45 protein-coding genes are annotated in these 57,574 nt (G+C 34.7%); 19 read left to right on the forward strand and 26 right to left on the reverse strand.

What is annotated here, in order from left to right:
• Window positions 1-89: 89 nt before the first annotated feature.
• Both DB895_RS12755 and xerA read right to left on the reverse strand, forming a co-directional pair.
• Window positions 90-617 (reverse strand): hypothetical protein, encoded by a 528-nt coding sequence (locus tag DB895_RS12755; protein WP_116725755.1) that lies wholly within the window; start codon window positions 615-617, stop codon window positions 90-92.
• Window positions 618-763: 146 nt separating this feature from the next.
• Window positions 764-1,807: a site-specific tyrosine recombinase/integron integrase gene (gene xerA, locus DB895_RS12760; RefSeq protein ID WP_116725756.1), complete on the reverse strand. Its 1,044-nt coding sequence runs from the start codon at window positions 1,805-1,807 to the stop codon at window positions 764-766.
• A gap of 913 nt (window positions 1,808-2,720) precedes the next feature.
• Between xerA and DB895_RS12765 the strand changes: the two genes are divergently transcribed.
• A complete protein-coding gene (locus DB895_RS12765; RefSeq protein WP_116725757.1) occupies window positions 2,721-3,200 on the forward strand; it encodes a hypothetical protein in 480 nt (159 codons plus the stop codon).
• A gap of 447 nt (window positions 3,201-3,647) precedes the next feature.
• Window positions 3,648-4,013, forward strand: coding sequence for a hypothetical protein (locus DB895_RS12770; protein ID WP_116725758.1), 366 nt, complete (start codon window positions 3,648-3,650; stop codon window positions 4,011-4,013).
• Between the two features lie 48 nt (window positions 4,014-4,061).
• Here DB895_RS12770 and DB895_RS14315 read toward each other — a convergent pair whose 3' ends face one another.
• A complete protein-coding gene (locus DB895_RS14315; protein ID WP_166426978.1) occupies window positions 4,062-4,229 on the reverse strand; it encodes a hypothetical protein in 168 nt (55 codons plus the stop codon).
• 337 nt (window positions 4,230-4,566) lie between these two features.
• Between DB895_RS14315 and ddpX the strand changes: the two genes are divergently transcribed.
• Window positions 4,567-5,169, forward strand: a complete 603-nt coding sequence (gene ddpX / locus DB895_RS12775) for a D-alanyl-D-alanine dipeptidase (protein ID WP_243694676.1) — start codon at window positions 4,567-4,569, stop codon at window positions 5,167-5,169.
• Window positions 5,170-5,553: 384 nt separating this feature from the next.
• Here the strand turns inward: ddpX and fucP are convergent, their stop codons facing one another.
• The 4 genes from fucP to DB895_RS12795 all read right to left on the reverse strand — a co-directional run bounded on the left by fucP (window position 5,554) and on the right by DB895_RS12795 (window position 10,401).
• The gene (gene fucP / locus DB895_RS12780) at window positions 5,554-6,888 is read right to left on the reverse strand and encodes an L-fucose:H+ symporter permease (protein WP_116725760.1); all 1,335 of its coding nucleotides are present in this window, start codon (window positions 6,886-6,888) and stop codon (window positions 5,554-5,556) included.
• Between the two features lie 64 nt (window positions 6,889-6,952).
• Entirely contained in the window at window positions 6,953-7,846 is an 894-nt protein-coding gene (locus tag DB895_RS12785; RefSeq protein ID WP_116725761.1) for a carbohydrate kinase family protein, read from the reverse strand.
• 272 nt (window positions 7,847-8,118) lie between these two features.
• Complete coding sequence (locus tag DB895_RS12790) at window positions 8,119-8,970, reverse strand: sugar phosphate isomerase/epimerase family protein (RefSeq protein ID WP_116725762.1); 852 nt, start codon at window positions 8,968-8,970, stop codon at window positions 8,119-8,121.
• Window positions 8,971-9,018: 48 nt separating this feature from the next.
• Window positions 9,019-10,401, reverse strand: a complete 1,383-nt coding sequence (locus tag DB895_RS12795; RefSeq protein WP_116725763.1) for a carbohydrate porin — start codon at window positions 10,399-10,401, stop codon at window positions 9,019-9,021.
• Window positions 10,402-10,760: 359 nt separating this feature from the next.
• On the opposite strand from DB895_RS12795, the gene DB895_RS12800 reads away from it, so the two are divergent.
• Window positions 10,761-11,498, forward strand: coding sequence for an NUDIX hydrolase (locus tag DB895_RS12800; RefSeq protein ID WP_116725796.1), 738 nt, complete (start codon window positions 10,761-10,763; stop codon window positions 11,496-11,498).
• Between the two features lie 51 nt (window positions 11,499-11,549).
• Here DB895_RS12800 and DB895_RS12805 read toward each other — a convergent pair whose 3' ends face one another.
• The 7 genes from DB895_RS12805 to tsaD all read right to left on the reverse strand — a co-directional run bounded on the left by DB895_RS12805 (window position 11,550) and on the right by tsaD (window position 21,654).
• Complete coding sequence (locus DB895_RS12805; protein ID WP_116725764.1) at window positions 11,550-12,116, reverse strand: hypothetical protein; 567 nt, start codon at window positions 12,114-12,116, stop codon at window positions 11,550-11,552.
• Complete coding sequence (locus DB895_RS12810; RefSeq protein WP_116725765.1) at window positions 12,113-13,303, reverse strand: THUMP-like domain-containing protein; 1,191 nt, start codon at window positions 13,301-13,303, stop codon at window positions 12,113-12,115. Before DB895_RS12810 ends, DB895_RS12805 begins: the two co-directional genes overlap by 4 nt.
• A 76-nt stretch (window positions 13,304-13,379) precedes the next feature.
• A complete protein-coding gene (locus DB895_RS12815; RefSeq protein ID WP_116725766.1) occupies window positions 13,380-17,594 on the reverse strand; it encodes a T9SS type B sorting domain-containing protein in 4,215 nt (1,404 codons plus the stop codon).
• A gap of 541 nt (window positions 17,595-18,135) precedes the next feature.
• Window positions 18,136-19,224 (reverse strand): AI-2E family transporter, encoded by a 1,089-nt coding sequence (locus DB895_RS12820; RefSeq protein ID WP_116725767.1) that lies wholly within the window; start codon window positions 19,222-19,224, stop codon window positions 18,136-18,138.
• An 11-nt stretch (window positions 19,225-19,235) separates the two neighbouring features.
• A complete protein-coding gene (locus DB895_RS12825) occupies window positions 19,236-19,874 on the reverse strand; it encodes a DUF4159 domain-containing protein (protein ID WP_116725768.1) in 639 nt (212 codons plus the stop codon).
• 16 nt (window positions 19,875-19,890) lie between these two features.
• Window positions 19,891-20,628, reverse strand: coding sequence for a 16S rRNA (uracil(1498)-N(3))-methyltransferase (locus tag DB895_RS12830; protein WP_116725769.1), 738 nt, complete (start codon window positions 20,626-20,628; stop codon window positions 19,891-19,893).
• Between the two features lie 3 nt (window positions 20,629-20,631).
• Window positions 20,632-21,654, reverse strand: coding sequence for a tRNA (adenosine(37)-N6)-threonylcarbamoyltransferase complex transferase subunit TsaD (gene tsaD, locus DB895_RS12835; protein WP_116725770.1), 1,023 nt, complete (start codon window positions 21,652-21,654; stop codon window positions 20,632-20,634).
• A gap of 203 nt (window positions 21,655-21,857) precedes the next feature.
• On the opposite strand from tsaD, the gene DB895_RS12840 reads away from it, so the two are divergent.
• The 4 genes from DB895_RS12840 to DB895_RS12855 all read left to right on the forward strand — a co-directional run bounded on the left by DB895_RS12840 (window position 21,858) and on the right by DB895_RS12855 (window position 29,697).
• A complete protein-coding gene (locus DB895_RS12840; RefSeq protein WP_116725771.1) occupies window positions 21,858-26,294 on the forward strand; it encodes a translocation/assembly module TamB domain-containing protein in 4,437 nt (1,478 codons plus the stop codon).
• 219 nt (window positions 26,295-26,513) lie between these two features.
• Window positions 26,514-27,500 carry a 6-phosphofructokinase gene (gene pfkA / locus DB895_RS12845; RefSeq protein WP_116725772.1) on the forward strand — a complete coding sequence of 329 codons (987 nt, stop codon included), beginning with the start codon at window positions 26,514-26,516 and terminating at the stop codon, window positions 27,498-27,500.
• A 74-nt stretch (window positions 27,501-27,574) separates the two neighbouring features.
• A complete protein-coding gene (gene gap, locus DB895_RS12850; RefSeq protein ID WP_116725773.1) occupies window positions 27,575-28,579 on the forward strand; it encodes a type I glyceraldehyde-3-phosphate dehydrogenase in 1,005 nt (334 codons plus the stop codon).
• Between the two features lie 269 nt (window positions 28,580-28,848).
• Window positions 28,849-29,697: a BadF/BadG/BcrA/BcrD ATPase family protein gene (locus DB895_RS12855; protein ID WP_116725774.1), complete on the forward strand. Its 849-nt coding sequence runs from the start codon at window positions 28,849-28,851 to the stop codon at window positions 29,695-29,697.
• A 15-nt stretch (window positions 29,698-29,712) separates the two neighbouring features.
• On the opposite strand, the gene DB895_RS12860 is transcribed toward DB895_RS12855, so the two are convergent.
• Window positions 29,713-30,096 (reverse strand): RidA family protein, encoded by a 384-nt coding sequence (locus DB895_RS12860; RefSeq protein ID WP_116725775.1) that lies wholly within the window; start codon window positions 30,094-30,096, stop codon window positions 29,713-29,715.
• A 34-nt stretch (window positions 30,097-30,130) separates the two neighbouring features.
• Window positions 30,131-32,854, reverse strand: a complete 2,724-nt coding sequence (locus DB895_RS12865; RefSeq protein ID WP_116725776.1) for a putative LPS assembly protein LptD — start codon at window positions 32,852-32,854, stop codon at window positions 30,131-30,133.
• An 85-nt stretch (window positions 32,855-32,939) separates the two neighbouring features.
• Here DB895_RS12865 and DB895_RS12870 point away from each other — a divergent pair, with 85 nt between their 5' ends.
• The 8 genes from DB895_RS12870 to DB895_RS12905 all read left to right on the forward strand — a co-directional run bounded on the left by DB895_RS12870 (window position 32,940) and on the right by DB895_RS12905 (window position 42,565).
• Complete coding sequence (locus tag DB895_RS12870) at window positions 32,940-34,115, forward strand: N-acetylmuramoyl-L-alanine amidase family protein (protein WP_116725777.1); 1,176 nt, start codon at window positions 32,940-32,942, stop codon at window positions 34,113-34,115.
• A gap of 39 nt (window positions 34,116-34,154) precedes the next feature.
• Window positions 34,155-35,111, forward strand: coding sequence for an MlaD family protein (locus DB895_RS12875; RefSeq protein ID WP_116725778.1), 957 nt, complete (start codon window positions 34,155-34,157; stop codon window positions 35,109-35,111).
• A 12-nt stretch (window positions 35,112-35,123) separates the two neighbouring features.
• The gene (locus DB895_RS12880) at window positions 35,124-36,449 is read left to right on the forward strand and encodes a (Fe-S)-binding protein (RefSeq protein WP_116725779.1); all 1,326 of its coding nucleotides are present in this window, start codon (window positions 35,124-35,126) and stop codon (window positions 36,447-36,449) included.
• Window positions 36,450-36,515: 66 nt separating this feature from the next.
• Window positions 36,516-37,307, forward strand: a complete 792-nt coding sequence (locus DB895_RS12885) for a (Fe-S)-binding protein (protein ID WP_116725780.1) — start codon at window positions 36,516-36,518, stop codon at window positions 37,305-37,307.
• Between the two features lie 59 nt (window positions 37,308-37,366).
• Complete coding sequence (locus tag DB895_RS12890; protein WP_116725781.1) at window positions 37,367-37,849, forward strand: ABC transporter ATPase; 483 nt, start codon at window positions 37,367-37,369, stop codon at window positions 37,847-37,849.
• 12 nt (window positions 37,850-37,861) lie between these two features.
• A complete protein-coding gene (locus tag DB895_RS12895; protein ID WP_116725782.1) occupies window positions 37,862-40,837 on the forward strand; it encodes a glycoside hydrolase family 3 N-terminal domain-containing protein in 2,976 nt (991 codons plus the stop codon).
• A 72-nt stretch (window positions 40,838-40,909) separates the two neighbouring features.
• Complete coding sequence (bshA, locus tag DB895_RS12900) at window positions 40,910-42,094, forward strand: N-acetyl-alpha-D-glucosaminyl L-malate synthase BshA (RefSeq protein ID WP_116725783.1); 1,185 nt, start codon at window positions 40,910-40,912, stop codon at window positions 42,092-42,094.
• A 48-nt stretch (window positions 42,095-42,142) separates the two neighbouring features.
• Window positions 42,143-42,565: a protease complex subunit PrcB family protein gene (locus DB895_RS12905; protein WP_116725784.1), complete on the forward strand. Its 423-nt coding sequence runs from the start codon at window positions 42,143-42,145 to the stop codon at window positions 42,563-42,565.
• A gap of 55 nt (window positions 42,566-42,620) precedes the next feature.
• Here the strand turns inward: DB895_RS12905 and DB895_RS12910 are convergent, their stop codons facing one another.
• The 3 genes from DB895_RS12910 to DB895_RS12920 form a co-directional block, all read right to left on the reverse strand.
• On the reverse strand, window positions 42,621-43,088 hold the full coding sequence (locus DB895_RS12910) for a hypothetical protein (RefSeq protein ID WP_317046179.1): 468 nt from the start codon (window positions 43,086-43,088) through the stop codon (window positions 42,621-42,623).
• Between the two features lie 181 nt (window positions 43,089-43,269).
• Window positions 43,270-43,776 (reverse strand): hypothetical protein, encoded by a 507-nt coding sequence (locus tag DB895_RS12915; protein WP_116725786.1) that lies wholly within the window; start codon window positions 43,774-43,776, stop codon window positions 43,270-43,272.
• Between the two features lie 175 nt (window positions 43,777-43,951).
• On the reverse strand, window positions 43,952-44,794 hold the full coding sequence (locus tag DB895_RS12920) for a UDP-2,3-diacylglucosamine diphosphatase (protein ID WP_116725797.1): 843 nt from the start codon (window positions 44,792-44,794) through the stop codon (window positions 43,952-43,954).
• Window positions 44,795-44,956: 162 nt separating this feature from the next.
• On the opposite strand from DB895_RS12920, the gene aroC reads away from it, so the two are divergent.
• Together aroC and DB895_RS12930 are read left to right on the forward strand one after the other, a co-directional pair.
• Complete coding sequence (gene aroC / locus DB895_RS12925) at window positions 44,957-46,027, forward strand: chorismate synthase (protein WP_116725787.1); 1,071 nt, start codon at window positions 44,957-44,959, stop codon at window positions 46,025-46,027.
• Between the two features lie 116 nt (window positions 46,028-46,143).
• Entirely contained in the window at window positions 46,144-47,400 is a 1,257-nt protein-coding gene (locus DB895_RS12930; protein ID WP_116725788.1) for a dicarboxylate/amino acid:cation symporter, read from the forward strand.
• 87 nt (window positions 47,401-47,487) lie between these two features.
• On the opposite strand, the gene DB895_RS12935 is transcribed toward DB895_RS12930, so the two are convergent.
• The 7 genes from DB895_RS12935 to DB895_RS12965 form a co-directional block, all read right to left on the reverse strand.
• On the reverse strand, window positions 47,488-47,739 hold the full coding sequence (locus DB895_RS12935) for a hypothetical protein (protein WP_116725789.1): 252 nt from the start codon (window positions 47,737-47,739) through the stop codon (window positions 47,488-47,490).
• A 121-nt stretch (window positions 47,740-47,860) separates the two neighbouring features.
• The gene (locus DB895_RS12940) at window positions 47,861-48,481 is read right to left on the reverse strand and encodes a DUF2238 domain-containing protein (protein ID WP_116725798.1); all 621 of its coding nucleotides are present in this window, start codon (window positions 48,479-48,481) and stop codon (window positions 47,861-47,863) included.
• A 271-nt stretch (window positions 48,482-48,752) separates the two neighbouring features.
• Entirely contained in the window at window positions 48,753-50,183 is a 1,431-nt protein-coding gene (locus DB895_RS12945; RefSeq protein ID WP_166426979.1) for a TolC family protein, read from the reverse strand.
• Window positions 50,173-53,337, reverse strand: a complete 3,165-nt coding sequence (locus DB895_RS12950) for an efflux RND transporter permease subunit (protein WP_116725790.1) — start codon at window positions 53,335-53,337, stop codon at window positions 50,173-50,175. The genes DB895_RS12945 and DB895_RS12950 overlap by 11 nt, the downstream gene beginning before the upstream one ends.
• Window positions 53,338-53,361: 24 nt before the next feature.
• Window positions 53,362-54,444 (reverse strand): efflux RND transporter periplasmic adaptor subunit, encoded by a 1,083-nt coding sequence (locus tag DB895_RS12955; RefSeq protein WP_116725791.1) that lies wholly within the window; start codon window positions 54,442-54,444, stop codon window positions 53,362-53,364.
• Window positions 54,445-54,558: 114 nt separating this feature from the next.
• The gene (locus tag DB895_RS12960; RefSeq protein ID WP_116725792.1) at window positions 54,559-54,957 is read right to left on the reverse strand and encodes a hypothetical protein; all 399 of its coding nucleotides are present in this window, start codon (window positions 54,955-54,957) and stop codon (window positions 54,559-54,561) included.
• A gap of 241 nt (window positions 54,958-55,198) precedes the next feature.
• Window positions 55,199-56,287, reverse strand: coding sequence for a M42 family metallopeptidase (locus DB895_RS12965; RefSeq protein WP_116725793.1), 1,089 nt, complete (start codon window positions 56,285-56,287; stop codon window positions 55,199-55,201).
• An 81-nt stretch (window positions 56,288-56,368) separates the two neighbouring features.
• Between DB895_RS12965 and DB895_RS12970 the strand changes: the two genes are divergently transcribed.
• Window positions 56,369-57,043 (forward strand): DUF4294 domain-containing protein, encoded by a 675-nt coding sequence (locus DB895_RS12970; protein WP_116725794.1) that lies wholly within the window; start codon window positions 56,369-56,371, stop codon window positions 57,041-57,043.
• Window positions 57,044-57,574: the final 531 nt, after the last annotated feature.

The following is a 57,574-nucleotide window of genomic DNA, read 5'->3' on the forward strand; positions in this document are numbered from 1 at the left end:
ACGGACTTGTAATCGGTTCCGTTCAACACGAGTTTCATTGTTCGTGCTGCGCACGCAACGAAACTCTAGCTGTTGGCGGTAGTTTCTTTCTATTTTAAGTTTCTGATTTTTCTTCCGTAATATTTGTTTGAGAATATTCTTTTGATTTTCTCAATTAAGTTACCTTTCTCTTGCTTTATAAAACTTTTCAAAATCTTTTCCGCTTCACTAAAGCTTTTGGAACTACAGCGACCTTTAAGCCATTTCCCTTCACTAAAATTCATTGAAAATTCCATTTCTGTTTTCTGTCCATTTTCCACAAACCATTCAAGTAATTCAAAGTAGTCTCTTGAGGTTGGCAAAATAGCTTCGTAAGAATATGTTTTTAATTCCGACTTTTTTACAATTTCAACTGCTAAAAACTCTTCAATTTCATCGTCTCTATACATTTGATTTCCTATTGGACCATTCACTTTTACTATGTCTAAATAGTTGAATCCAGTTTCTGGTTTTGGAACTCTTTCAAGAATTGCATATCCATTTTTTGTTTTGCCGTAAGTTTGATTTCTTTCGGAATCTAAAATTATTGCTGCTATCCAATGTTCTGGAGTTCTCCAAAACTCTTTGTCAAATTCCATAGATAAATATTTTAATTTGCACTGTGTTGGGAAATTACCGCCAACTAATTTATATGCGAAACAAACCTTCGCAAAGCATGCCTAAATTAGGTATATAAGCGAAGGTTTGTTTCGTTTTATATTTTTCAAATATATTGTTTTTTTTCTTACAAATCATCAAACGGACTTTTTATATGTTGAATACTTTTTGTACTCACGTGGGTGTAAATCTCGGTGGTTTTGCTGCTGCTATGTCCCAACAATTCTTGTATATACCTTAAATCAGTACCACTTTCCAGTAAATGGGTGGCAAAACTATGGCGAAGCCAATGTAAAGTAACTGGCTTTGAAATTCCGGTTTTTTGTAATGCCTGTTTTAATATGAGTTGTAAACTCCGTGCGTCATAAGGCGCTCCAGCTTTTTGCCCTTCAAATAAATAGGTGGTTGGTCTGTAATCTTTGTAATAATCCCTCAGCATTTCCAATATCTTAGGGCTTAATGGTGCAATTCTGTCTTTTTTTCCTTTTGAGTTTTTTAACATAACAAGATTCCTTTTAGAATCAATATGCACGGGTTGTAAGGCTAGTAATTCTCCACAACGCAATCCACAGCTGTAAATAAGAGAAAGCATCATTTTATGTTTTACATTACTATGCGCATTCAATATCAATTTCACTTCCTCTTTGCTTAATACATTAGGCAATACCTTTGCGCGTTTGGGACGGTGTATTTTGTCTAATTCAATCTTCTTTTCTTGAACCGTTTTAAAAAAGAGCTTGATTGCGTTAACAATCTGATTTTGGTAGGAGGCTGACAAATTGTTCTTTAAGATATACTCGTTATTATAGAACACCACATCTTCATTGGTAATTTCAGAAACGGGCTTTTCCCTGTAAAACACCAAAAACGATTTCAATGCCTCAGTATAGGTTTTTAGGGTGCTCTCGCTATATCGTTTAGACCGAAGCCATTGCTTGAACCGTTCTATTTGGGCTATGCCCTCCATGCTGGGGAGCCTGTCGGCGAGTGGTGTCAGTTGAAACCGAATGCGATTCTCCACGGTGTCCGGCAAGTGCCAAACGCTCATTTGCTGGCTCCATCGGGAGCCGTCAATGTTTTTGATTCGGGCAATCAAGTCGGCATCTTTTTCAAAATAAACTGCAATGCGGCTTTCGCCTCTGTGCCTAACAATTTTGGCTTCCCATTTCATATAGGTATAAATTTTATTTTTTAGTGGTCATGTATGATATGGCTTCGCCAGTTCTCCGCCGCGGCGGATCGGGTCGCCTTATTATTCATTGGTGTTTACTTCACCGAAATTTATTTTTAATTGGTGTTCAGTGAATTTCATTTGCCTGCGTAAACTTGTTGTTAATGGTCATTTCATATAGGTATAAACCCGTTGGGTGTAATTCAAAATTGTTTAATTTTTAGCCACATAGAAACATAGATTTTATGAATTTTGAAAGGCGTTTCACTTTATTTGAGAAAAACATAGCCATGTGAACCCAAGTATTGGGCTATCCAACTCTTTTTTTCTATGTTTCTATGTGGTTCAATTTTTTATTTATTCTATAATTTAAATTTTCATCAATTACACCCAACGGGTTAGGTATAAATTTTATTTTTTAGTGGTCATATATGGTATGGCTTCGCCAGTTCTCCGCTGCGGCGGATCGGGTCGCCTTTTTACTCATTAGTGTTTACTTCACCGAAATTTATTTTTAATTGGTGTTCAGTGAATTTCATTTGCCTGCGTAAACTTGTTGTTAATGGTCATTTCATGATTTTTATGGCACTAAAGTAAATAAAAAACAGGAACTTTATACTTCTTGCCATGTGTTTACGGAGGTCATGCAGGAGAGAGTGAGGCAGTGCGTTCCTGTAGCCAGTTGTTTCATTCGGAGCCTTTTATTTGGGAGTCGTGGAGGAAATACGTAATAAAAACCATCTTTTTGGGTACTATTCCCAGCTTTACGTCGGGTTTTGTAATTTAAAACTCAAATAATGAGGATTGTGTTGGTAAAGTCATAATTTTTATCATAAAATAGTAATAGTGTGCAGTCTATTTAAAAATTTAACTATTTTTATATAATTATTTAACTATTTAAAACACCTAAAAAATGAGTAACATCACAGAAAACAAATTGAACACAACCTTAGTGGCCGCAGACCTCGCCACTATTACCACGAGTATTGCCACCATTACGGCCAAGCTTCCTGTAGCCACGCTAGATGAGGACCAACGAAACAGTTATATGGCCATCAATGTAAACAACAAAATATTTGTTGAGGATGTCATTACCGAGCTGAGTGTGAGTGGTGCTGGCATTGTACCTGCGTTTATTAACACCACCTTTCTTCAAAATGATTTGTCGCTTTTTCAGCAAATTGACGGCATCGAAGCGGCCTTGTTGAACCTGATTCAGAAAACTGCCGACCTGAAACGCATTGCCGGACACGAATCCTATGCTACGGCACTAACCGTTTATAAAATATATGATGCCGCCAACCAAGCCGGAATCCCCGGTGCCAAGCAAGGGTTTGATAAACTAAAATCCCGTTTTGACGCGCAGGGCAGACCAACAGAAACAACAGCTTAATTTTTTTTTATATAGAGTAAACCCGTCCAGAGTTATTTGGACGGGTTTTTTTATTCATTGTAAATAGGGTCTATTCAGTATAAACTACATAAAAATGATGAAAAAGTAGTATTTTATACTACATAAACTACATAAAAATGATGATTAAGTAGTACTTTATACTATATAAACTACATTAAAATGATGAAAAAGTAGTACTTTATACTACATAAACTACATAAAAATGATGATTAAGTAGTACTTTATGCTACATAAACTACATAAAAATGATGATTAAGTAGTACTTTATGCTACATAAACTACATAAAAATGATAAATAAGTAGTACTTTATACTATATAAACTACATAAAAATGATGAAAAAGTAGTGCTTTATACTACATAAACAGCATAAAAATGATCTTTTTAGATAAAATAGACGATATTTGTTTTTTAAAAATATGAAAAAATGAAGACTACTCCAGAGAATGCCATGAATATTCCAGATGCAGCTCCAAATACGGGTGCACTATTAATTTCCTATTTTAAAGAAAAACGCATCCGAAAAAGTGCTTTGGCGCGAATGCTGAAAAAATCCCCCAGTACGCTGGTTAGTTTCACTAAAAATAATACCATTCAAACTACCGTGCTTTGGGAAATAAGCCACGCCCTGAAACATAATTTTTTTGCCGATATTGCCGCTTCTTTTCCAGAACATTACAGCAACAATGTAAAACCAGACACTACTAAAGACGACCGAATTAAAGAACTGGAATTAGAAAACACAATTCTCAAAGCCGAAGTGGCTATTTTGGTTAAGACCCTGAAAGGATAAGGTGAGGTACTTCTCCAGTTCGTTGTTCAACATTCGTTATTTATATCATTAATCATTAAAAGTATTGCTATTATTCTGTGTGATTTTGTCATTGCTTCGCCTATTCACTCGAAGTGATTTACTTCTCCTGTTCACTCGATGTGATTTCTCCTTCGTCGAAATGACAAATGACACTGTTTTTATTCTGGTAAAATAAAAAGGTTTAGGGTTTGTCATTTCGACCTTTTGGGAGAAATCACATAATCTAAGTCACTCGATGTGATTTGCTTCGCCTGTTCACTTCGTTTGGGTCTCCCTCTCCTTTGGAGAGGGGCAGGGGGGTGAGGAAATTCCCAACCTACCATATTTAACACAAACCAATGTCCTATTAAGGGTATAATGCTTTAATTTGCAGCATCAATTTTTATAAACCATGACAATTAAAACCGCAGGTTTTTTTATAGTAGGTGTAGTGTTGTTTTCCTGTGCCACTAAAAAAAGCATTCCTTCCTTGGCAGGCAAAGCAGTTGTGTCTCAAGCCAGCAGTAAAGTGCTCCTGAATGCTCCTGAAATTATGATATTGGAGCATAAAAATAGAGACGCCCTACCTGTAGAATTGGCTGCCGTTAACGATTCTACTTTTGTGAATCTCAAAGACTACAGTCCCGATTTTATGTACGACATGAAATATGCCAGTGCCGATAATTTCTTGAAATCGAAAGTATACGATTGTGCCGAATGTTATTTGCGGTATAAAACCGTGAAGGCATTAGTAGATGCCAACCAAAAATTCATGAAAAAAGGATACCGCATCAAGCTTTTTGATTGTTACCGCCCGGTAGACATTCAAAAAAAAATGTGGGCCATTGTCTCTAATCCGGAGTATGTTGCTGATCCTAAAAAAGGGTCCATACACAATAGGGGCGGGGCAGTAGACATTACTCTGGTTGACGAAAACGGAAAAGAACTGGACATGGGAACCCCTTTTGATTTTTTTGGGGAAGCCGCCAGCCACGACTATGAAAACCTTCCCGACGAGGTGAAAAAAAACCGCCGCCTCCTGCGGAACATCATGACCCACAATGATTTCAGGATTTTTGAAAGCGAGTGGTGGCATTATAATTTAAAAAATTCCAGAAAAGACCCTTTGTCTAACGTGAAATGGAAATGTGAGTAGGGGGGAGAATTTTTTTGATAGTTTAATTCTTATTATTGTTAAAATAATCCAATTTGGTTCTTTTCTGCAAAACCATTCCCCAATAAAAAACCACCGCAGGAAATACGATGGTTAACCCGTTGGGTGTAATTCAAAATTGTTTAATTTTTAACCACATAGAAACATAGATTTTATGAATTTTGAAAGGCGTTTCACTTTATTTGAGAAAAACATAGCCATGTGAACCCAAGTACTCGAGCGATAGCGAACAGGCGAAGCAATTGGGCTATCCAACTCTTTTTTTCTATGTTTCTATGTGGTTCAATTTTTTATTTATTCTATAATTGAAATTTTCATCAATTACACCCAACGGGTAATATATATTCTTGATTTACAGGAGCACGCTTATGCTTTTGTAATTTTTACCGATGCTTTATAAGTGCTGTAGCCATATAAAGCAACAACCGCCAAACAAATTAAAGGCAAAATAAAGGAGAAATTCACCTCAGGGATGAAACCAAAAAGAGTTACATCTGAAAATCCAGCACCACCCCAATCTAAAATACTGCCTTGCAATACTGGCATCAAAGCGCCACCTACAATGGCCATAACCAATCCGGCAGACCCAATTTTGGCTTCGTCTCCCATGTCCTTTAATGCCACTCCATAAATGGTTGGGAACATGATAGACATAAAAATAGAGATGCATATTAGCGAAATCAATCCCGGCATTCCCTGTAATACAATGGCTCCGGCGGCACAAACAACACCTCCAATACCAAATACCATCAGTATTTTTGAAGGATTGATGCTTTTCATCAAACCGGTACCAATCCATCGGCCCAATAAAAATAAAATCATGGCGGTGATGTTATAATAGGTGGCAGTCAATTCTAATCCGAACGTTTTATTGATGTTGTCTACATATTGAAAAATAAATGTCCAACACATAATTTGCGCTCCAACATAAAAAGCTTGCGCTACCACGCCATATTTGTAATTTTTATTGGCAAATAGTTTTTTGAAGGATTCTGATATAGACATTTTATCTTCTTGTTTCGTTTTAGGCATTTTGGTAAAAATAATGATGATTAAAATGAGCAAGACAAAAATCCCCAATCCAATATAGGGAATGCTAATAATACCCAAATCATTTTCTCTAATACTGGCCAATTCGGTAGATGATAGCGCTTTGTAGGCTTCTTGGGTATAGTCGTCAGATTTTATTTCTTTGATTACTAAAAATTGGGCCATGACTAATCCAGTAATGGCTCCAATAGGGTTAAATGCCTGCGCTAAATTCAATCGTTGCGTGGCGGTTTCCTTATTGCCCAGAAATAAAATTAAAGGATTGGAAGTGGTTTCTAAAAAGGCCAGTCCGCAGGTGATGACCCATAAGGAAACCAGGAAAAACGTATAGCTTTGGTAATGGGCTGCGGGGTAAAATAAAAAAGCACCAGTGGCATACAAAACTAGCCCCAATAGTATTCCGGATTTATAGCTGTATTTTCTAATGAATAATGCGGCTGGCAATGCCATAAAGAAATAGCCAAAATAAAAAGCAAATTGCACTAAGGAGGCTTGCGTATTAGACAGTTCGGGCATCACTTTTTTGAAAGTGGAAACCATGGGGGTTGTTAAATCATTCGCAATTCCCCAAAGGGCAAACAGGATGGTAATGATGATGAATTGAAAAGCTAATTCTTTACTGATTACGGGTATTTTTTTGGATAGGTTCATGGTTTTTGTTTGTGTAATTTATAGATTAAAACAGCGTAGTTTCCTGTATTTGTTGGGTATTATATTAAAAACCGCATAAAAATTCATCGATTTCAGATTGTAGAATGACCGGATTAGCACCTTCGTTTTGGGCAACAATAGCGCCTATGGCACAGGCATGATTGAGGGCATATTGCGGGTCTTCTCCGTTGAGCAACATGATGATTAATGCCGCCAAAAAAGAATCTCCGGAACCCACAGTATCCACTACATGTACTTTGAACCCACAGTTGTAATAAAAGGTATTGTTAGAATATAAAACCGCACCATGAGAGCCTAAAGTCACACAAACGGTATTGGTATTGGTTTCTTTTGCAATGAATTTAATGTTTTGCTCCAATGACTTCTTGTTGGAGTTTAAATCTTCGCAAATTTCATTCAACTCATCATCATTAAACTTTATAAAATCGGCGGTGTTCAATAAATCCAATATGGTTTTTTTGGCATAATGCGGACTTCTTAAATTCACATCAAATATTTTATATTTGGCAACAGCCAAGAGCTCCTTTAGGGTGTTTTTAGAAACTAAATCGCGGGACGACAAACTTCCGTAAACTAAAAAATCAGCGTTTTTTACAATTTCAAGGCTCTCATTTGAGATTTCAATTTTATCCCAGGCCGCAGGGTAATTGATGTCATAGGAAGCATTTCCTTTTTCATTTAGAATGACGTTAACAATCCCCGTAGGATAGGTTTCATTTACTTGAATGGCCTTGGTGTTTATCCCTAAATCATTTAAATAATGGACTAATAGTTGCCCGTTGGCATCGTTCCCAATGGCACTTATCATGGCAACATCGCCACCGAGAGAGTTCAATCGGGAGGCCACATTTAGGGGTGCTCCACCAATTTTTTTGTGTTCCAGGAAAACATCAAAAAGGATTTCTCCAAAACTGACACCTTTTAATTTCTTTTTCATTTTTTTATTTTTTTAAGTAAAACAATATATTAAACAAGTAGGTTAACCCGTTGGGTGTAATTCAAAATTGTTTAATTTTTAGCCACATAGAAACATAGATTTTATGAATTTTGAAAGGCGTTTCACTTTATTTGAGAAAAACATAGCCATGTGAACCCAAGTATTGGGCTATCCAACTCTTTTTTTCTATGTTTCTATGTGGTTCAATTTTTTATTTATTCTATAATTTAAATTTTCATCAATTACACCCAACGGGTTAGGTTAGTAAGGTTTTATGAATTAATGTACCATTTATCGACCATATTTCTCATAAATAGCAGGCTTCCTTTGGCCAGCTCTTCGGAGTTGTATTTGGAAGGCCTCCACAAAGAGGTTGGGCCAACCAATGCCGTAATTTCCGACGAAAAATTTTCAAGAACTAACGGGCCTTGGTAATTAATTGTTGCCAATGCCTTAAAAAAATCGTCCCAATGCACGTTGCCTTCTCCGGTCATTCCGCGATCACTTTCAGTGATATGCACGTGTTTCAAATGGTTTCCCGCACGAATAATGGGGTCGTAAAAATTCCGTTCTTCAATATTCATGTGAAAGGTATCCAAATGCAATCCAATATTTGGTTTGCCTATGCTTTCAATCAAATCCAACACTTCTTCGGCAGCCGTAAAGACGTAGCTTTCATAACGGTTAATGGGCTCCGGGGCAATAGTAATGTTGTTTTTTTGAGCATAATCAGCAACTTCTGTAAATACCTGCTGGATGATGGCTTTTTCGTCAGGAGTACAAGGCTTTCTCGTGAAGGTCCCTATGGCCGAATGTAGGACGCCTCCCAAAAAATCACCCTCCATTTCGGCTACTTTGTCCAGCGCCGCTTTGATGATAGATACCGCTTGTTCTGGATAAAAAGGAATATGGCAATTAGTGGGTAAATTCAGGGTACACCGGCCTAAAATGCCGTGGTGGTCCAGTTGTTTTTTAGTTGCCTTCGCATCGAAATCCAATGAGGCAGGCAAAATAATTTCGAGCAGGTCAAAGCCGTAAGCAGCGGTTTTTTCTATGGCATAGTTTCCGCCATCAGTACTCCATCCTGGGATGAAGGATAAAATTGTTGTTCCAAAAAGTGGCATAGGATATAATTTTAAAGGAGTTATCGTTTTGTTTAAAGGGGAATTGGTTTAAAATAACCACCATTCTGTTTTAACTCCCAGATAAGTTCCCCAACTTTTTTGGTTTACTTGCAAATAGGGAGAATAATTGTGGTCGCGGGCGTAATCGTTGTAGTGAGCCACCGTACAAACCAATCGGATGTGGGGACGACTCCAAGGGTCTTTTTTTCCTAAAGGTACTAGGGTGGGAGCAAAAGAAAATTTCCACATGCTGGCTTCTGGATTGTCTCCGTCTTTTCGCACGGCATAATGAACCTCTTCAATTAAGTGCAACCATTTGGTGACGTAATAGAAACTTCGGAAGCCCACCACAAAATCGGTTTTTTGATTGTAGAATTGGTTTCCATTAAAGTACTCGGCCGTATGGGTGCTTGCGGAACCGCCTTTGCTTTTGGTGAAAACACCATATCCGTTGAGGCAGAATTTTGGGGAAAGGTTCAGCAAAAAATGCTCTACCGCTGTAACGGAATAGGCATTGGTGTATTTTCCCTCGGCATCGGGAGCTCCGTAGGTTGCCCAAGTGAATGTGTTTCCATTATCGCCACCGTTGGCAATTCCTGCCCCATATCGAACGGACAATTGATTGAACGAACCCGGTAATTTAGTTTTGAACGGAGTATTGTATTTGATTCCGGCTACCCAACCGTTATCGGCTTGGTAATTTTTAGATGCGGCTGCAGCGTTGGCTGCCACATGATGAAATTCTCCTAAAAGTTTAATTACGTTGTTGTTTTTCAGGATAATGCTGTGTTCGCCTATCCAAACCATGCGTTGGCGAATGGCAGGATTTGTTGCGCCGGCAACGGTAACCTCATAATTGTAGGGATATACATTTGTGGAATCGGCCGATGCGGGCATCAGCATAGTAAGTTCAGTGTTTTTATGGCTTACTCCAAAACCTTGCGCCGAATGGTCATCAAAATAAAAATAATCACTGATGTGGATGTCATCATAGCGTCGAAAACGGGATCCCACCCAAGCTGACCATTTACTTCCCATAATATTTCTCGCTTCAACAAAAGCTTCGGGAAGAATAAAGGTTAATCCGCCATTGGAACGGGAACTGACATTTCCTATAAATTGTCCGTTGGCAGTGTACATTCCCAAACGCATTTGGAAGGTTACATTGGTGCTGTCTTTTCCGTTAAGCTTTGGGGCGAAATGTACCGCAGGCAAAATATCGATATAATCGTTTTGTTCCATTCGGCCTCCCAGAGAACCCTGCCCGGAAAGGTTTAACGGTTTCCACATATTTCCTTCTCCGTTTGGTGCCAATCCAACCCCAATCCGGCCGGTTGTTCCCAATGAAAAATTAGTATTGGTTATGACCACCTGCGAATAGGAGCAGATGGAAGTGATTGAAAATAGCAGTAAAAGGAGGTTGGTTCTCATGGGTTTGTTTTAGAGGTTAAATTTCAATTTTTTAAATGATATTTTTAAATATTTAATAAACGTCTATTTGACTATTATTTTTCAAATGTAAAAATAATTTTGACACAACAATAAAAAATAATGAATTATTTTAAAATATCAATAATAAATACCCTTTAATTATGGTAATGTAATAAAAATACTTGCAATTAACGACATATTATAAATAAAGTATATTTGACGTTTAATGTGTGAAATTTTTTGATTCTTTAGTGAAATTTAAATCGCAAATAAATCATTACTTTTGTATTTATAAATGATTTGCACCAAACAGTTTGGTCATTCTGGTAAATCCTATTAATAACCTACCCCCACATTTCATGAGACCTAAAATAATTCCCAATATATCTGTTGACTGTGTCGTTTTTGGATATGACGTCACTACAAAATCATTGAACGTATTGTTGATAAAACGGTATTTGGAATCTAAAGAAACCCATGAAATTCTAGTAAATGACCATGTATTAACGGGATATCATACGCTAGAAAATGAAACCATAGACGATACAGCCACCCGCGTTTTGAAGGAGTTGACGGGGCTTGATAATCTTTATAAAAAGCAGTTCAAAGTTTTTGGCGACCCCAATCGTTTGATGAACGAAAAAGACAGTATATGGGTAGAAAGCGAAAATTTCAATCAGCGCACTATCACCATTGCCTATTATTTCTTGGTAAAAACACATGAGGTAGATGTAAAAAACAATATCCATAAACCGCAATGGTTCCCGGTAAATAATTTGCCGGAATTAGGATTTGACCATAAAGCAATTATCAATGAAGCCTATGCCGATTTAAAGGCAAAATCATTATCTGAACCCATAATTTTTGAGCTATTGCCCAATAAATTTACGGTTAAGGAACTGCAAGACGTGTATGAATCTATTTTGGGTGTTGAAATTGACAACAGGAATTTTAGAAGAAAATTGTTGACCAAAAAATACCTGATTGCGCTGGATGAAAAACAGGTGGGGGTTTCTAAAAAGCCTTCCCAACTATTTATGTTCAGTAAAGATATTTACCAAAAAATCTACAAGGAAAGTTATTTGATAAGTATATAAAAAGCAAGAAACTTGGTTTAATAAATGTTTCTCATTAATTTATTACTTGTATTACTCTATGCAATGCAAATAATTCATAAAGTAATTTTCCGGTTCATAAATGTTCCCGTTTAACTCGGATTTCAATTCTTTTTTGAAAATATAATCGGCACTTTCGGTACTGTATTGTATGCGAATGAGAGAAACCGGGGATTTTTTTAAGTCTTCGAAGCCCTCTTTCTTAAACATAAAATAACCTGTTAAAAGCCTGTTGTCAAAACCTTTATCGTCCCTTAGTAAAGTAGCGCAATTCTCCTGATTAATGTGTATTAGGGTCACAATTTTTCCATTAATTAATTGCAAATAAATTTTGGAGTTTTTATTAAAACAATTCGCCTTCATGAAATTTTTGCTCTTTTCAATGAATTGCAAATTCAATGTTGGTAAACCATCGGTTAAAACCAATGTGGCAAAAATGTAACTCGATTTGCCGTTAAAATTTTTTTCGTAAATCAAATAATCCTTAGTAGCCTTATATTTTCCAATAGAATCGTTCACATTAGCGCTGATTTCGCAAGGTTTTTGTGCCTGCAAATTCAAATTAAAAAAGGCAATCAGTATAAAAATAGCGAATTTCATGGTTTGTTTATTTTGGTGCAAATTAAAACTATTTTAATGTCATTGAGATCCGTCGTGAAAAAACAATATTGGTTTCCGCCATCTTTTATCTTCCATTTTTTTCGGATGCTCTCCACGCTGTCAGGGAAATTTCTTGTGGACAAGTTTGCCTTTTGGTTTTCAAGAACCCGCTTCATTTCCAGTTTGGTATATAAAATGCAATTTTCGATTTTAAAAACACGTCCCGGAAAATCCATAGGTTTGTCAGAAGTATACAAATGGGAATGGCGGTGCAGTTTTTCCAGTTTAAAAAAGGTACTTACATTGTCAAACCCTCCCGATTTCATGATGGCACTATTGGGTTCGAACAGGTATTTTTTTGGCAGACTAAAAGTAGCGGTTTCTGGATTTTTGTCTAGAACGAATTCAAATTTTGATACCGATTCTTCTTTTATAATGTTCACCGTTTTTACGGAAAGGACTCCCGAATATCCCTTTGATAATTCCCAAAGCAGTTCTTTGACTTCATTGTCCAAAGCAACAATATGAATGTTTTTTACGTTTTTCAATTCAGACAATCCCGCAGTAATATCGAGAATTGGTGCTGTTTTGATTAAGATGTTTTCGGTATAATTGAAATAAAATTCCAACAGTTCCGGGACATTCGGCAAACAGTCTTTGAGCATAAAAACCTTGCCTTTGGTCTCATTTCTTCGGGAAGGATCAATGTAAATCCAATTGAATTTCTGGTTTAATTTTTTCAAGATAGCCGTGCTGTCTCCTTGAATACAAGTGACGTTTTGCACCTTCAATTTTTCGAAATTATGCTGTGCCGTTTCCGATAAGTCCGCGTCGATTTCGCAATGAGTTATGGATTTTAGAGCTTTAGAAAAATAATAATCGTCCACACCAAAGCCTCCCGTCAAGTCAATTAAACGATCTCCGGAAACCATTGTTGATTTGTACTGTGCTGTTTTTTCGGAGGACGTTTGTTCCACAGAAATTTTACTGGGATAAATGATATCTTTGGTTTGGAACCAAGTGGGCAGTTTGTCTTTCGCTTTCCTTTTGGCTAAAATTTGATTCAGAATTTCCACCCAATTCACTTCCGGAAACGGATTTTTTTGTAAGGCTAATGTTGAAATATTTTTCTCAATATTGGCATTAATAAATTCTTGGATTTCAGGATTTAGAAGTGTAAAGTTCAATGGAATACTTGTTTATTGGCCTGTTTGCGTTTTCGGAACAAATATACTTCCTTTCTTTAATATTCTTGAAAAGCATTTATCTTTTCAGTGCAAAGTGGCTATCAAATTCTTTCATAACCCCATTTTCCTCGTAAACAATTTTAAACCAATAATCTTCAGAAGGCATAGGGCTGTTTTTATATAAACCATCCCAACCGTAATCAGAAGGTTTCATTTGTTTCAATATTTTTCCATACCGATCGTAAATGCTAATTAAGGATTTGGGTAAGTTTTGCATTCCTTTTATCATCCAATAATCATTAAATCCATCAGCATTTGGCGTGAAGAATTTGGGATAATTAAAAACGGAAATTTTCTTAGCCAATGTGCCACACCCATTTTTGTCATTTACGGTGATTTTATGTTCTCCGGATGCAATATTTTCAAAAACGGAACTGTCCTGAAAAGGGCCAAAATCTAATTGGTATTCATAATCCCCACCATCACCAGAGGCCACTACTGTCACTGTTTGATTGTCTTCAAAAGCATCCGTTGCCTCGAAGGTTAAGGTTGCGGGAGGACTCGATTTTAACACCTCTACAGCTATTATTTGGGAGGAACAATGGGTTAGGGTATTGGTTGCCATAACTCCGTATGTGTCTGGCAGGGTAACGGATAGGGAGTTTTCGGTTTCCGATGGCATCAATGCGGTAGCATTAGTATTATACCATTCAAAAATATGATTGTTTAAAGATACCCCACTTTGAATAAGAATTGAATTGTGTTTGTTAGCACAAAGTATGCCTCCATTTGGGGTAGGATCAGGAATTTTATTTACCGTCACGGTAATTTTTCCTGCCTTACTAAAGCAATTCGGAGTTAAGAGATTGTTTATTTTTATATATGCATCCTGTGTTTTTATGGTCGTAAGTGGTTTTATTCCCAAATTGGCATCGTTTTCCGTTGCATAATAAGTTACATTATAATTCGTTGAAGCTTGTCCTGCAATAATCTCGGCAGATAAAGTTGTCGAATTAATTAATACAATGCCGTCGTTAATGCCGTCTGTATCACAAAAGGCATGAGCAGTTGGAATGGGGTCAATTATTACGGGACGGGTTATGGTTATCGTAAAATTACTTTCATCCGTACAGATTCCGTTTCGGTTATAAAATTCATTGTAAATGTAAATTTTTTGGTTGGTATCTATTTTGTCACCCGCATGTAACAATGTTCCTTTTCCTCCTGATTCGGTAAAATAATTGCCCGCCGTTAAAACGGGTAGCGTATAGCTTTCGCAAGCATCAATGGGATTGGAAACATCCACTCTTGGCGTAAAGGTGATTGTGAAATAATTTTCGACGGGACATGCAGGCGTAGTATCGGTATTTCCATATACATATATGGTTTGAGTCGTGGTTATGGCATCGCCAGCACGAAGTTTTTTACCGGTTCCTCCTCGACCGGTATAGTAATTTCCGACAGAACCCGCGGACATAGGGGTCAAAATATAGGATACACCTCCGCAAAAATCCAAATCGGCTCGGTTATCTACATTCGCTAGTTGATGGATAATCATAGAAAAAGGAAGTTCATTATCACACTCTTTAAGGCTGATATAAATATAAATAGTTTGGCTTGTTCTTACTTCATAACCCGCGTGCAAGAGTATTCCGGTTCCTTTTTTACCGGTGTAATAATTACCATGTGTTAAGGGCAATAGTGTATAACTGTTACAATAAGCCACACTGTTGTCATTAGGATTGATTAAAGGAGGTAAATTGACGGTAATAGTGAATAGTGTTTCGAATGTTGGACAATTTGACGTAACATTGGCAGGTACATAGATATAGAGTGCCGTTGTTGTGTTAATGACGGTTCCAGCTACAATTTCGGTTCCAGTTCCTCCGGCTCCGGTAAAATAATTGCCTACCGGTAAAACAGGAAGTGTAAAATCAACGCAATTAATGGAATCCGTAGGATGAGGAAAACTGCCGATGTAAACTGTAAACTCTTTTGAATCGGTACAATTTGGAGTAGTTCCAGTTTCAGCAAAAGCATAAATAGTTTTTGTCTCGGTAATTACAGTTCCGGGGAGGATTTTATTCCCTAAACCATTGGGTTGGTCAAAATAATGCCCAACGGCAATGGGAGGTAAGGTATAGGAGCTACAATCATAAACATTAGGGTAGGGAAACAATTGTGGGGCATCAATAATGCTGACGCGAAAACTTCCGGCCGAAGTACAGGTTGGATCAATAACAGATTGAAAATAGGTATAAATGGTTTGTGTTGTCGTAATAATGGTTCCAGCCTTAATTTCAGATCCGGAACCGTTTGGGGCTGTGAAGTATTTCCCGTATTCTAAAGCTGGTAAGGTGAACCCATCATTACTGCAATAGGTACCACTTTTAGGAGTGATTAGAGGGAGGTTTACAAACGTAATTTTAAAACTGTTTTCTGGAGCAGGGGAACAAAGAGTTGTTGGGTTATAGATATAGAGTATAGTAACATTAGATCCAGAATGCGTTGTGGTTTCTGTGATGACATCGTTTGCAAAATATTGATTCCCGGTGCCCACATGTTCATCATAATAATTCCCAATCGTTAAAGGAGGTAATGTGTAGGATTTACAGACATATACAGGTTTTAAAACATCTAAAAGCGGCACGGGGACTACAACCAGATTAAAAGGGATGGTGTTGAAACAAGTAGGTTCATCTCTGTTTTGTATTCGGGCATATAAGGTGGTTCCAGTAGAGAGATACCCATCGGTAGGTAAGGGATCCGTTTCTGAATTGGCATCGTCTTGCGTAGCATAATAAGTGACAATATTAAAAACGGGAGATTGCCCATTTAATATTTCTGCTGTTTTTGAAGCCAAAATAAAATTGGAAGTCTTAGCCTTAGAGGTGGAGCATTGGATCATATCCGTCGGTTGGTTTGCGACGGGGCCTGGTGAGGTTAATAATTTGAATGATTTGACTGTGAAACAAAGATTAATTTGATTTTTGATTCGAACATAAAGGGTTACTCCACTCGGACTGTTGTATAAACGGGGTAAAGGGTTTGAACCACTATTGGCATCAGCCAAAGAAGCATAGTAGGCTATTTCTAAGGGGATTAAGGGACTTCCGGAGCCCGTTAACACTACAGGGTCGTTTATCGCTAAATTATAATCATAATTGGGTCGTCCCGCATCACATCTGTAAAGATTGATTGGATTTGAAGCTTTAACAACGGGATAGAATTCTATCAAAATAGTATCAGTAATGGGCTGGCAAATATTAATATAATTCGTATAGGTAACGCTGTAAGTTCCTGCCGTAATGCCACTGAGTGTAGGGCCCGTTTTATTTGGTAGTACAACATTGTTTTTTTTCCAAATGAAATGATAAACAGCTGGATCCAAACCGGTGGTTAAATCGGGAGGTGAGCTTCCAACACAAATGGCTCTTTTGTTTTCGATGGAATAATCGAGACCCAAGACATCCTGACTCAAATTAAAACTTTGGGAGGAGAGAAAAATGGCGGAGTCGGCACCTGAATTATCCCGGTCTGCAATAACTAATTTAATATGATACAATACATTTGGTGTTAGCACTGCCATGGCTGTCATTTTTCGGGTATTCCCTTCAAAGTTTGTCGCAGCGTCATCGGCCAAAGCGCCTCCATAATAATTATCAAAGTAGTCACTGTTTGAAGAAGTACAAGTAGAATTATAGGCGAAATCCCGAACTGTAAATACCGAAATCGGGATGTTTGTAGAAGGTACCACCGCCAAATTAGTGGTTACTCCCGTGGCCGTATTGGTCAATAAATAAGCAAAGGCATCCGAATAGTTGCATTGGGAATTCCCGTATTCCTCGGAGGCGAATAGAAAATCAAAATTGAAAGTGGATGATATGGGCATAAAGTCAAATTCTAAAACTGTTGCATTAGTAGAAACCATGGGAATACCAGTAGCGGCCATAGTCTTTTCTAAATCAGCATCACCAGACCAAGAAGAATTTCCGTTGTTTTGTTGGCTGACATTAGGTCCAGGTGCGTCTTTAATATTTCCAGTACTTAAAATCACCCCCCTTTTTATTGGGAAATCAATGTTAGTGGTTTCAAAATAGCCAATTCCGTTACTCGAACCAAAATGGGTTCCCGTGCTCCACTTTATGTTGGTAGTTTGAATACATGGTGAGTTAATCAAGACCTGAGAGACTAATTGAGGTATGGAATACTTGGTAGAATCTACCGTTATGACTTGTGAAAATCCAGTAACGGTGAAAATGAAAAATAGGTAAAGCCAGTCGTGTTTCATTATAAATCAGATTATTTTCCCCGGAATAGTTTAAGTATTCGAGGAGGTTAATAAATCATGTTATAATTCGGATAAATTTAATTTGAATAAATTTCCTTAAATTTTATCGCTAAAGTCAAATTTTTGTCTATTAAATTTAGTGATTTTTAACACGAAAAAAAAGTTAAAAAAAACGTAAAACAGTCCTGTTGTTTCGCGAAAAATTGTTAAATAAATATTAACAAATCAAGGTTATTGTATTGAAATCTGGTTTTTTTAAATTTAACCGAAAGAGATGGCTTCTTTTTTTTATTCTTAGATACGAATTTTAATGGGATGAAATAATTCTAATAAGGAGATAGGTTGGGTATAAATAAGGAAGATTTATGGTTCTCAAATAAAGCTAAAAACAATGTCCTTTTAATGCATCTCCCCTTCAGGTTCTAATAATTTAAACACGATCTGAGTGAAAGCGAACAAGCTTAGCAATTTCAATAATTTTCATGGATGGATTTATGAAAATTAGTGAAATTGGTGTCTTTAATGATAACTCAATTCGAGATTATATTTTTTTAGTTATAAGTTGGATGATTTTGTTTTCAGGAAAAAATTCTTTTCCCAATACTTTTAAAATTGTAAATATAGGAACTGCAACAATCATCCCCAGAATGCCAAAAAGAAAACCGGCAATCAAAATCACTATGAATATCTCCAATGGATGCGAACTTACGCTTTTAGAAAAAATGATGGGTTGACAAACGTTATTGTCGATGATTTGAACAATCCAAAAACCGAATAATACATAAATGGTTACAGGCAGAATTTGGGTCTGAAAATCACTTCCCAATTGGCCAATCATGGTTAAAATTGCTGCCATTATAGAAGCTATTAAAGGGCCAACGTATGGAACGATGTTAAGGACTGCACATAAAAAGGCAATTACAATTGCATTTTGAACTCCAAAAATAAATAATACAATGGCATATAATATAAAAACAATAAAGAGTTGGAGTAGTAATCCAATGAAATAACGGGATAATAGGTGGTTTATTTTTTCTAAAGAATTTAAAATCTTGTCTTCTTGACTATCCGGTATTAATTTTTTGGCTCCCTCTTTAATTAGAATCTGATCTTTAAGAAAGAAAAAAGTAATGAACAGCACCGATGCCAGTCCCATTCCAAAACTACTGATGGCACCAATAATAAAGTTTAAAAAATCAGGGATGAAATTAAAATTTATTTTGGAGGTAATATTGGCTTCTTTCAATAATTTGGAAGAGTCAATATGGTGGTTTTCAAGAAATACAGCAATTTGATTGATTAATTGAAGACTGTTTTTTTCTATCTGCGCCGTATTTAATAGTGATAAATTTTCCCCTTGAGAAGAAATCAATGGGACAAATAGCATGATGAAACCAATGATAACCAGAACAAATAGCAATAAAGTTGTTATTGTTGCAAAGACGTGTTTAAACTTTAAGCGCCTTTTTAAAAAGTATAAAAAGGGATTTCCTATTAAGGTTAAAATGAATGCCACCACAAGATAAATGATCACAGATTGAATTTGATATAAAAAATAAAGGGCTACCGCAATTAGAGCTAAAACCCCTATTGCACGCAAAATCCCGTTTGCTAAAATCTTTTCATTCATGATGGATCGAATTAATTGTTAAAAATATAATTCATAATATTTGCCCCCATTTTTAGCGCTTTTAATCGTATTTCTAATGGGTCGTTGTGCACTTCTGCATCTTCCCATCCATCTCCTAAATCACTTTCATACGTATATAAAAGTACTAATCGTCCTTCTAGGAATATTCCAAAAGCCTGTGGGCGTTTGCCATCGTGTTCGTGAATTTTAGGAATTCCGGCAGGAAAGGAATACGGTTTCTGAAAAATGGGATGATTGGCTGGAATTTCAACCAGATCTACAGTAGGAAATATTTTTTTTATCTCTTTACGAATATACACATCCATTCCGTAATTGTCATCAATATGCAGAAAGCCGCCGGAAGTTAAATAGTTCCTCAAGTTTATCACATCCGAATCGCTAAAAACCACGTTACCATGACCTGTCATGTGCACAAATGGGTAGGAGAACAAATCTGGACTGCTCGGTTCAACTAATCCTGGTTTTGATTTAATTTTGGTATTTATATTCTGATTGCTGAATTTAATTAAATTGGGCAATGAAGTAGGATTTGCGTACCAATCACCACCACCGCTGTATTTTAGCAGAGCGATTTCTTGCGAAAAGCAATTTATTGAAAATAGAAACAGGAATAAATATATTTTTTTCATCGATTAAAAATAAACATTATTCAGGAATTCCCCCTTTGGAGGATAGGGGGCTTTCATTTACAAAAACCACGCTATGGCAAGCAACAATAGCGGCCGTTTCTGTACGTAACCTTGTGTTTCCCAAAGATACGGGAATGTAATTGTTTTCTAAGGCAGATTGGATTTCTTTTTCAGAAAAATCGCCTTCCGGACCAATTAAAATAGTGACGTTTTCATTGGGTTTTAAAATGTCTTTCAATGTTTTTTTGTTGGTTTCCTCGCAATGTGCAATTAATTGTGACCCTTTATTTTTGATTTTTACAAAATTTTTGAAAGTCATGGGGTCATTCAATTTTGGTAAATAAAATTGGTTAGATTGTTTCATTGCCGATTGGATAATCTTGTCAAATCGATCCGTTTTTATTTGTTTTCTTTCGGAATGGTCACAAATGATTGGTGTAATTTCCGAGACACCAATTTCGGTAGCTTTTTCTAAAAACCATTCATAGCGGTCGTTTAATTTTGTGGGTGCCACTGCCAAATGCAACTGATATTTTAGTTTTTCAGTTTTTTCAAAAGAAATGATTTTTACGGTGCATTTTGAATCTGAAGCCAAGGTGATTATCGTTTTGAATAAGTATCCCAACCCATTGGTTACAAATAAAATATCGGTATCTTTCTTGCGTAATACTTTAATGATGTGTTTGCTTTCTTCTTTATCGAAAGAAAAAAATTCGGAGGCTTCGTTGATATTTGGGTTGTAAAATAATTGCATAATTTAAAATTGTATTCTTGCTTTTGAAACTACATTAGAAGTCTCAAAATTTGCTATTAAAAACTTTTGATAACCTACAATTCCAATCATTGCAGCATTATCGGTGGTGTATTCAAATTTTGGAATATGAGTGTTCCAGCCGTATTTTTGTTCCGCTTCTTTTAGTGTTTTTCTAATTCCGGAATTGGCAGAAACGCCACCGCCAATGGCAATTTGCTTGATTCCCGTTGTGGCAACGGCCAACTTTAATTTGTCCATCAGAATTTCAATGATAGTATGTTGAATGGAAGCGCAAATGTCATTTAGGTTTTCCTCGATGAAATTTGGGTTTTCTATCATTTTCTTCTGTATAAAATACAAAATGGCCGTTTTTAAACCAGAAAAGCTAAAATCCAATCCCGGTACTTTCGGTTTGGTAAAAGCAAACGCCTTCGGGTTACCTAATTGAGCATATTTATCCACTAATGGTCCACCGGGATAAGGTAAACCTAGAATTTTGGCACTTTTATCAAAGGCTTCTCCTACAGCATCATCGGTGGTTTCTCCAATAATTTCCATATCAAAAAAGTCATTGACTTTCACGATTTGGGTATGTCCGCCAGATATGGTCAAAGCCAAAAAAGGGAAAGAGGGTTTGTCAAAACCTTCTTCCTCAATAAAATGAGCCAGGATATGCGCTTGCATGTGATTCACGGCGATTAATGGAATATTTAATGCCAATGCCATGGATTTGGCAAAAGAACTTCCCACAAGCAATGAACCCATTAGTCCCGGACCTTGTGTGAAAGCAATTGCAGAAAGTTGATCTTTATTGATGTTCGCTTTTTTAAGTGCAGCATCGATAACGGGGACAATGTTTTGTTGGTGCGCACGAGAAGCCAATTCGGGAACAACACCGCCATATTGGTTGTGAATAAGTTGATTTGCCACAACATTTGACAATACTTTATCGTTTTTCAATACTGCAGCGGCGGTATCATCACAAGAACTTTCGATAGCCAGTATAAAAACTGCTGAATGTTGCATAAAAAAGCACGATTATTGATTTATATTTGACAAACCGATTTAAAAATTTTATTTTTACGGCGAAGCCAAAAATAAAGAATTTTTATTAAGGTTCTTACCTTTCCTCGTGCAAAATATAAATTTAGGGAAAATATAAAATAATAACAGGTATCAAAAAAATTAAAAATATAGTAATTCGGTCTATTATTGGACTAATCCTGCTTTTGTTGGTACTTGCTATTGCGCTTACATTACCTTTTGTACAAACTAAAATTGCCCAATATGTAACTTCAGAACTTAATGCAAGTTACGGTACGGACATCAATATTGATCAAATTAGTATTACCGTTTTTGGTGGCGTCAAATTAAAAAAAGTAATGATTTGGGATTATCGCAAAGATACTTTAATTTATGCCAACAGAATAAATACCACAATTCTAGATTTCAAAAAATTGACCGATGGTGATTTGCTTTTTGGAGATGTCCGACTGGATGGTTTGACATTAAATATGAAAAATTACAAAGGAGAGAAAGACAACAATCTGGATAAATTTATCGCTTCTTTTGATTCCGGAAAACCATCAACAAAAAAGTTTTTGCTAAAAGCCAGTTCAGTTCATCTAACCAATGGACGATTTATTCTCATTGACGAAAATCATGAAGTCCCTAAAGATGTAGATTTTACAAGAATAAATGCCACTGTAAGTGATTTTAAAATTTACGGGCCCGATGTGACTACAAAAATTGATAAGATGTCATTTTTGGATCACCGTGGTTTGTTTGTTAAAAATTTATCCTCACAATTCACTTATACCAAAAAGAATATTTTATTAAAAAAAATGGACTTGCTAACCAATCATTCCACTTTAAAAGGAGATGCGGCATTGTATTACCATAGAGAAGATTTTACGGATTTTAATAATAAAGTACAATTTGACATACAAATAGACGAGTCTTATTTGGCAACAAATGATATCCGTTATTTTTATAATGAATTGGGAAACAATCAACATTTTAATTTAAAAGCCCATATTACGGGAACTCTTAATAATCTTGTTGCCAAAAAAATGAGATTGATTGATAATAAAAATTCTCAAATTATTGGCGATGTAAATTTTAAAAATCTATTTGGGAATAAGGAGCAGTATTTTTATATGAAAGGAAATTTTGATAAAGTTTCCTCTAACTATGAGAATCTGGTTGTTTTACTTCCTAATATTCTAGGGAAAAAGCTTCCCACTTCTCTTAAAAAATTGGGACAATTTAGTTTAAGTGGGAAAACAGAAATCACAACAACTTCAATTGATGCCGATTTTTATATGAGTACGGCATTAGGGAACATCCAGTCCAATTTGGTAATGACCAATATTGATAATATTGACAATGCAACTTACAAAGGGAACATCATTTTAGAAGAATTTAACATTGGCTCCTTTTTGAATAAAAAAGATTTAAGGAAAGTCACCCTAAATCTCGATGTGGACGGGAAAGGTTTTAAACAGAAAAATTTGAATACCACTTTTTCTGGAGATATTTATAAAATAGACTACAATGGCTATACTTATTCTAAAGTGATTGTTGATGGCAATTTTAAAGATCCAATTTTTAAAGGGAAAGTTTTTATAAATGACCCCAATTTATTTATGGATTTTGATGGCTTAGTTAATTTAGGCAAAAATGATATTGCATATAATTTCCATACGAAAGTTGACTATGCCAACCTGAAGAAACTAAATTTCACGAAAACCGATTCTATATCTATTTTTAAAGGAGACATAAAAATGAATGTTTCAGGAACCAATTTAGATAATTTAAAAGGAGATGTGTTCATCAATCAAACCTCTTATCAAAATAAGAAAGATACGTATTATTTTGATGATTTTACTATAAATTCGAGCTTTGACATAGATCGTTTAAGAACCATTACCATTAACTCTCCAGATATTATTGAAGGTAAGGTGGTAGGTAAATTTCAGGTCAATCAATTGCAAAAGATGTTAGAGAATTCCCTAGGGAGTCTTTATGCAAACTACAAGCCGAATAAGATAATTAAAGGGCAATTTCTAAAATTTGATTTTGCCATATATAATAAAATTATAGAAGTTTTTTATCCTGGAATAGAAATAGGAAAAAACACAGTTTTTAAAGGAAATATTAATTCAGATAATGATGAGTTTAAATTTCATTTTAATTCCCCTGAAATCGATGCTTTGGCTAATTCTTTTCACAACATAGACATTAATATTGACAATAAAAACCCACTATATAATGCCTATATTCAGTTGGATAGCATCAAAACAAAGTATTATAAAGTGCGCGATTTTAGCTTGATAAATGTAACCACTAAAGATACGTTATTCTTACGTTCCGAATTTAAAGGAGGAAATGAATCTCAAGATTATTACAATTTGAATTTATACCATACAATTAATGCAGGAGGAAAAAATGTTGTGGGAATAAAAAAATCGGAACTTAAATTCAAGGATTATTTATGGTTTTTAAACGAAGGAGAAAATAAAGAAAATAAGATTGAGTTTGATAAAGCGCTGAAAAACTTTTCCATAGATAACATTGTAATGTCTCATGAGGATCAAAAAATTGAATTGATGGGTCAGTTAAATAATTTGGTTAACAAAGATTTAAAACTAGATTTCCAAAATGTAGAATTAGACAAAGTACTACCATCCATTGAAAACTTTAAGATAGAAGGGAAGTTAAATGGCGATATTAATTTAAAACAATCCAACAATATTTACCAACCAACCGCATCAATTATGGTTGATAATCTTAACATTAATTCGATTGTGTTGGGAAAATTAAATGTTGACATTGATGGGGACGATAGCTTTAAAAAATTCAAAGTAAATTCGGTTTTAAAGAATAATAATTTAGAATCCTTTTCGGCAAATGGCAGTATAGATATTGCAGATAATAAAACTAATTTAGATTTAGATTTAAACCTAGAAGATTTTAATTTAGGCATTTTAAGTCCACTTGGAGGAGAAGTGATATCAAATATACGGGGTTTTGCATCTGGAAAAACAAATATTGGAGGAGATGTAAATAATTTGAACATCAATGGCCGATTGTTTCTAAAAGGTGCAGGGCTTAAAATTCCCTATTTAAATACAGATTATAATATTGAGGAGAATGCAACAGTAGATGTAACAGAAAAGAAATTTTTAATTCGAAATGCCACTTTAAAAGATGTAAAATACCAAACTGAAGGGAAATTAAACGGAAGTATTGAGCATCATAATTTTTCGGACTGGAAGTTGGATTTGAGTTTAAATTCAAGGAAACTTCTAGCACTTGATACTCAAGATAGTGAAGATGCAGCTTATTATGGATCCGCATTTATTGACGGATATGCCACAATTAAAGGACCTACGAATGGCTTGTTTATTAAAGTTGCCGCAAAATCAGAAAAAGGGACATCTATAAAAATTCCAATAAATGATGCAGAGTCGGTAGGAGATAATAGTTACATCCATTTCGTAAGTTCCAGTGAAAAATTCAATATAAAGAAAGGAATTAAAGAACAAACCAGAAATTATAACGGTTTGGAATTAGAGTTTGATTTTGACATCACCCCAGATGCAGAAGTTGAGGTCATTCTCGACAGGAATTCTGGCCATGGCATGAAAGGAAAGGGATTCGGCTCTTTATTGTTTAAAATAAATACATTGGGAAAATTTAATATGTGGGGTGATTTTCAGGCCTATGAAGGAACCTATAATTTTAAATATGGAGGATTAATTAATAAAAAGTTTGATATTAAAAAAGGCAGTACCGTGGTCTGGGAAGGTGATCCCATGAGAGCTGTCCTAAATATAGATGCTGTTTATAAAACAAGTGCAAATCCAGCGGTTTTATTGGAGAATGCTTCGTTTAATAAGAAAGTGCCAGTAGAAGTGGTTATTGGTCTTAAAGGAAATTTGAGCAATCCCAATCCCGACTTCGAAATTAATTTCCCAACAGTAAGTTCAATTTTAAAGTCGGAGATACAAACCAAGCTAGACGATAAGGATGTAAGACAAAAGCAGGCTTTAATCCTTCTGTCAACTGGTGGATTTCTTAGTGCTGATGGAGTTAATCAATCGTCAATCACAAATAATTTATATCAAAAATTTGGTGATATTTTTGGTAATATTTTTAATGATGAAGAAGCTAAAATTTCTGTAGGGGTAGACATCGTTTCGGCCGACAGAACCCCAGGCACTCAAACTGACGGGAGGTTTGGAGTTACCGTTTCCACTAAAATAAATGAAAGAATTTCTATAAACGGAAAGCTAGGGGTTCCTGTAGGAGGGATTAATGAATCGGCCATTGTAGGAGATGTAGAAATTCAATATAGGGTAAACCAGGATGGAACATTAAATCTTCGTGGTTTTAACCGAGAAAATGATATTAATTATATAGGGGAAGGTATTGGTTATACGCAAGGAATGGGGATTTCTTATGAGGTGGACTTTGATACTTTTAGGGAATTATTGCGTAAATTCTTTAAAAATCAATCCATTGAAAGAATAAACAAATCGGACGAAAATATTCAAGATTCTAATTTGTTTCCGGATGATATCAATGCTAACGAAAAAAATAAAGAGAAACCTGAAATACCGAAAGTGAATAAAGAGGCCATTCCTCTTGATGAGGAATAAAATTGGTTTTTCAAGTAATTCTCCGGAATAGATTTTATACAATTATAGATTTAACTGCTTCTTTTTTTCTTTTAAATCAAAATAAGGCTTAAAATAAAATAACATCATAAAAACTTATTAACAAAAACGATTGAAATTTTAAAACATCACGAAATTATTAAAATCGCTATCCTGAAAATGGTAGATGTTTGCTAAATTTACATTTTAATTGAGAAAAAAATGTCAAAAACAATAAAAAAAATAGGAGTACTTACTTCTGGTGGAGATTCACCGGGAATGAATGCCGCTATACGATCTGTAGTTAGAACTTGTGCCTATCACAACATAGAGTGTATAGGAATTTACAGAGGGTACCAAGGAATGATTGAAGGCGATTTTCTAGAAATGGGAGCGCGCAGTGTACACAATATCGTTAACAAGGGCGGAACAGTTTTAAAATCGGCACGTTCAAAAGAATTTATGACCGTTGCGGGTCGTGTAAAAGCGCATGAGCAACTTATTAAAGCTGGTATTGACGCATTAGTGGTTATTGGCGGAGACGGAAGTTTTACTGGTGCAGAAGTGTTTAATAAAGAATATGGTTTTCCAGTGATGGGAATTCCAGGCACCATCGATAATGATATCTTTGGGACAAGTCATACTTTAGGTTACGACACAGCTTTAAATACCGTTGTTGATGTAATTGATAAAATCCGAGATACTGCCAGTTCACACAATAGACTATTCTTTGTAGAAGTTATGGGACGCGATGCGGGTCATATAGCCTTGAACGCCGGAATTGGAGCAGGTGCAGAAGAAATTTTGATTCCTGAAGAAGATATGGGTTTAGAGAGGTTATTGGAATCACTTAAAAAAAGCAAGGCTACAGGAAAATCATCTAGTATTGTTGTCATTGCTGAAGGCGATAAAATTGGTAAAAGCGTATTTGAATTAAAAGATTATGTAGAAGCCAATTTACCCGAGTATGAAGTTCGCGTTTCTGTTTTGGGACACATGCAAAGAGGGGGAGCACCTTCTTGTTTTGACAGAGTTCTTGCGAGCAGGTTAGGGGTAAAAGCTGTTGAATCCTTATTAGAAGGAAAATCAAATTTTATGGTTGGAATGTTAAACGATAAAGTTTCACTTACTCCATTAGAACAGGCCATAAAAGGACATACCGAAATAGATAGAGAATTATTGAGAGTTTCTGAGATAATGTCAATCTAATTTTTATAAAAACTAAAGTACCATTAAACAAAATAATAAGAAAACAACATTAACAAAAACAAAAATCAAATAAAATGTCAAAAGTAAAATTAGGAATAAACGGATTTGGAAGAATTGGAAGAATAGTTTTTAGAGAATCTTTCAACAGAGACAATGTAGAAGTAGTAGCAATTAACGATTTGTTAGATGTTGATCACTTGGCTTATTTATTAAAATATGATTCAGTTCACGGTCGTTTTAATGGAACCGTTGAAGTTAAAGAAGGAAAATTATATGTAAACGGTAAAAATATAAGAATCACAGCCGAAAGAGAACCAGCAAATTTAAAATGGAATGAAGTAGATGTAGATGTTGTTGCAGAATGTACAGGTTTCTTCACAACTAAAGAAACTGCAAGTGCTCACATTAAGGGTGGAGCAAAAAAAGTAATTATTTCTGCACCTTCTGCTGATGCACCAATGTTTGTAATGGGAGTAAACCATACTAAAGCTTTAGCATCTGATACTGTTGTTTCTAACGCTTCTTGTACAACAAACTGTTTAGCACCATTGGCTAAAGTTATCAATGATAATTTTGGTATTGTTGAAGCTTTAATGACTACTGTTCACGCTACAACTTCGACTCAAATGACTACGGATGGTCCATCAAGAAAAGACTGGAGAGGTGGTCGTGCTGCATCTTGCAACATTATCCCATCATCTACAGGAGCTGCAAAAGCTGTAGGTTTGGTTATCCCAGAATTAAACGGAAAATTGACAGGTATGTCTATGCGTGTTCCAACAACTGACGTTTCTGTTGTAGATTTAACAGTAAAAGTGGCTAAAGAAACTTCTTATGCAGAAATAATGGCTGCATTAAAATTAGCTTCTGAAACAACGATGAAAGGTATTTTAGGATACACTGAAGATTTAGTGGTTTCTCAAGATTTCGTTTCTGATTCAAGAACATCAATTATTGATGCAAATGCTGGAATTGGTTTGAATTCAACTTTCTTTAAAATCATTTCTTGGTATGATAATGAATATGGATATTCAAGTAAATTGATTGATTTATCAGTTCACATTTCAGGTTTAAAATAATAGGCATTTAAAATCCCGTTAGTTTTTATAACGGGATTTTTATTTTTTTTTCTGGATTTTATTTTTAATTTCAGAAATAAAATCCCACAATCCATTAATATCTTTTATTTTTTAGGAAGCATTCACAGTGTTTTTTACATAAAACATGAAGTGTTCACTGAACTCCAGAAAGAATAAATAGTAAGGGTTATTGGAGCTACAAAAAACAAACAAATCAAATTTAGTTTTTACGAAATTCTTAAATTCTAAATTTAAAATCCTAAATTAAAATGAAATTATTAGTAGATAGTGGTTCCACAAAAGCAGATTGGATTTCAATTGATGAAAACGGAAAAGTATTGTTTACCGCTCAAACTTTAGGTTTAAATCCTGAGGTATTAGATAAAGAGGAGATAGTCAATCGTTTAAATGACAAGTTTGATATTTCTCATAACAAAAACAAAGTCACTCATTTGTTTTTTTATGGTGCTGGTTGCGGAACTGAAAGGATGAAAAATTTTCTTAATGAGGTTTTTAAAAAATATTTTCCAAAAGCAATTGTTACCGTTCAAGAGGATACCTACGCAGCGGTTTATGCTACGACTCCTAAAAATACAAAAGCAATAGTTTGTATTTTAGGGACTGGATCTAATTGCAGCTATTTTGACGGAACCGTTTTACATCAAAAAGTACAATCATTGGGGTATATCGCCATGGATGATTGCAGCGGAAATCAATTTGGACGACAGTTGTTGCGAGGGTATTATTTCAATAAGATGCCAAAAGACTTGGCTACAAAATTTGAAGAAACATATAATCTTGATGCCGATTTTATCAAAAATAATTTATATAAAGAACCTAATCCTAATGCTTATTTGGCAACTTTTGCTAAGTTTTTGATAGAAAATAAAGAGACGGAATTTTGCAAAAAAATTATTTTTGCAGCAATGGAGGACTTTGTTGAAAATTACATTAGACAATTCGAAAACTGTAAAGAGGTACCTATCCATTTTATAGGCTCAATTGCTTTCTACCTAAAAGAGGAATTGCACGTGGTTCTTAAAAAACACGGATTGAAACTAGGAAATGTACTTCGCAGACCAATTGATGGGCTCATTCAGTATCATATTTTGAATTAATAATTTCAAAATATTTTAATGAATTGCAATCATTGAAATTTCAATATTAACATTTTTTGGCAAGCATGCCACTTGAACCGTTTCACGAGCTGGAGCGGTTTTTTCGTTAAAATAAGTTCCATAAACAGAATTTATTTTAGCAAAATCATTCATGTTCATAATGTAAATAGTTGTTTTTACCACGTTTTCAAATGTCATTTCTGCGGCAGCCAGGACTGCTTTTAAATTTTCCAAGACTTGTTTTGTCTCCGTTTCAATATCCTCTAATACCAATTCCATGGTTAAAGGATTCAAAGCAATTTGTCCGGAAGTATACAATGTATCTCCCTTTAATATCGCTTGATTATAAGGGCCTATTGGTGCAGGAGCATTTTCAGTAAAAATTATTTTTTTACTCATTTTAATTGGTTTTAAAATTATCTATGATCAAAATCTATTTTAATACTCTGTCTGGAGTTGTACGTTTATCCCATTTAATATCACTCAAAACTCCTGATTTTATTCCTATAAAGAAACTCCAATAGGCATTGGTGCCAAAGGGTGTCCAGTTGAAATCCATTCGCCAGCTTAATAAATCTCTTTCAAAACGAAGCTGAGTGAAAGTTACTCCTTTTTGAACAAAATCATAACCTGTTGAAGCACCAATTTTCCATTTTGGTGTTAAATCACTATTAGCAGAAACCATTAAAGAATTTCCGCTAATTTTATTTTCTCTATTAATATTGGTATATGTCAATTGGTAAGCAAAAGTCAAATCCCAAGGTAATTTAGCATTAAAAAAACCTTTAAAATTATCTTCATCGCTACTTTCTTCTTTATCAAACTGGCTTTGTTTGCGATCGCTAAAATCCGTATTACTACCAAACAAATCATCGTTACGACCACCGTTACGTAATCCTTGTTTGTTTTCTTTTTTCATATTTTTGTTACCATCCCTGCTAGACAAGGAGTAGTTTAAAGTCATGTTAGCACTGGTCATTCTAAATAAACTACCACCATTGTCTATGTTAAAGGTATTGATAACTTTCCCAGAATTATTCAAAGCATAAGGATTTAACGTCATACCAAAATTAACATTCATTTTATCCTTAAATAACTGGGTTCCTCCGCTAACACGCAACGGTGCCCATCGAAGAGAATCGGCAGCAACATCATAACTGGTAGAAAGGTTCAGATTATTTAAAAGCATGACTTTTTTAGCTTCTGTTTTCGTAGAGTCCTTGTCTGTTACTTTGGCTTCAAACGTGTTACTCAAACTAAATCCAACATTATTTGATTTATTTTTTCCTGGAGATCCAAAAATCCCGCCTTCAAATCGAGTATAGTCTTTTGTCATTGTTCCGGTTCCATCAGCGGCATACGTGTCGTAATAATTAGAAAAACTTGGCGTTTGGCTGTAAGATACCGAAGGACGCATGACGTGTCGAAGTGCTTTAATTTTTTTGTCTTCTCCCAAATTAAAAGTTCCATAAATAGTGGTTCCTATACTTGAGGAAAAGGAATACGTTCTAAAGGCATCAAAACCACTAACATTGGTGATTGCATCTTTATTTGTCAAACGATCAAATGATTTTCTAATGGTCTTTAAATACCATACTTCTTCGTAATTAAGTGAGGATGTTGCACTGAAATATTTGAAGACTTTGAAATTTGTACTTAATGGAATGCTATGTTGAAGCCCAGCTTTTGCATCTTTAAACATTTGGGGTTTGAAAAATAAGGAATCTGTTGTTGCAATCCTGTTTTCGCCTCTTAAATTGTATTGTAAATTAATGTTTTTGAAGAACCCTTTCTTTACGCCTTCTTTAAGTGCAAAAGGAAAAATTCGGTCTACGCTTAATTGAAGCGTTGGCAAAGTCATATTGATTTCCTGTGTTCTTGTGTTTTGGGAATGGGTAGCAGTTAAAGATAAATTAACTTGCGGAACAGAATTAAACGTTTTAGAATAGGAAATAGAAGAACTTAAAGTGTTGTTAAGATTAGATCCTGCATTCACTTGACTGATTGATTGTTGGAAATATTTGCTACTACCCATGTTTACAGATGCCGAAAAACGAGAGTTAGGATTTGCTTTGGAATCTTGAGAATGTGACCATTGAATATTATAAATGTTTGTCTTAGAATAATCTGGAAAACCTCTTTCGCTATTAATTAAATTTTCATAACGAATGTTAACATTACCTCTAAAACGATACCGCTTAGCATAGCTGGATTCAAAACGAGTCGCATAACTTCCATTTGTATAATAATCTCCAAGAATGGCCAAATCATAGTTTTTACTTAAGGCAAAATAGTAGCCACCATTCTGCAAGGAATAACCTCTTAATCGTGTATCGCTGAATGTAGGAATTATTATCCCTGACTGACTTTCTTCTGTCATCGGAAAAAATGCAAAAGGTAAGGCGAGAGGAGTTGGGACGTTTGCTATAACCATATTTGTCAGTCCTGTAACTACTTTTTTGCCAGGAACATATTTTACCTTGCTGGTTTTAAAATAATATTCGGGATCATCAACATCGCTTGCAGTAGTAAAACGAGCTCCTTTTAGGAAATAAACAGAATCATTTATACGTTTTGAAACTTCTGCTTTTACTTTGAATTCATTTTGGTCGGTTCTGGAATTCCAAATCAAAGCTTTTTTTGTCTTATAATTAAAGCGAATAGAATCGGGTTCAACGATATTAGCTCCTTGTTTAAAATTTGGAAACTGCGTATAAACTCCTGCGGAATCTTTTATTCTACCGGCATACACCTCATTTTTCTCATAATTAAAAACAATAATTCCAGATTTTAACTCAATATCTTGATAATATAATTCGGCTTTATCATAAAGTGTTATAAGTTTTTTCTTTTGGTCTAATTTTGCGTATTTTTCAGCTTTATATTTAATTTTGCCTTCCAATAGCGCTTTTTTAGGTTTTATGCTATCTAACTTAATGGTGTCGGTAAGAATGGTGCTATTATTAATGTTAGTTTTGAGGCTATCTGCCTGTTTTTTAACAGGAATAGAAGTCGTTTTTGCCTTTAATTCTAGAGAATAGATTTTCGTAGTTCCTATTGTTAGGAAAAATGATAATAAAACGATATTAAATAAGTTTGTATGCAAAGGTTTAAATACTATTTTTGTAAAAATATGGCTTAATTTTTGACGAGCCAAACTTACATATTATTTTTCGTCAAAAATAGACATTTATGAAAATTAAAAACATTAGATTTTTATTAAAATTAACTTTTAAAATATAATGAATATAGTATTAAAAATTAAAGTAGTTGCGACAATTATTGTCTTCTCAATTACCTCTTCTTCATACTGCCAATACGGTTCTAAATTTAAAGTAGCTTTAGATGCTGGACATGGTGCCCATGATTATGGTGCAATCTATAATGGACACATCGAAAAAAATATCACCCTTGGTATTGTTCTTAAAGTGGGTAAAATTCTGGAAGAAAATCCTAATATCGACGTTATTTATACTCGAAGAACCGATGTTTTTATTGAATTAGTGGAACGTTCAAGTATTGCCAACCGTGCGGATGCCAATATTTTTGTTTCCATTCATTGTAATGCCAATAAAAATCCAGCTGCCGACGGAACGGAGACGTACGTAATGGGTTTAAATAAAAACGCCTCAAATTTGGCTGTTGCAAAGAGTGAAAATGCCGTTATTACATTAGAAAAGGATTACAAACAGAAATATGAAGGTTTTGATCCAAACAATCCTAGTTCAATGATTGGGATGACATTAATGCAAGAGGAATATTTAGAAAACAGTATTTCATTGGCTAGCAAAATTCAAGACCAATTCATTAGTGAATTAGACAGAAAGAGTAGAGGTGTAAAACAAGCACCATTCATGGTATTACATAAAGCATATATGCCAAGAGTTTTAGTTGAAACTGGATTTATATCTAATCCTAAAGACGGTATTCTGTTGGATTCCGAAGAAGGTCAGATGAAAGTGGCTAAAACAATTGCTGATGCTATCATCAGTTATAAAAAAGAGTACTTTGGTAATGGAAGCAACGAAAATGTTGAAAGACCATCAAAGAAAATTATTGAAAAGACAATAAAAGACTCCTCTAAGGTAATGAGATTAGAAAAAGAAGTTGTGAAACAAATCGTTGAGAAACCAGAAGACAATAATACGGATTCAAAAAATCTGGGAGTGATTTTTAAAGTTCAAATTGCAGCTGTTGGAAAAAAAATTGAATTGACACCGAGTAATTTTAAAGGTTTGAAGAATGTTTCAATTAATTCAGACAACGGAGCTCTTTATAAATATACGTATGGTGAAACATCAGATTATGATACAGCAAAGCTAAATTTGCAAGAAGCAAAATCCAAAGGTTTTGCAACAGCCTATCTTATTGCATTTAAAGAGGGGAAAAAAATAAGCGTTCAAGAAGCATTGAAATAAAACATAGGTTTAAATATTTATAAAAAATAACAAAAAATTTTGAAAATAACAAGAGAAATTAAAACAGCCATATTAGTCATTGCTTCCATTTTATTATTTATTTGGGGATATAGTTTTTTAAAAGGACGAGATTTACTAACGGATTACAAAACATTTTTTGTAGAATACGATAATGTGGAAGGACTCGGTAAAACGGCCCCTGTTACCATAAACGGTTTGGTTGTTGGTAAAGTAAATAGCATCACATTGCAGAATAGTTCTGGGAAATTAATCGTAGAATTGCAAATTAAAAGTGATTTTCCGATTTCAAAATCTAGTATTGTCAATATATATGAACCTGGACTAATTGGTGGAAAGCAAATTCAAATAGTACCGAATTTCAATGATAAATCCATTGCCGAATCGGGAAGTACTTTACAGGGAGGAACAAAACCAGGACTTACGGATCTTGTGGCTGAAAAGTTGACGCCCTTACAGAGAAAAGTCGAAAAGATGGTAGCTAGTACAGATTCACTCCTCACAAATTTGAATAAAGTTCTTGATGCCAAAACAAGAGAAAATTTGAAAAGTAGTATTGCAAATCTGGATCAAACTCTAGCTGAATTTAAAATTGCTTCCAAAAGTGTCAATACGATTTTGGATGAAAATAAAGGAAAAATTGGGGGAATAGTTACTAATTTTAATAAAGTGTCAAATAATTTTTCTAAAATATCCGATTCTTTGTCTAAAGCTAACATTGGAAAAACGGTAAAAAATCTAGAAAACACGTTATCTAAGGTAAACGCAATTATGTCTGATGTTCAAGCAGGAAAAGGAACTTTTGGAAAATTAATGAAAGACGATGCTTTATACACGAATTTTAACAAAACGTCAAAGGAATTAGAATTGTTAATGCAAGATTTAAGATTGAATCCAACTCGGTATGTAAATGTTTCTCTTTTTGGAAAAAAGAACAAGCCTTATATTATGCCTGTTAACGATACTATAAAAAAATAAAAACTCTAAGCCATGAGCTATTTAGATAATATTTTATTTGCGATTATATTAGGTCTTGGAATTAGTTTTTTTACAATTAATATCAAGAAAATCATTCGGAATATTAAATTGGGTCAAGATGTAAATCGTTCCAATAATTCCTCTCAACGTTGGGCAAATATGGCGATGATAGCTCTGGGGCAATCCAAAATGGTTAAAAGACCAATTGCAGGGATATTGCATATTTTTGTTTATGTTGGATTTGTGATTATAAATATTGAAGTTTTAGAAATCATTATCGATGGCCTTTTCGGTACGCATCGCGCTTTTTCTTTCTTAGGAGTTTTTTACACTATACTAATAGGATCCTTTGAAATTTTGGCATTTTTGGTTTTGATGGCCGTTGTCATTTTCTTAATCAGAAGAAACATCATTAAACTAAATCGGTTCATCAGTTCTGATTTGAAAGGTTGGCCTAAAAGCGATGCTAATTATATCTTGTATTTCGAAATCATTTTGATGTCCTTATTCTTATTAATGAATGCTGCCGATTACCATTTGCAACTGTTAGATTTTGGTCATTATGAAAGAGTGGGAGCATTTCCAATATCACAATTTATCGAGCCTTTATTTAACGGAATATCTGAAGCAACTGTCATGGTGATTGAAAGAGCGGTTTGGTGGTTGCATATTATTGGGATTTTAATTTTTCTTAATTACTTATATTTCTCCAAACATTTGCACATATTGTTGGCCTTTCCCAATACCTATTTTGCCGATTTGAATCCGAAAGGACAATTAGACAATCTGGAATCGGTAACTAAGGAAGTGAAATTGATGATGGATCCAAATGCCGATCCATTTGCTGCAGCACCAGTTGATGCAACTACAGTGTCGGGTAAATTTGGAGCAAGTGACGTGCAAGATTTGAATTGGGTTCAATTGCTAAATGCTTATACGTGTACCGAATGTGGCCGTTGCACTTCATCATGCCCAGCAAATCTGACGGGTAAAAAATTGTCTCCCCGAAAAATTATGATGGACACAAGGGATCGACTTGAAGAAGTAGGTAGAAATATTGATAATAATAATGGTATTTTTGTACCAGATAATAAATCATTATTGAATGATTACATTACGACAGAAGAACTTTGGGCTTGTACCTCTTGTAATGCTTGTGTTGAGGAATGTCCTGTAAACATAAGTCCACTTTCCATAATAATGGATATGAGAAGGTATTTAGTTATGGAACAAAGTGCCGCTCCATTACCATTAAATGCCATGATGGCTAATATAGAAAATAATGGTGCGCCTTGGCAATACAACCAGCAAGACAGATTGAACTGGAAAAATGAATAGATTTTGATATTCTGTCGATTTGGTTATTTGCCAATTCGAATAATCAAATAACCAAATTAAATAATCATGTCAGAAGTACTAAATGTGCCTACAATGGCAGAAATGATGGCACAAGGAAAACAACCCGAAGTTTTGTTTTGGGTGGGTTGTGCGGGAAGTTTTGATGATAGAGCCAAGAAGATAACGAAAGCATTTGTGCGAATTCTAAATCGTGCCAATGTGTCTTTTGCAGTTCTAGGAACGGAGGAAAGTTGTACTGGCGATCCTGCAAAAAGAGCAGGAAATGAATTCTTGTTTCAAATGCAGGCTATGATGAACATTGAAGTTCTGAATGCCTATGAAGCTAAAAAAATAGTTACGGCCTGCCCTCATTGTTTCAATACTCTTAAAAATGAATACCCAGAATTAGGAGGAAAATATGAGGTTGTTCATCATACAGAATTCCTGAAATCGTTACTGAACGAGGGGCGTTTGACTATTGAAGGGGGACAGTTTAAAGGAAAACGAATCACTTTTCATGATCCCTGTTATTTAGGCAGAGCCAATAATGTATATGAAGCGCCCAGAGAATTAATTCAAAAACTGGAAGCCGAATTGGTCGAAATGAAACGTTCTAAAGCCAAGGGACTCTGTTGTGGTGCCGGCGGAGCTCAGATGTTTAAGGATTCGGAGCCCGGAAATAAGGAAATCAACATCGAAAGAACCGAAGATGCGCTAGAAACAAAACCGGATATTATTGCAGCGGGTTGCCCTTTTTGCAATACGATGATGACTGATGGCGTGAAAAATAAAGAAAGTGAAGGCGAAATCAAAGTAATGGATATCGCCGAATTAATTGCTAATGCTCAAGATTTGTAAGTCAATTACGAATTTTGATTTCGTAACTCAAAATTCATAACCCATAACTCATAATTAAAATGTTTGTTCCTTTTGAAAATTTACCGACAGAGTCAAAGATTTGGATTTACCAATCCAACAGAAAATTCTCAGACGAAGAATTCACGGAAATAGAAACTGCTATACAATCCTTTTTGGAAGGTTGGGCAGCACACGGAACAAGTCTGGAAGCTTCCTACCAGTTAAAATACAATCGGTTTATTATTCTTGCCGTAAATCAGGAAGTTCAAAGCGCAACGGGTTGTTCTATTGATGCTTCGGTGCAATTCATTCAAAGTTTGGAACAAAAATACGATGTCGATTTGTTAGACAAAATGAATGTAACCTTTAAACTTGGAGATCACGTTGCCCATAAAACTTTAATTGATTTCAAAAAAATGGCTAAAGACAAAGCTGTTACAGAAAACACGATTGTCTTCAATAATTTAGTGAATTCTATCGAAGAATGGAACGATAATTGGGAAGTACCCGCTGGTGAAAGTTGGCACAGTCGTTTCTTTTAAACATAAAACATAATGAAAAATTCAGTTGTAAAAATACTCTTTTTGAGTAGCCTGTTTATTTTTGCCGTCAGTTGTGTCAGTAAAAAAAAGGTTATACCAAAACCTCCCGAGGTCATCATCGCGAAAGCTGAGCCTTTGGATGATAAGTACGGTTATGATTCTGAAGTTCAAAAAAAATGGGTAGATAGTGTCTATAATAAATTAACTTTTGATGAAAGAATAGGGCAGCTTTTTATGATTGCCGCTTATTCTAATAAAGATTCTATACATGTTAATAAAATTGAGAAATTAATTAGGGACAATAAAGTTGGAGGGATAATTTTTTTTCAGGGTGGACCAGTCCGTCAGGCAATATTAACCAATAGATATCAAGCAAAATCAAGATTGCCACTTTTGATTGCCAATGATGCGGAATGGGGGTTAAGTATGCGATTGGATTCGACTTATCGGTATCCGTGGAATATGACTCTTGGTGCCATTCGAGACAGTAAACTTATTGAAAAAGTTGGGATACAAATGGGGGAACAAAGCAAAAGAATGGGAATTCATTTTAATTTCGCACCTGTTTTGGACATCAATACAAATCCTAAAAACCCAGTTATTGGTTTCCGTTCCTTTGGAGAAAACAAAGAAAATGTCACTGAAAGTGCTTCCGCCTTTATAAAAGGGTATCAAAGTGTAGGCTTGTTGGCCACAGGAAAACATTTTCCAGGGCATGGAGACACGGATGTGGATTCTCATTTGGCACTTCCTACAGTTAGTTTTTCGAAGGAAAGATTTAATGAAGTCGAATTTTATCCATACAAAAAATTATTCAATGAAGGTTTGGCATCGGTCATGGTGGCGCATTTGAATGTGCCAAGTTTAGAACCCAGAGAAAATTCCCCGTCTTCGGTTTCCTATAATATTGTAACCGATATTCTAAAATTGCAACTCCAATTTAAAGGGTTAATTTTTACAGATGCTTTGAATATGAAAGGGGCCAGTAATTTTAAAAAACCCGGTGAAATTGATTTAGAGGCATTTCTAGCAGGGAACGACATTTTACTTTGTCCTGAAAATGTGCCGCTTGCCGAAGAAAAAATTTGTATGGCTTATGAAGATGGGCTTATTTCAGAAGAAAGACTGGCCTATTCTGTCAAAAAAATTCTAAAATACAAGTTCAAAGTAGGGTTGAATAATTATACGCCAGTATCAATTCCGAATTTATACAACGAGATAAATACCCCTGCAAACGATGCATTGCAATATCAATTATTTGAAAATGCTATTACAGTTTTAAAAAATAAAAATGAAATTCTACCAATTAGAAAATTAGAAAATAACAAAATTGCCTATGTAAAATTGGGTGATGATACTAATAGTTCATTTGTAGCAACTTTAAAGAAATATACCGAAATCACCGAGGTTTCAGATCAAAATATTGATAGTCTGAACGTGAAACTAAAGGATTTTAATACCGTAATTGTTAGTTTCCACAAATCGGATAGGGCATGGAAAAAGCAAGAGTTTTCAGAAACAGAATTGCTTTGGTTGCAGGAAATCGCAAAAAAGAATATCGTTATTTTGGATGTTTTTGCCAAGCCATATTCTTTGCTAACGATTCCAACTTTTGATGAAATTGAAGGCGTTGTCATGTCATATCAAAATAGCGATATTGCTCAGGTGGTATCCGCCGAATTGATTTTTGGAGCCATTGATGCCAAAGGGAAATTACCAGTTTCCATCAATGCTAATTTCAAGGTAAATGACGGATTAGTTACCGAAAAATTAAACCGTTTGGGATTTACCGTTCCGGAAAATGTAGGTATGAATTCCGTGACTTTAGCCCAAATTGACTACTTTGCCAACCTTGCCATCAACAAAAAAATGGCTCCGGGAGTTCAGGTTCTAGTGGCAAGAAAGGGAAAAGTGATTTATCAAAAATCCTTTGGGTATCACACGTATGAAAATAAGGTAAAAGTTGTCAATTCAGATATTTACGACGTAGCTTCATTGACTAAGATTCTGGCTACTTTACCTAACGTGATGCAGCAATACGATCAGCAAAAAATCAATATGGAAACCACTTTGGGAACCATGTTGCCTATTTTTAACAATTCGGACAAACAAGATATTCACTTCAAGGAATTGTTGTCGCATTATGCTCGTTTTCAAGCATGGATACCGTTCTATGAAGGAACATTGGATCGTTCCCAAAAGCCATCCGAAAAATATTATAGAAAAGTAGCCGATAGCCAGTTTTCAAAAAAAGTGGCTGATAGTCTTTTTATCAGAAATGATTACCATGATACTATAATGAAAAAAATCATCAACAGTAAATTAATACCCAAGAAAGAATACAAATACAGTGATTTTACCTTTATCATTCTAAAAGATTATCTGGAAAGAGTAACGGGCAAGAAACTGGATGTTTTAGTTCAGGAGAATTTTTATGGTTCTCTTGGAATGAATTATACGACTTACAATCCTTTAAATAAATTTAATAAATACATTATTGCTCCTACAGAAAATGACACGTATTTCCGTCATCAAATTCTGCAAGGATATGTTCACGACATGGAAGCCGCTATGGAAGGCGGAGTTGGCGGTCACGCTGGAATTTTTTCCAATACGATGGATATTGCCAAAATAATGCAGATGTATTTACAAAAAGGGAATTATGGAAATCAAAAATATTTTTCTGAAAATACATTTTCTGATTTTAATACCTGTTATTTTTGTGCAGAAGGCAATAGGAGAGGCATTGGTTTTGATAAACCGCAAAAGGCGGGTACGCCTGGACCAACTTGTAGCTGCGCATCCTTAACCAGTTTTGGACATACCGGTTTTACGGGAACGATGACCTGGGCTGACCCTGAAGCGGAAATCGTTTATGTGTTTTTGTCCAACAGAACCTTTCCCGGTACTAATGCCACAAACACTTTGTCAAAAGAGCACATTCGGGAAGATATTCAGCGAGTGATTTATGATGCGATAGTGAAATAGATAATATTTTAACTTAAATTTTCCTATTACTCAATTCTATTTTTCCTAAATTCGTTTCATTAAATAGAGCACATGAAAATAGCAATCGTTTGTTATCCTACCTTTGGAGGAAGTGGTGTTGTCGCTACAGAACTCGGGCTTGAATTGGCAAGAAGAGGACACGAAATTCACTTTATTACTTACAGCCAACCCGTACGTTTGGCGCTATTGGATGCAAATGTGCATTATCATGAGGTAAACGTTCCGGAATATCCACTTTTCCACTATCAGCCTTATGAATTGGCTCTTTCGAGCAAATTGGTCGATATGGTCAAATTGTATAAAATCGAATTGCTTCACGTGCATTATGCCATTCCACATGCATATGCTGGCTATATGGCTAAACAGATGTTAAAAGATGAAGGTATTGAAATCCCAATGGTGACGACGCTTCATGGAACGGATATTACATTAGTTGGGAACCATCCTTTTTATAAACCCGCAGTAACTTTTAGCATCAATAAATCGGATGTGGTGACTTCAGTATCACAAAGTTTAAAAGAAGATACACTTAAACTGTTTGATATTAAAAAAGAAATTGTGGTTATTCCAAACTTTATCGAACTCGATAATAATAAAATAGATACAGTCACTCCCTGTTTTCGCTCGGCTTTAGCAAAAGATGGTGAACGAATAATTACCCATATCAGTAATTTTAGAAAAGTGAAAAGGATTCCTGATGTCATTAAAATATTTTATATGATTCAAAAAGAAATACCTGCTAAATTACTGATGGTTGGTGATGGTCCCGAAAAAGAAAAAGCAGAAAATTTATGCCAAGAATTAGGCATCGCCCATAAAGTTATTTTCTTTGGGAATAGCAATGAAATAGATCGAATACTAAGTTACTCAGATTTGTTTTTATTGCCTTCAGAAACAGAAAGTTTTGGATTGGCAGCCTTAGAAGCAATGGCATGGAGCGTTCCTGTAATTTCAAGTAATTCGGGAGGTTTACCCGAAGTTAATTTGAATGGTTTTTCAGGTTATTTGAGCAACGTTGGCGATATAGAAGGAATGGCAGCAAATGCCTTAAAAATTGTGAAAGAGGATGTCGTTCTAAATCAATTCAAACATAATGCCTTAGAAACGGCTAATAAATTTGATATAAAAAAAATATTGCCCTTATATGAAGATTTATATCAAAAGGCAATAAACAATACAAAAAAGCAGATTTTTTTCGAAAATAAAGTTACTTCCAATACTGGTTTTACAATTTGAGTATTCTGAATGAGAAAAGTGTATCGTAATTTTTTTAAATAATCAGATATGAATAAAATAGTAATAGCCTGTGTCACTTTAATTTTATTTTCCTGTGGATCAACTACTAAAAGCGTAAAGAAGCCTTTATTTGAAGTATTAACACAACAAAATGATGGAGGAGCAAGGATTCGTTTCTTTGAAGTATTATCGGAAACCAGAGAAATAAAAATGCTTTTGAATGATGATAATTTGAAAAAGAAAATTAAACCTACCGATGTAAACACTTGTAATTTCATTATCCTGAATATGGGCGAAAAAAATGCTAACGGATATTCTATAACAATTGGTAGTGTTGAGGAAACTTCTGATAAGATTATATTTACAACCAAAGAAAAAGAACCTAGAACAGTTCATTCGGCAGAACCAATATTTGTTTACCCTTACGCAATTGTGAAAATAAATTCGAAAAAAGAGATTGTTTTTAAATAGAAAAACCCCTAAATTGCTATAATAAAGGGGTTAATTTTTTGTTTTGGGATTAAAATTAGAAACGGTATCTAATTCCTAAACCAATATCGGTATAAGATCTGTTTGGGTTATATTTACTAGCAACATATTCTGGTCTAACATCCAAGGAAACTTGTAAAGGAAAATCAAATAGATATTCTATCCCTAGATCTCCCGCTGCTAATATAAGCATGCCATTTGAATTACTTGAATTATCACCTGGAGTATTATGGCTTCCAATACCAGCTCCAACACCAGCATACCAATTGAAACCACCGCTAACATTCCAAACCCATTGGTACAACCCTACTAATTTAGTGACTTTTACATCTTTATATTCAATTTTTCTATATCCAAAATCCAACTCTAAACGATTCCTTTTAGAGAGTATACTTTGATAAGATATTTCACCACCAAAACCATTGTTGCTCCATAAACGTGCACCTAAAGCATTTTTTGAAACTTCTTGTGCCTGTAAACCAACTGCGAATACAATTAGCATCATAGCCGATAAAATAAGTTTTTTCATATGTTATATTTTTTACAAATATACAATCTAAAATAAATTTTCATATTATTTTCAATATTATGTTTCAATTTAACATACTATCTGTTTTGAAAGTTTATAAATAAAAATCCCGTCACTAAAAATAGAGACGGGATTTTTGTTTAAAATCAGATTTGAATTAAAAGCGAAATCTAATTCCTAAAGCTACGTCAGATCCATAATGATTATTATAATATCCACCTCCTCCAAACTCAGGTCTGAAATCTAATGAAAGTAAAATAGGAACTTCCTTAAAGCCATATTCAATACCAATATCTCCCGCAGCAAATGCAAAATTTTCATGGTACGAGTACCCCTTGTAATCATAACCGTAACTTCCTACACCACCACCTACACCAGCATACCAATTAAAACCTCCATCGATATTCCAAACCCATTGGTATAAACCAGTCAATTTGATGGCATTGTCATCAAAACCATTATTGTTAAAATTAGATCTATTTCTCCATCCTAAATCTAATTCTAAACGATTGTCTCTAGATAATTTTCTTTGATAAGAAATTTCTCCACCAAAACCGTTGTTGTCTCCAAAACGTAATCCCAAAGCATTTTTCGATATTTCTTGAGCTTGTGTGCTAAATGCTAAACCAATGATCATGATAGCAGATAAAATAATTTTTTTCATTTGTTAATTTTTTTACAAAGATACAATCAAACATGGATATCTGTACTTACAAAATTCCTTCAATATGTTTCAAAATTCACGGTTCAGTAGTTGTGTAAGACAATTTCATTATTTAATAAAAGGGTTAAATTGATTAGGATAGTTAACTTTTAAAGTTATTTTTTGTAAAGGAAATTTACAATGATTTGTTTTTAGATGAAAAAATAAGTGAAGCTATCAATGGATTACTTAATAATAGGTCTTCCATTTCAAAAAAGTTTTCTTCTTCTGTATAATTGTAATCGCTATACCGGTACAATTTCCATCTTTTTCGGTTGTATTCCAATGCAGTTAGATTTTCCACCCAATCCCCGGAATTCAAATACATTGTCGATCCGTTTTTATTTTCTTTTCTAATTATTTTGGGTTCATGGATGTGGCCGCAGATAACATAATCGTATCTTTTTTCGATAGCTAACTCGGTTGCAGTAGTTTCAAAATCAGAAATATGTTTCACCGCTTTTTTAACGCTGGCCTTAATTTTTTTAGAAAAGGAATAAGGTTCTTTTCCTATTTTTAACAGACACCAGTTAATAAATCGATTGATTAGGATTAAATAGTCATAACCAAAGCCACCTAATTTTGCAATCCATTTGGCATGTTGGACAGAAGCATCAAAAACATCTCCATGAAAAATCCATGCTTTTTCATCCTCCAATTCTAATACCAATTTGTCTTGTAAAGCAAAATTTCCCATACTGATATCACTAAATTTCCGAAGCATTTCATCATGATTGCCCGTAATGTAATATACTTTAGTTCCCTTAGTAGCAAAACTTATTATTTTCTGTACGACTTTTAAATGTGTTTTTGGGAAATAGGATTTTCTAAATTGCCAAATGTCAATGATATCTCCATTCAATACCAAAATTTCAGGTTTAATGGAAGACAAGTAGTTTAATAATTCTTTTGCATGGCACCCAAAAGTTCCGAGATGGACGTCGGAAATCACAACTAATTTAACTTTACGTTTTTTCAATTTAAATAATTTGAAGTTCAACAAATTAATAAAATACATATTAACTTAATCTAAACGGAATATTAAGAAATGGTAATAAATTGAGGTGTAGAATTTAATTAACATGGAATTACTTTATGAACTTTTAAACTTAAATCTTACATTTGTTCCAAACTAATAAAAATGGCAGGAAATAGTTACGGAACACTTTTTAAAATTACCACATTTGGAGAGTCTCATGGTGAAGCTTTAGGCGGAATTATCGATGGTTGTCCCGCAGGGATTGAACTTGATTTAGATGCCATCCAATTTGAAATGTCTCGGAGAAAGCCAGGACAATCGGCAATCGTAACCCAAAGAAAAGAAAACGACGAAGTACAATTCCTTTCTGGGATTTTTGAAGGCAAAACCACGGGAACTCCAATTGGATTTATCATCCCAAATACCAATCAAAAATCAGACGATTATTCTCATATAAAAGACACCTACAGACCCAGTCACGCGGATTATGTTTATGAAAAAAAATATGGCATCCGAGATTATCGCGGTGGCGGAAGAAGCTCGGCACGTGAAACAGCCAGCAGGGTAGTCGCCGGAGCGGTTGCAAAACAAATGCTAAAGGACATCAAAATCAATGCTTTTGTATCTTCTGTAGGTGAAATTTTTGTTGATAAACCGTATCAGGAATTGGATTTTTCAAAAATAGAGAACAATCCCATTCGCTGTCCAGATGAAGCTACGGCAATAGTAATGGAAGAGCATATTCGTGAAATCCGGAAAAATGGCGATACTGTAGGCGGAACCGTTACTTGTGTGATTCAAAATGTTCCAATTGGATTAGGGGAACCCGTTTTTGATAAATTGCATGCGGAATTGGGTAAAGCCATGCTTTCTATAAATGCCGTAAAAGGTTTTGAATACGGAAGCGGATTTTGTGGCGCTAAAATGAAAGGAAGCGAACACAATGATTTATATAATCCTGATGGAACAACAAAAACTAATTTATCAGGCGGTATTCAAGGTGGTATTAGCAACGGAATGGATATTTATTTTCGAGTTGCATTCAAACCGGTAGCTACATTAATTCAGAAACAGGACGTTTTAGACAATCAGGGAAATATTGTTGAATTGACTGGGAAAGGCCGTCATGACCCTTGTGTCGTTCCTCGTGCCGTTCCTATTGTAGAGGCCATGGCCGCCGTTGTTTTGGCCGATTTTTATTTGATAAATAAAACATATAAAAATTCAATTTAGTTTTTTTTACCCTTTTTTGAACAAGTCAAATTTTATTTTTGTTCCCATTTAATTTATACTTAATGAATATAAATGTCCTGCGAAGTAATCGGACTTAGAATCAAACAATCTTTTTTATGACATTACCTGAAAATAAAAAGCAATCTTTTTTCTCCAACTTGACTGTGCAAATTCTTTTTGCGATGTTACTTGGAGCAGCCTTGGGGATTTTTGTCCATAAAAGCTATGATCTCGTGATTGCCGTAGGATTCAGCGACAAAATTAAGATGTTGGCCACCATATTTATTCGTTTGGTGCAAATGATAATTTCTCCATTGGTTTTTACAACATTGGTTGTAGGAATTGCCAAATTAGGGGATATAAAGGCCGTTGGAAGAATAGGGGGGAAGGCCTTGGGATGGTTTTTCTCAGCCTCATTTGTTTCATTGCTCATAGGAATGTTCTGGGTAAATGTTTTGCAACCTGGCGTTGGATTACAATTGGCAAACGTTGATGTAACAGTAACTTCAGAAGTGCTGGATAAAACACAGAGTTTTTCAGTCCAAAATTTTGTAGAACACATTATTCCTAAAAGTATTGTCGAGGCAATGGCAATGAATGAAATATTACAAATCGTAATTTTTTCTATTTTCTTCGGATTGGCAGCTGCTTCAATAGGAGAGCATGTAAAACCAGTTATAAATGCCTTGGACAAAACATCCCATATCATTTTAAAAATGGTAAACTATGTCATGAAATTTGCACCTTTAGGTGTTTTTGGGGCTATTGCAGGGGTTTTTTCCATTCGGGATTTGAATGATTTATTATTGACCTATGCCAAGTTTTTTGGTTCTTTTTTGGTTGGAATAACAACACTTTGGATTTTTCTTTTAATGATAGGGTTTCTTTTTCTTGGCAAAAGAATCATAGCATTATTAAAGCATATCGTAAGTCCCTTAATTATCGCTTTTGGAACAACAAGTTCGGAAGCAGTTTTTCCTAAATTAACCGAAGAATTAGAGCGTTTTGGAATAAAAGATAAAATAGTATCCTTTATGTTGCCACTTGGTTATTCTTTCAATTTGGACGGCAGTATGATGTACATGACTTTTGCCAGTATTTTTATAGCACAAGCCTATGGTATACCTCTTGATTTACCCACACAACTAACAATGTTATTTGTTTTAATGCTTACAAGCAAAGGGATTGCAGGAGTGCCAAGAGCGAGTTTAGTGGTTGTGGCTGCCACATGTGGAATGTTTAAAATTCCTATTGAAGGAATTGCTTTGATTCTTCCAATAGACCATTTTTGCGATATGTTTAGAAGTGCAACCAATGTTTTGGGAAATGCTTTAGCAACATCGGTAGTGGGAAAATGGGAGAAAGAAAGTTAAGTATTTCAAAATTGGAGTAGTAAAATTTGTAAGATTGGATACCTTAAATTAAAAAAGATGTCTTTAAACATCTTTTTTAATACAAATTTAATAATATTTACTTTCATTAATCCTATGAATTAAATTGTTTCGTTTATCCAAGACGGATTGACAATGCTCTAATTCATTTACAGTTGAAGACATATTTAGAGTAACAGTTATTAGCTCTTGTATCAATTCATTATTGCTACGATTGCTTTGCAATTTCTTTCTTATATGATACAATTCATTTTCTAAAACTTCAATAGTTTCTTTTGCATTTTTCACTTTTTGCACGTAATTCTCATAAGATCGTTCCATATTATATATCGTTTTAGTTAATTAAGAACGTAAAGTTACTATCTTGATTGGGAATGTACAATACCTATTTTTAATGGATTTTTCATCACTAAATTTAGTGATGGCAGTTTTTTTAATGATTTTATTTATATTGTGTTTGCCATAATTTTAAATTTTGCAATTGCTTATCCTGAATTTTAGAAAGCAAAACTAAACCAACAATGGCTCCTATCGTAGCAAATAATATATCCGATTGTGTATCCCAAATATCACCTTGGGTACCTAAAAATGCATCTCCATTATCGCCTGTTGCGAGAGACACAAACCATTCAATCCATTCATAAGCCGCACTAATAGCCAAACAAATGGAAACAATAATAAAATTAAAAAAACTTTTATTTGCAATTACCTTTTTGCGAATGAACAATTCCCGAATAATCATGGCAGGAACTAAACCCTGTGCAAAATGTCCGACTTTATCATAGTTGTTTCTGCTTTGATGGAATATTTCTTTGATATAATCAAATAATGGTACTTTGGCATACGTATAATGTCCTCCAATAAAAAGAATTATACATTGAATCAGAATCAAGAAATAAGTAAGGTTTGTGAATCTGAATTTTTTGAAAGTAAATGCCAAAATAATAAGTCCAATTATTGCAGGAATAATTTCTAGGAAACAAGTAAAACCTTCTTTAGGATTTATTATAGACCAAAGTAAGGTTGCAAAAAAAAGGGATAACATGAGATAGATAGATTTCATTTTTAAGGCTTTAAATTTGAGTATGATTGCGAGCATTTTCCGCTAAATTATGAATTTGAGTTTACATTAAAAAGATAATGGATTTTTTACAAGCCAAAAAGCACCATTATAAAATAATAATGGTGCTTTTGATCAAACTAACTAATTCAAAAACTATTTTTATTTGCTATCACTTCATGTTCTTTCTGTAGAAATCCCACAAAATAATTGGAAATAATATCTAAACATAAATAAGTAAACTAACATTTTTTTATTGTAAATAATTAAGACCTTATTTCCAGCCGCCTCCAAGATTTCTGTAAATATGAACTACGGCATTGAGTTGTTGCTTTTTGGTTTCTACAAGCTCCAATTTGGTCTCCAAAGCGTCACGTTGTGTCATCAATACTTCAAAATAATCAACTCTTGCCGATTTAAACAAATCGTTAGAAACTTCGATTGATTTTGTAAGTGCATTAACTTGTTGTGATTTTAGATCGTAGCTTTTTTCTAGGTTGCCAATCATCGATAGTTGATTTGAAACTTCAAGATAGGCATTCAAAATAGTACGATCATAGTTGTATAATGCCTGGATTTGTCTAGAATTTGCATTCAAAAACTCAGCTTTAATTCCGTTTCGGTTAATTAGTGGCCCAGCAATATCTCCAGCTAAAGAATAAAGCAATGATTCGGGAAACATTGTCAAATAGGAAGGTTTAAAAGCATTTAATCCAATACTGGCCGAAATATCAAGTGAGGGATAAAACTCTGCACGTGCTACCTTTATATCTAGTTTTGCAGCAGTTAAATTCAATTCTGCTTGCTTGATATCAGGACGATTGGCTAACAATTGCGACGGTATTCCAGAATTGATAGTTGTTGGAAGCAAATTTAAGAAGTCGGTTTTATCACGTTTTATTTCTTGTGGATAACGACCCAATAAAAAGTTGATTCTATTCTCGGTTTCCTTAATATTTTGTAGGATATCAAATTCCCTATGCTGTGAAGACAATACTTCTGCTTTGAATTTTTGTATGGCAAGTTCAGTGGCTTTTGCGGCTTCTTTTTGAACTTTTACAATTTCTAAAGCATTTTTTTGCAACTCAATATTCTGCCTTACAATTTCCAACTGACTGTCAAGAGAAAGCAATTCGTAATATGAATCGGCAACTTCGGCAACAAGATTCGTAACTACAAAATTTTTGCCTTCAACAGTTGCTAGATACCTGCTAATTGCTGCCTTTTTAGAGTTCCGCAGTTTTTTCCAAATATCCACTTCCCAATGTGCATAAGTGGCAATCTTATAATCCATTAAAGGATCTGGAAATTCTTTTCCAGGTGTAATTTCAGTACTTGCATCTCCAGCACCTTGACTGGTATAGCGCCCTACTTTTTCTACTCCAGCACCTGCACCTGGGTCAACGGTTGGTAACAAACGTCCTTTTCTAATGCGAATATCATTCTTTGCAATTTCTATTTCTTGCAAAGTAATCATCAATTCCTGATTGTTTTTTAAAGCTGTATCAATCAAATCTACTAGATTTTTATCTTTGAAGAATTTTTTCCAAGGAATACTTGATATATTGGTAGTATCCTTATTGACATTATACGATTCAGGAATAGGCTTGTTATCTGCCATCACGGTTACTGCTGGTGCCTTGCAACTAGCAACAAGTAGACAAATACTTATTGTTAGAACTATTTTATTACATTTAATTTTCATAATCAATTTCTTCAGATAATGGACCTTCTTTCTCGTTTTTAATAAGTTTGTGTTTACTTGCAATAGTTCCAAAAATGAAATACAAACCAGGAATAAGTAAGACGCCAATAATGGTTCCTAAAAGCATCCCCCCCAAAGCCGCTGTTCCAATAGTACGATTTCCAATTTTACCAGGACCCGAAGCAAAAACTAATGGAATTAAACCAGCTGTAAAGGCAAATGAGGTCATTAAAATTGGTCTAAACCTTATTTTTGCACCTTCCATCGCAGCATTAAGAACTGTCATTCCTTCTTCGTGTTTCTGCACGGCAAATTCAACGATCAATACAGCATTTTTACCTAACAAACCTATCAACATAATAAAAGCAACTTGGGCATAAATATTGTTTTCTAAACCAGTTAATGACAGTAATAAAAACGACCCAAATATACCTGCGGGAAGCGATAGAATAACGGCAAATGGCAAAACAAAACTTTCGTATTGTGCGGCTAAAACAAGATATACAAACAACAAACAGATAATAAAAATATAAATGGCTTCGTTACCTCGACCTACCTCGTCTTTGGATATTCCAGCCCAATCTATATCATATCCCCTTGGTAACGTTTTTTTGGCAACCTCTTGAATGGCTTTAATCGATTCGCCACTACTATAACCAGGGGCTGATTGTCCACTTATCTCAGAAGCGTTGTACATATTATGTCTAGTAATTTCAGACAAGCCATATACTTTTTCCATGTGCATAAATGCAGAAAAAGGTACCATTTCGTCACGATTGTTTTTTACATACAATTTTAAAACATCTTCGGGCAAGGCTCTATATTCTGGTGATGCTTGTACAATTACTTTGTATTGACGGTCGTATTTGATGAAACTAATTTCATAATTACTACCTAATAAAGTTGAAAGTGTATTGGTTGCATTTTCTATTGTAACGCCTTTTTGTTGTGCCAAATCATTATCTATTCGCATCATAAATTGCGGAAAACTAGCACTATAAAACGTAAATACGGATGCTAATTCTGGACGTTTGTTAAGCTCTTTGACAAAATCAACACTCACTTCTTCCATCTTTTTATAATCGCCAGATCCTGCTTTGTCAAGCAAACGACATTCAAAACCACCTGCTGCACCGTACCCAGGAACTGCTGGAGGTTGAAAAAACTCAAGCGTTGCACCAGTAATGTTTTTTGATTTTTCTTCTAACTCTTTCATTATTTCATTAGCTGTATGTTTTCTGTCTTCCCAGCTTTTAAGGTTGACCAAACACGTCCCCGAATTGGCTCCTGTTCCTTCGGTTAGCATTTCAAATCCTGCCAATGATGAAACCGATTTAACACCTTCAATACCTTCTGCAACTTTTTGCAGTTTTGTAGCAATTTCATTAGTACGTTCTAATGTAGAACCCGGAGGTGTTTGTATAATGGCATAAAACATACCTTGATCTTCATTTGGAATAAAACCTGTAGGAAGTGTGTTGTTTATGAAAAATATTCCGGTACAAAAAGCTATAAATAGTCCAAAAGTAACGCTTCTTTTATTGACAATTTTACCAAGTATATTTTGATATTTACCCGTCAGATTGTTGAATTTATGATTAAATCCATCTAGAAAATTATTTAAAGGAGTTTTTTTCCTTGCTATGCCATGATTGTTTTTTAGCATCATCGCACAAAGGGCCGGAGTAAGCGTCAATGCAACAACACCAGAAAGAATAATAGCAGTTGCCATTGTGATAGAAAACTGACGGTAAAAAATACCAACTGGACCCGACATAAATGCCAACGGAATAAATACGGCTGCCATTAAAAAGGTTATCGCAATAATAGCTCCACTGATTTCACCCATTGCTTTACGGGTAGCTTTCATAGGCTTGAGGTGTTCTTCTTCCATCTTGGCATGAACTGCTTCAATAACTACAATGGCATCATCAACAACGACACCAATAGCTAATACCAAAGCAAATAGTGTTACAATATTAATGGTAATACCAAAAATTTGCATGAAAGCAAATGTGCCAATTAGCGAAACAGGTACTGCAATGGCAGGAATAACGGTGGATCGCCAATCACCAAGAAATAAGAAAACGACCAATCCTACTAAAATAAATGCTTCGACCAATGTGTGAATTACTTTTTCTATCGAAGCGTCAAGGAATTTAGAAGCGTCATAACTAATTTCATATTCAATTCCTTTTGGGAATGATGTTTTTAATTCAATTAATTTTGCTTTTACATCTTTAATAACTTGGCTGGCATTACTACCATACGATTGTTTTATTGCTATTGCCGCAGATGGTCTTCCATTCAAACTTGAATAAATATCATACATTGAACAACCAAACTCTACTTTAGCTACATCTTTTAGACGAAGAATTTCACCACTAGTGTTGGCTCTAATAACTATATTTTCATATTGCGCATTGGTTGTAAATCGACCAGGATATTTCAAAACATATTCGAAAGATTGAGATACTTTTCCGGAACTTTCTCCTGTTTTACCTGGCGAGGCTTCCAAACTTTGTTGTGACAAGGCTTCCATTACTTCATCGGCAGAAACTTTATACGCCAACATTCTGTCGGGTTTTAACCAAATACGCATTGCATATTCACGATTACCAATAATATCAGCATCACCAACACCATTTACACGTTTCAAATCGGAGAGCATATTTATATCAGTGAAGTTATATAAGAACTTCTGATCCATAGTAGGATCTTTACTAAATACATTTATGTACATCAAATTACTAGATTCTTCACGAGTAATCTTAACACCTTCACGCACTACAAGTGGTGGTAGTTTATTGATAACGGATGCTACTCTGTTTTGGATGTTAATAGCGGCTTGATTGGGGTCAGTTCCTAAGTTAAAAATTACTTGAATTGCAGCTTCACCATCATTACCCGCATCAGAAGCGATATATTTCATTCCAGGAACACCATTAATGGCTCTTTCTAGGGGGATAACAACTGCTTTAATCAATAATTCGTTATTCGCACCAGGATATTCAGCTGTAACATTTACTTTTGGTGGCGAAATCGAGGGCAATTGGGTAACTGGCAAATTAGTCATTGCCAAGACACCAAGCAAAACAATCATCAGTGATATCACGATGGATAAAACTGGTCTTTGTATAAATTTACTAAACATTTTTGTATTCTTTAATGATTAAATTTAATTTGCTTGTATTTTCAAATTAGTCAAAACCTCTTGAGGTTTCAAGTAATCATATTTAATTTTGTCATCATCTTTCGCGTTTTGAACACCTTCAAGCAAAAATTTATCAGTTGCGGAAATGCCACTTTTTACAATATATAAATCGGGCAATTCACCAATAACAGTAATTTCTCTTGATTTTATAACATTGTTATTATCGACTACAAAAACATATTTTTTATCTTGTATTTCATAAGTTGCTTTTTGAGGAATAACTAGTGCATTTTTGATAGGAACAGTCATTAAAACTTTCCCTGTTTCACCATTTTTCAATAATTTATCGGGATTTGGGTAACTTGCTCTAAAGGCAACATTTCCGGTTTCATTATCGAATTCACTTTCAATAACTTCCACTTTTCCTTTATATTTTAAAGGTTCCCCATTGGCTAAAAGCAAACCCACATTGCTGTCGCCACGGTCTTTTACATTGGTTTGATATTCAATGTATTCTGGTTCGGAAACATTAAAATAAGCAAATACTTTACTATTGTCAGAAAGACTGGTTAGTAATTCGCCTTCATCAATAAGGCTTCCTATTTTTTTCGGGATTCTATCAATAGTTCCTGCAAAAGGCGCTCTTATTTCTGTGAAAGAAAGATGAAGTTTTGCCATGGCAACTTCGGCTTTTGCTTGTTCTAGCTTGGCTTGCGCCATAGCTTGTTCATTTTTAGAAACTACATTTTTTTCGACAAGTGTTTTCGCATTTAGTAATTCAATTTCTGCGGCTTTTGCTTCGGCCTGAGCTTTCATCAACTCTGCTTCATACATTTTTGGCATAATTCGGAATAACAATTGGCCAGCGTTAACATACTGACCTTCGTCAACATAAATGTCTTGAAGAAATCCTTTTTCTAAGGCTCGAATTTCTATGTTACGAATTGATTTTATCTGAGAAACATATTCTTTCGTAAACGAAGTGTCGATTACCGCAGCATTGGTAACAGTATATTTACCTTCTTCTTCTTTTACTTCTTTTTTACTTGTACAACTTGTTAGGTACAATAGGGCTATAAAGCCTGTGAATAGGACACTTTTCTTCATGGATTAAAAATTGGAATGATAATGCTTTCTTTGGATTAAAAATTTATTATAGAGTTAATGTAAATAGCACACCCGTCAACGATAGACATAGGCGTGTCGAAACATTAATTAAAATCAAATTCTTAGTACTCTTTGTGAAATGTAAATAGGATAAGAATTTCCTAAAAAAGGAGGCGAGGTTTCAAAACGATTGTTAAAATAATTTAAAACAAAAAGTTTTGCTTGTGATGAAAACCATGGGTTAGGTAAGGTGTATTTATCACTAAAAAAGATAGTTTTATTTCCATCACTTGCATCATCGGCATTGTGGTAATCTTCCTCTAAATCGATATCAATTTCCTCGAATAACGTTATTTTTCGGTCGTCATTTGAGAATTTTACGGGTCTGTTTTTTGTGAGATTTTGAATCGATAAGGAGCAGCTATTCTGTTCGTTTTTTGCAATAGCATGCAAAAAGCTACCTCCGCCTGGCAGAAGTGAAAAAACATACAAGAAAAATACAACTATATTCATTTGGGTGCAATATTAATGAAATATTGACCGGTAAAAAAAAAAAAAAAGTTAAGAAAAGTATAAACTACCGAAAACGGTTTAGTTAAAATGGAATTCTAGGTTGTATATTAAAATTCAAAATCAATATATTGGATGAATAAGAATCATAATTTTAGCAATAGAATTGTCAATCATCATTTGATTTTGAAATGGCAATAAATAACCCTTTTAGCGTTTTAAATTCTAAAAGGGTTGTTGAGTTTTATTTAAAATAAGAAAAAGTATCCTCGTTTTCTATCTTTAATAAAGTTTCATAAATTAGACGAATTACATTCTCCACATCATCACGATGTACCATTTCTACAGTAGTGTGCATATAACGTAAAGGCAGTGAGATTAATGCCGAAGCGACACCACCATTACTGTAGGCAAAAGCATCAGTGTCAGTTCCTGTAACTCTAGAAGAAGCGAGTCTTTGAAAAGGAATACCTTTTTCAATAGCAGTATCTAAAATTAATTCTCTTAAATTATTCTGAACCGCAGGTGCATAAGTAACTACAGGACCTCTGCCTATTTTTGTTTCTCCTTCAATTTTCTTATCAATCATGGGGGTGGTAGAGTCATGGCAAACATCAGTTATTATGGCAACATTCGGTTTAATGGTTTGGGTAATCATTTCCGCACCACGTAAACCCACTTCTTCTTGAACCGAATTAGTGATATACAATCCAAAAGGGAGTTTTATTTTATTTTCATGTAACAATCGAGCCACCTCGGCAATCATAAAGCCCCCCATGCGATTATCTATGGCGCGACAAACGAATTTGTTTTCGTTCATAATCATAAATTCATCAGGATAGGTAATTACACAACCCACATGAACGCCCATCTTATCGACCTGTTCTTTAGTTTCGCAACCCAAATCAATAAATATATTGCTGGTTTTTGGATTTTCCTCTTTATCTCTATTTCGTGTATGAATGGCAGGCCAGCCAAAAACCCCTTTCACAATTCCTTTCTTTGTATGGATATTAACCCGTTTTGAAGGGGCAATTTGGTGATCGGAACCACCATTCCGGATTACATATACCAGACCGTCATCAGTAATGTAGTTTACGTACCATGCAATTTCGTCGGCATGGCCTTCAATCACTACCTTATAAGGAGCATCGGGATTAATAACTCCCACGGCTGTTCCGTAGGTATCCGTAATAAAAGTATCTACGTACGGTTTTACATAATCCATCCAAAGTTTTTGCCCTTCGGCTTCAAAACCAGTAGGGGAGGCATTATTTAAGTATTGTTCCAAGAAAGAAATGGAAGACTTTTTCAATATAGATTTTGTGCTCATGAGTATTTTTTTGGCTAAATTATAAATTTGGCATTACACTTGCATATATAATGTATAATTTTGGCAATAAAATTTTCCTTTATGAAGATTGTAAAGTACATCCTGTTTTCTTTTTTAATGTCAATTTCTGTTCACGCTCAGGTTACCCAAAAGGATACCATTAAAATGGGTTATGACTTAAAGGAAAACGATACGATATTAAGTGAACCTATTTTGTTGGATGAAATTGTAATTTTTAAAGAGAAACTAGATCCCGAAAGCAAAAAACAATTTCTTCTATTGCAAAACAGGGTCTACAAAACATATCCCTTTGCAAGGATTGCTTCTGAAAGACTGGCCTTACTGAGCAATACTATGAATAAACTACAATCCAATAAGGAAAAAAGGAAGTACTTTAAAATTGTAGAAGATTATATGGAAAATGAATTTACCAATCAGCTAAAAAAATTATCACGTAAGCAAGGACAAATTTTGGTAAAACTCATTCACCGTCAGACTGGTTTCACAACATATGATTTAATAAAGGACTATAAAAGCGGATGGAAAGCATTTTGGTCCAACAATACCGCAAGATTATTCGATATCAGTCTCAAAACCGGTTATGCTCCTTATGAAGTCAATGAGGATTACCTCATAGAAACCATCCTTTTTAGAGCATTCAATAGAGGAAGGCTTATCAAGCAAGAGCCGGCACATCCTATAAGCTACGACGATTTGTCTGATTTTTGGGAGCAAAAAGCAATAAGAAAAAAATAAAATTCTCTTTTGGGCGTGGCCTTTCAGGTCGGGCTATACGCTACAAGTCCTCATCACGCTAAAAAGCGTGATTGCGGGATTTCCGCTGCTATCCCTCACGCAACACAAAACCAAAATACTTTTTCGGCATTTCAATTTTCATAGAATTACACGAGTAAAATTCCCAACAACCATTTTGCTCAAAAAAACTTCTAACCTCAAAAACCGTAAAATCAAACAGTTAAAAAAAACTTTTAAAAAAAGGGCTAAAAAGATTTGGAAAGCTGAAAATACTGACTACTTTTGCACCCGCATTGAAGCAGACGTTCTACCTTGTTTATTGAAAAGCGGATTAAAAAAATCGAATAAAATCGAAAAAACATTTGCCAAAATAATAAAAAGGTTTTATCTTTGCCGACCCGTAAGGGGGGTCAAGTTCTTAGAGAGATTGGTTGGGGGTTAGGGATGATAAATCATCGAATCTAACACGAGAAGCGGACGAAAAAATAAATTTTCAAAAAACTTTTCAAAACCCTTGCGAGATTAAAAAGA

Origin of the sequence: Flavobacterium psychrotolerans (assembly GCF_003097635.1) — a bacterium.
GTDB lineage: Bacteria > Bacteroidota > Bacteroidia > Flavobacteriales > Flavobacteriaceae > Flavobacterium > Flavobacterium psychrotolerans.

Coding starts and splice junctions, on each gene's coding strand:
- DB895_RS12790 (WP_116725762.1), bottom strand. CDS start 8,970: ATGCCACTTTTTGGAACAACAATTTTATCCTTCATCCCAGGATGGAGT.
- DB895_RS12800 (WP_116725796.1), top strand. CDS start 10,761: ATGAGACCTAAAATAATTCCCAATATATCTGTTGACTGTGTCGTTTTT.
- DB895_RS12860 (WP_116725775.1), bottom strand. CDS start 30,096: ATGAGTAAAAAAATAATTTTTACTGAAAATGCTCCTGCACCAATAGGC.
- DB895_RS12955 (WP_116725791.1), bottom strand. CDS start 54,444: ATGAAGAAAAGTGTCCTATTCACAGGCTTTATAGCCCTATTGTACCTA.
- DB895_RS12870 (WP_116725777.1), top strand. CDS start 32,940: ATGAATATAGTATTAAAAATTAAAGTAGTTGCGACAATTATTGTCTTC.
- DB895_RS12905 (WP_116725784.1), top strand. CDS start 42,143: ATGAATAAAATAGTAATAGCCTGTGTCACTTTAATTTTATTTTCCTGT.
- DB895_RS12930 (WP_116725788.1), top strand. CDS start 46,144: ATGACATTACCTGAAAATAAAAAGCAATCTTTTTTCTCCAACTTGACT.
- DB895_RS12965 (WP_116725793.1), bottom strand. CDS start 56,287: ATGAGCACAAAATCTATATTGAAAAAGTCTTCCATTTCTTTCTTGGAA.
- DB895_RS12885 (WP_116725780.1), top strand. CDS start 36,516: ATGTCAGAAGTACTAAATGTGCCTACAATGGCAGAAATGATGGCACAA.
- DB895_RS12895 (WP_116725782.1), top strand. CDS start 37,862: ATGAAAAATTCAGTTGTAAAAATACTCTTTTTGAGTAGCCTGTTTATT.
- xerA (WP_116725756.1), bottom strand. CDS start 1,807: ATGAAATGGGAAGCCAAAATTGTTAGGCACAGAGGCGAAAGCCGCATT.
- DB895_RS12935 (WP_116725789.1), bottom strand. CDS start 47,739: ATGGAACGATCTTATGAGAATTACGTGCAAAAAGTGAAAAATGCAAAA.
- pfkA (WP_116725772.1), top strand. CDS start 26,514: ATGTCAAAAACAATAAAAAAAATAGGAGTACTTACTTCTGGTGGAGAT.
- DB895_RS12820 (WP_116725767.1), bottom strand. CDS start 19,224: ATGAATGAAAAGATTTTAGCAAACGGGATTTTGCGTGCAATAGGGGTT.
- gap (WP_116725773.1), top strand. CDS start 27,575: ATGTCAAAAGTAAAATTAGGAATAAACGGATTTGGAAGAATTGGAAGA.
- DB895_RS12945 (WP_166426979.1), bottom strand. CDS start 50,183: ATGAAAATTAAATGTAATAAAATAGTTCTAACAATAAGTATTTGTCTA.
- fucP (WP_116725760.1), bottom strand. CDS start 6,888: ATGAACCTATCCAAAAAAATACCCGTAATCAGTAAAGAATTAGCTTTT.
- DB895_RS14315 (WP_166426978.1), bottom strand. CDS start 4,229: ATGACAAACCCTAAACCTTTTTATTTTACCAGAATAAAAACAGTGTCA.
- DB895_RS12940 (WP_116725798.1), bottom strand. CDS start 48,481: ATGAAATCTATCTATCTCATGTTATCCCTTTTTTTTGCAACCTTACTT.
- DB895_RS12855 (WP_116725774.1), top strand. CDS start 28,849: ATGAAATTATTAGTAGATAGTGGTTCCACAAAAGCAGATTGGATTTCA.
- DB895_RS12960 (WP_116725792.1), bottom strand. CDS start 54,957: ATGAATATAGTTGTATTTTTCTTGTATGTTTTTTCACTTCTGCCAGGC.
- bshA (WP_116725783.1), top strand. CDS start 40,910: ATGAAAATAGCAATCGTTTGTTATCCTACCTTTGGAGGAAGTGGTGTT.
- tsaD (WP_116725770.1), bottom strand. CDS start 21,654: ATGCAACATTCAGCAGTTTTTATACTGGCTATCGAAAGTTCTTGTGAT.
- DB895_RS12805 (WP_116725764.1), bottom strand. CDS start 12,116: ATGAAATTCGCTATTTTTATACTGATTGCCTTTTTTAATTTGAATTTG.
- DB895_RS12755 (WP_116725755.1), bottom strand. CDS start 617: ATGGAATTTGACAAAGAGTTTTGGAGAACTCCAGAACATTGGATAGCA.
- ddpX (WP_243694676.1), top strand. CDS start 4,567: ATGATATTGGAGCATAAAAATAGAGACGCCCTACCTGTAGAATTGGCT.
- DB895_RS12815 (WP_116725766.1), bottom strand. CDS start 17,594: ATGAAACACGACTGGCTTTACCTATTTTTCATTTTCACCGTTACTGGA.
- DB895_RS12830 (WP_116725769.1), bottom strand. CDS start 20,628: ATGCAATTATTTTACAACCCAAATATCAACGAAGCCTCCGAATTTTTT.
- DB895_RS12785 (WP_116725761.1), bottom strand. CDS start 7,846: ATGAAAAAGAAATTAAAAGGTGTCAGTTTTGGAGAAATCCTTTTTGAT.
- aroC (WP_116725787.1), top strand. CDS start 44,957: ATGGCAGGAAATAGTTACGGAACACTTTTTAAAATTACCACATTTGGA.
- DB895_RS12890 (WP_116725781.1), top strand. CDS start 37,367: ATGTTTGTTCCTTTTGAAAATTTACCGACAGAGTCAAAGATTTGGATT.
- DB895_RS12795 (WP_116725763.1), bottom strand. CDS start 10,401: ATGAGAACCAACCTCCTTTTACTGCTATTTTCAATCACTTCCATCTGC.
- DB895_RS12950 (WP_116725790.1), bottom strand. CDS start 53,337: ATGTTTAGTAAATTTATACAAAGACCAGTTTTATCCATCGTGATATCA.
- DB895_RS12910 (WP_317046179.1), bottom strand. CDS start 43,088: ATGATGCTAATTGTATTCGCAGTTGGTTTACAGGCACAAGAAGTTTCA.
- DB895_RS12970 (WP_116725794.1), top strand. CDS start 56,369: ATGAAGATTGTAAAGTACATCCTGTTTTCTTTTTTAATGTCAATTTCT.
- DB895_RS12915 (WP_116725786.1), bottom strand. CDS start 43,776: ATGAAAAAAATTATTTTATCTGCTATCATGATCATTGGTTTAGCATTT.
- DB895_RS12880 (WP_116725779.1), top strand. CDS start 35,124: ATGAGCTATTTAGATAATATTTTATTTGCGATTATATTAGGTCTTGGA.
- DB895_RS12825 (WP_116725768.1), bottom strand. CDS start 19,874: ATGAAAAAAATATATTTATTCCTGTTTCTATTTTCAATAAATTGCTTT.
- DB895_RS12765 (WP_116725757.1), top strand. CDS start 2,721: ATGAGTAACATCACAGAAAACAAATTGAACACAACCTTAGTGGCCGCA.
- DB895_RS12770 (WP_116725758.1), top strand. CDS start 3,648: ATGAAGACTACTCCAGAGAATGCCATGAATATTCCAGATGCAGCTCCA.